Here is a 56488-nt window from a genome sequence, read left to right on the forward strand (position 1 = left end):
GACGCCCATGCCGGCAGGTCTTCGGACGATGCGAGGTACGCCTCGACGCGGAGAATGGTGGCGGCGGTGCCGCCCGCGGCCTCGACGATTGCAATCAAGCCGTCGAGTGCACCGTCGATCTGCTCGGTGCTGCTGCGGGTGAGGCCGTGAAGCGCGCTCTCGTCGACGACGCCAGCTGTGTAGATCACGCCGGAATGCACGACCGCTCCGGGAAAGTCGCGAAGCTGACCAGGAACGCGCTGCGCTACGTCCGTCATGACCATGCCTCGTCGAAGCGGGATTGAAGGTCGCCGAGCCGTTCCAGGGGCTCGTTTGCGAACACGAGACGGACGTACCGGTCTCCGGCGGGGCCCCAGCCGGTCATCGGAGTGGCGGCGATGCGTCCTCGCTCGAACAGCCGGTCTGCCGCAGCGTCGACGGTCATCCCCAGGGGGGCCGTGTCGATGAGAAGCGACCAACCGCCGTCGGGTCGGATGACGGGGTAGCCCGTGAGCTGTGTGACGATCTCGTCGCAGCGGGCTTTCCAGGTCGCGGTCGCTCGAGCGACGTCGTCATCAGCGTCCGGCGCGGAGAGCGCGGCGGCGACGGCTTCCTGCGCGATGCCGACCTGGCAGACGACGTTGCTCATGCCCACGAGGTGGATGTCGCGGAGGATCTGGGCGGGTCCGACGACCCAGCCGACTCGCCAGCCGATCATGCGCAGCTCTTTCGATGCAGCGCCGACGGTGATGGTTCGTTCGGCGAGGCCGTCGATCTGAGCGGGGTGGACTCGCTCGCCGTCGTCAAAGCGGATGCGCTCCATTGCGGCGTCGTAGATCAGCCACGCGCTCGACCTCTCTAACGCTCCCGCGAGGGCTTCCCAGTGGGCCCTGCCCAGAACAGAGCCCGTGGGCATGGCCGGGGACATCATCAGCACTGCGGCGGTCTTCGGACTGACAGCTGCGGCCAGCCGCTCCGGGTCCACCTGCCAGCCGTCGGCAGTCGCCTCGAGCGCGACGAAACGGGGCACACCGCCGGCGAGGTGGATGCGGTTCACGAGCCCCGCGTAGATGGGGTCAGCGATGACGACTTCATCGCCCGGCTCCACAAGAGCCAGCAGCGTGTTCAGAATCCCGTTGAGCCCACCCGCGGTGATCAAGCACTCCGTTTCGGGGTCGTAGGCACGACCCGCTGACCGTCCGACATGCGCTGCAGCGGCACGTCGAAGCGAACCTGCGCCTTGGAACGGCAGGTAGCTGTTCGCGCTGTCCTCCTCAACCGCCTCACGTGTCCGGGCGAGTGCGATGGACGGTGGCCGGAGATCGGTGTCGAGGTTCTCGAGACGCAGCATGGAGGGGTCAGCCAGCGCGTCAGCGCGGTCTCCCATAATGTCTACGCCGATACCGGGGATGTGCTGCAAGCGAGAGACGGTCACCACTACCTCCAAGGGTTCTGTTTACAGAACACTAGACTAGAGGCATGCCATCTAACCAGGACGCCGCCTCTGCCGTTTCTGGTGCGATGGCCGCTGCAGTCGGTCGGCGCATCCGTGATCTCCGACAGTCGCGTGGGGTGTCTCTGACGACCCTTGCCGCGTCTACATCTCTTGGTAAAGGCACCCTGTCCGAGCTGGAACGGGGGCAGCGGAATCCGACGCTTGACACCCTGTTTGCCATCGCGACCGCTTTGGAAGTCCCCTTAAGCATCCTCCTTGCGGAGGGGCCCCTCGAGGGGCCCGCGCGGGATGCCGCGCACGCTCACGGACAGAGCATCGACGCTACGTTGCTCGACCGCTGGGGCGATGATGCTGGCGTGGTGGAGGTGTACCGGATGACCATCGACCAACAAACCCGCGAGTCACTTCCCCATGCACCAGGCGTGAGCGAAACGGTCACCTTGATTGGCGGCGCCATCGAGGTCGGTAACAGCCACGCTTCAGTGCGGCTTGAGGCACCCAACAGCCACTCCTTTGCCGGCGATCATCCCCACGTCTACCGGGGTATCGCGCCGCTATCCGTGGCAGTGCTGGTCATGAAGTACCCCCGGACTGACTCAAGCCCGGGCTAAGCGATCCGCCTTCGAATCATCGCCTACTGGACAGCCGACGAGATGCACCACTCCCCCGGGCTCATGCGGTCGTCCCGTGTCCGGATACGTAGTCCGAAATAGATTCCGCTGATGGTGCCCTAAGTGAGACTGTCCGCATGGACAGCGGATGGCCCCTGAGCTACGCCCGCGTGTCGATGGACGGTCAGCACTTCACGGTGCGGACCGACGCTCTCATCGCGGTCGGCGTAGCGACTGATTGAGTGTTCACCCAAAAAGGTCATGGCGAATACTCGGTGAGATCAGCCGGGGTTCGACTCGGTGCTCGCGGCGCGCCAGCCTGGGGACGCGCTAGTCGTGACGAAGCTCGATCGTCTCGCGCGGTCATTGCGTAACGCGACGGACAGAGGTGAAAAGCTGGCGAGCCGCTGGGCTCGTTTGATCATCGACGGGGCTGTCTGCTCCCCCACGGACCCGGTGAGCCGGTTGCTGTTAGATGCCCTGGGTTTCGTGGCCAAGTTCGAGTCCGACCTGCCCGCTGCGAGGTGAACGACCGTCATCCCTGTGCTTCACCTTGTTCCGAAGACGGCTGCGAGGCCGTGTATGTCGTCGGCGAGCGGCGCCGGCCGTAGCGGGCTCCCCCTGGCTCCCGTCTGCGGCTACCGCTTGTGTATGGAAGTAGTGCTCCAGCTGCTGTCTCTTGTAGCGAATCGCCTGCGCCCTGGTGGTGAGGCGGTTGCGGCTTCGGACGATGGCGCTGCGGTACGTGTTGTCGTCCTGGTGTTGCTCCGGCAAGGAGAACAGCAGGTCGCTGGTCGCCGGCACGCTGAAGTGCAGCGCTTGCCGTTCGGTGGCAACGAGGGCGGCGACGACGTGCTCACGCCGTACAGGTCGTGGATGGTGGCGACGTCGTGTCGGTCGCCTTCGAGGACTGCGGCGATTAGCGCGATGCCAATGCCTGCGCCGTGTGCGTGGTCGATAGTGGTACTCACCCAAGTCGTAATCGCTTTTTTCGAGGTCCTTGTCAGGCCACAAGAGGCGATTGACTGGTGGCACCGGTGTCGCTGGTCAAACCTGTCAGTGTCGACGTGTCTGACCAGCTTCACCAGTCACGCTGGTGAGATGCTACTGGTGGCGAAAGCAGCCGGCCGTCCGAAGTAGTCTCAGATGAACGCCGGCAGGCGCCCAGCGCCCCGAAGGCGGGTCGAACCCCCTTGGTGAGCCCGAGACCCCAACTTGCTGCTGTTCGGTCGATACACGCGAAGTGCCGCTGGCTGGTGACACTGGTGAGACCGGTCAATGCTCACTGGTCTTACCGGCGACGCCAGTCACGCAGGTGTCACCAGTCATGTACCAGCGTCTTTTTCACCGATCAGCAGCGTTCACCGGTGTCACCTTTGACGCCAGTGACGCCGTTTAGCGCAAAACAGTTTCACCAACGTGACAGGTGACGCTGGGGACGCCGGTTAAGATGAGAGGGTGGTGAGTGCAGACGAAGGTACTTACCAGTCAGACCAGCGTCACCAGTCTCACCAGTCAGCGGGGGAGACTCCGATACCCGCGGAGCAGCAGATGTCACTCACCTTGGACCGGTCATCACTTCAACGAGTCGTAGCCGTCATCAACAACAAAGGCGGCGTCGGCAAGACGACGCTCTGCGCCAACATTGGCGGCATCCTCGCAGAGGCGAACTGGCGGGTGCTCATCCTCGAGCTCGACCCACAGGGCAATCTCGGTCTCGACCTCGGGTACCGCCACACCGACGGTGACGACAAGGGGAGCGCGCTGTCGAAGTCGGTCCTGTTCGGTGACACTCTCATCCCGCTGAAGAACGTCCGCCCAAACCTGGACGTCCTGCCCGGGGGAGAGCACATCGAAATCCTCGACAAGGGCATCAGCCCGCGAATGAGCCAGTCCGGCTCCGAGGGCACGGCCGCTCGCCTCAGTCTCGCGAAGTCGCTCGCAGCCATCGGCGACAACTACGACCTCATCCTCCTTGACTGCCCACCAAACATCGACAGCATCCAGATGCTCGCCGTCGCCGCTGCTCGGTACATCCTCATCCCGGCGAAGGCCGACGACGCGAGCATCGACGGCTTACGACTCACCGCTCGACGCCTCGACAAGGTCGTGGACATCAACCCTGAAGTGGACCTCCTCGGCGTCGTGAACTTCGACTCAAGCACCTCTGAAACCAAGGTGCGTCAGGAGTTCTCCGACGACGTCGTCGAGGCCCTTGAAAGCGAGGAGGCGCGGAAGTTCATCTTCACCAGCTACGTCCGCCACTCCGGCGCAACCGCGAAGGCCGCTCGGAAGAAGCGGGTCCTCGTCCACGAACTGGAAAAGAGCGTCCAGAAGCAGGAGAAGTGGTACGAAGCACTCCGTCGTGGTGCCAAGCACATCTCCGCTGGCCCGCAGGCTGCCGGGAACGTCGCTGACAGCCTCTACGCAGTGACGCAGGAACTCACCGCGCGGTTGACGGCCGCTGAGGCAGAGGTTGCAGAGACGGAGGGGTCGCATGTCTGACGACGCTCGAACGATTGCTGGCCCACCGCGGCGGCCGAACAGCGGGGGAGGGGCGGCGTCACTGTTGCGCGCAAACCGCGCGGCTCAGCAGCAGAAGCAGCAGGCGCCGCAAGAACCGACGCGCACCGTGGGCCCACCTCCGCCCGCCCCTCACCGCACGGTGCAGCAGACCATCGCGTCGCCGCCCGAAGCGACAAATACCTTCGACTCCGAGGCCGTGACAGTGGGGGAGCCCTCGCCGTTCTCGCCCGTCGAGCAGGTTCCGCGACCGTCGGATGTTCCCGAGCAACATGTCGCACCGCAGCCGACCGAGCAGACGGTGGCTTCCCCGCCGGTGCAGCCTGCTCCGGTTACGGCCGCTCAGGCGTTGCCGGTGCCGTCGACGCCGTACACGCGGCGTCGTGACGGAGACACGGGGGCGGAACACCCGGACGACATCGTGAAGGTGACGTTTGAGGTTCGACGCGGTGACCGGGACAAGTTCAACAACGCGTTCGCTGCTGCGATGCTCAACGAGGGGTACGTCACCCCGAAGGACATCCTGGTTCGCATCTACATGGACGAGACCAAGCGTCTCGAGGACACGTACAACCACGGGCAACCGTTCCCGCAGCGCCAAAAGCAGGCACCGCGAGGCCGTCCCATCCGCCGGACGGAATGACTCCAGCAGCGGACGCATACCGCGATGTCTGAGGCGCCCCTAGATCAGAAGCATGTATCCGCCCCGTCGACGGCAAGGAACTCTGCGACACGCCGACCAAGTTCCGCCGTGGGTATCTGATCCGCGGCCACGCTGTGGGGGTACCAACTCGGATGGGGGAGCGCCAGGAACAGTGCGCTCTGCCGGGTGGGGCGCACTGACCAAGTCCGCTTCCGCGCGACCACTGCTTCCATCATGCCCCGGAAGGTCCTGATGACCGACACCCTTGCAACCGAGCTGACCCTCATCGATGTGCCCGCTCATACGCCGATCCGCATCGACGAGACCACGGCGCGTCTCGTCAACTACGCAGCGAACCTCGAAGGCGGTGACGAGGACGCCATGGACATCGGCTACTCGGCGCGCATATGGGCTCAGGTGTCCCTCCCGTACCGCAACCCGGGAAACATCCCGTACTGGGAACGGCGAAATGGTTCAGTGTCGCTGATGATGCAGCCGGCGCTGCTGTTGAACGCCGAGACGGGTGAGCGCACCCCCGCGTACCCGTACGGCGTCCTGCCGCGGCAAGCGATGAACTGGATGGCCACCGAGGCTGTCCTGACGCAGAGTAAGCAGCTCGAGCTCGGCCGGTCCATGAAGGCGTTCATGGCGAAGATCGGCCTCGCGCACGGCGGCCGGGACGCGAAGCGCGTCGCGGACGGTCTGCGTCGCCTGTTTGGCGCGAACCTCAGCGTTGAGGGCCTGGAGATTCGCCCAGATGGTCACGGTGAAGCGATCGAGTACTTCCGCATCGCTGACAGTGTCCGCCTCTGGTTCGGAAAGGACGACGTCGAGGACAACGAAGGGCTCTGGCAGTCCACGGTGACCCTCTCGGAACGGTTCTACGACTCAATCGTCTCCTCGCCAGTTCCCATCGACCTCAACGCGATGAAGGCCCTTGGGAAGTCGGCGATGCGCATGGACATCTACCTGTGGCTGACGTACCGCATGTTCTACCTGCGCAAGCCCACTCGGATCAAGTGGAACGACCTCAACCTTCAGTTTGGGGCCCAGTACACGCAGCCGCACAAGTTCAAGGCGGCGTTCGAGGGACACCTCCGAGCCATCAAAATCATCTACCCGGAAGCTCGCGTCGAGCCGACGCCTGAGTACCTGATTCTCCGGCCCTCCAAGCCGCACGTGGAGCCGACCAAGCCGCGACGTGAGGTCGAAGACTAGGCCGAACAGCACCGGAATCCGCGGAGGGGCGCCAGGTGGCGCCCCTCTTCTTCTGCGCAGTGAGGACCAGATACCCACGCCGCCCTTGCTCACCGGCCGCTCTGCCAGCGGCACGTGGGTATCTGGTCCTTCCCCTGACCTGGGCTTGCTGGATCTCAACCCGCGGCGGCGCCAGTCAGGTAGACACCCGTCCCCTACCGAGCAGACGTAAACGCCTGGGTGGGTATCTGGTCCAAAGACGTGGGTATCTGGTCCAAGGACGTGGGCATCTAGTCCAAGGACGTGGGCATCTAGTCCTAGACGTGGGTATCTAGTCCGCGAATGCTCTGGACGATCATGGCCGATGTGTGGGGATCCAGTCCGCTTTCGCTGCCTATGGCGTCAGTCTCGGCGTGGGTATCTAGTCCGAGAACGTGGGTATCTGGTCCCCGCCGGCACCACCTGTCGCGGTTACTCTCACGGGCGGATCGGTGGCGCCGAGACACAGCGTGGGTATCTGGTCCGCAGCACCGCTCGTCGGCCACTCATTTCGATGAGCGACGACCGATGCTGTGTGCGGCGGGGCCCGCTGGAGCGGCGTGGGTATCTGGTCCTCAAACGTGGGTCCTGGTCCTTCGACTGGCGACGACGCGGTGCGTGGGTATCTGGTCCCCTGACTCCAAGTCAGGAGAACGGGCGTACCAGTAATCGGTCTTCATGAGCGGTCCCTTGCGGGCGCATCTGCGGACATCTGGTCCTACTGACACGGCCGATCTTCATGTGGGTATCCAGTCCCCTGGCCGAGTGGTAGCGGGTTGCTTGACCTCGTCGTTCGCAGCTCGTTCGGCCGACCGCGGTCAACGGCGTGGGTATCCAGTCCTCACTCTGCGAGAACCTAGCCACGACACCGTGATGTCGGCGCACCGATTCGGTAGAGACCTTGCCGACAGAGAGAACTCCCCTCAATGGAACAGGTTGAGAGCGGGTACCTGTGGAAAATTCGCCGGAGCTCTGTGGTTGCGTTTGCTCAGCTCTTAGAACAGCTACCGGAGAGAACTACAGGAAGCACTACAGGGGGAGCCGGTTGCCAAGCGCAGGATCCGCATGCCTGTGCCGATCGCCGGGGGAGGGGCCATCGTGACAGTGGACCAGATACCCACGGTTGTAGGACCGAATACCCACGCGGTTCGGACCGGACACCCACGAATGCGGACTGGATACCCACGGAATCAGCGTGGGCATCCAGTCCTCGTCGCTGCTTCCTGTGGAGAACTCCTCGGAAGGTACGACGAAGCGGAGGTGGCCGCTACTTCCGGGGTCCTTCGGCTTCGCTCGAGGTTGAGTCGAATCCTTCGGATGGGCAGACACGGCAGCTCAGTGGTGACCGGCACGTCAATACGGACTGCGGTCCTGCGCTCAGTGCGGCCATGACCGAACTCGCCTACTGTGAAGAAGCGCTGCCGGGCCAGGTAGCGAGCAATCGTCCGGATAGCGGACGTTGCTGCTGGCAGGTCCGCATCGGTGAGCGATGTGGGTTCCGAGTCGTGCATGCTGCTCGCCAAGCAATTTTTCGTGCACGCGTTCATGCGGAGAAAACGGCAATCAGGCGTGCATGCATGCTGTCATGCAGCTAGCTCAAGATCGCGAAGCTGCTGCAGGAGCCCGTCCCTGACGAACCTCATAGCGGCTTGGTGGTCAGCACGCCCGTCGGTTGAGCACGGGTAAGTCGGGTACGCCTCGGGGCCGCCCTGATCATCAACGGATCGGAACATGACGACCTGCGTGGCGGGGGTTCGGTCGCGGCCGGATCTACCGGCCTTGCGGATGAGGTGGTTCTGCCACCAGGCCCAGAGGTCGCGCTCGTCGACGTACTGCTGTTCTCGGCGCTGGAGGATCCCGTCCACTCCGAGCTGCTTGGCCACGTGGGTTCGGAAATCATGGAGTCGCCGGCGCCAACCGGTGGGTGTGGCGATCGCGAGGGTCCAGCGCCGCATACGTGCGAGTGCAGCTCGTGCACGGCCGCGGGGGAGTCCTGCACGCTCAGCGACCACCTCAGGAGCGTGCTCATCCGTGGTCAGGCTTTCGTACACACGGCGGGCTGTGGGTCCGAGTGCTGCGCGGGTGAAGACGTCGTGCCGTCCGGCGTCGAGCCGATCTTCCAGAGCGTCTAAGAAAGCGACTCTCACGTCGAAGAGCTCGGCCGGGGGGCGGGCGGTCACATCGTAAAGTGGCCCGACGTGTTTGGAGGGTGTGGAAAACCGGTCCGTGAGTCGCCAAACGGCCGCGTTGGGGCCGTCTGCCTGGCGCCGGCGGGTGATCCATCCGGCTGCGTAGAGGCGACGGAGCGAGCGGTCGACGGTACTCGAGGGGATGCCGGTGGCGATCGCCACCGACCGGAGTGCGGCGGCGACGTCGCGGGAGCCGGAGCGCAGGGACAGCCAGGCGAGGTAGGTCAGGACGGTGCTGTCGTGCAAGTCCGCCTCGGTGCGGGTCCAGCGGCCCGGGGAGGCGGTAAACGCCTGCAGCATGGCCTCGACGACGTCGGCGATCCCGGTCAGGTCGGTGAGGTCGCGTTGTTCGCGTTCCTCGGGCGCGTGCCTGTACAGCACCGCACGGTCCTGCGCCTTCACCCACTGCCGCTCTAGGCGGGCGGCAGCCTCGGCTGGCTGTCGGGGCTCTCGGCCGCCGGTGGGGCGGTTGCGGGTCCGGTAGTGCTCCATGCCGGGTGCGGTCTTCGCGGCGTGCTCGACGTCGGCGAGGGTCCATTCGGACACCGCGGCCGCGAGCAGGCACAGGTAGCCGGTACGGGACGGGTCGCGGCCGCCGGCGACGGTGGCCATGTGCGCCTCACCCCACGTCGGAAGGGTCCGATGCGCGTGGTGCCGGGCGTCGACGGGTCCGGTGGGGAAGGAGTCCGTGGGATCCACGGTCGGACGGAGCTCGCGGAACGCGGCAGTGACGCGGAGGAGATCTCCAGCAGTCACGGTCGGGGTGCGGAGCACGTCGACGTCGCCGGCGCCGGCCATCACCTCGGACGCGCCACCACGTGCGTGTGGGGTCAGGGGCGGGCGGACGGCGCCCGTGCGGTCGTTGCAGAGCAGACCGTGGTCAAGGGACGGCAGGACAGCTCGGGCGGCGCCGGCGAGCTGCACCATCGTGGCCTTGTCGACCCCGGCGAGGGGCACCCAGACGTGGAAGCCGCCGGTGGGGCTCGAGCGGCACACCACGTGCGGCACCTGTGCGTCACGGAGGATCCGCACCAGTACGCCGAGGTCCTCGGCCGCCTGGTCGAAGTCCTCCGGGGTCTTCGCGTCGAGGTCGAACGCAGCGAACCGGAACCGTCCGTCAAGGCCTGTGAGGTCGATCGTCCACGGCGTCGACGGGGGAGTGTGCCCCGCCGTCGGGAACTTCGACGGATAGCTGTTCGACCGGATCGCCCCGTCAGCCTCCGCGATCATGCGGTTCACGTACCGACGCGGCGCGATCGCGCGCGTCAACGCCCAGGCGGTATCCGGAGAGGACACGCGGGCAGATTCGTACGTGCTGGGCGCAGCAATGTGCGTTACGATGACGTCACCTCCTCCTCTCGGGGTGGTGGTACGACGAAGGCTCCCGGCTCCAACCGGGCTTCTTCTTCGGAACTGTCACGACCTGGACTGTTTGGCGACACGAGCAGGTTGTGAACATGACTTGGGGCTTAGCCCCGGACCCCCGCCTCGTGCGGGGGTTCTGTCGTTTAGGCGGCTGTGTGGGCGGCCTCCCGGGGGTCGTCAAGGATCGGCAGGGCGCCGTACTCAGCGATGAGCTGAGCATGCAGGCGCTCGAGATAGAGCGAGATGCTCAAGTTCCCCGATGCGCGGGCGGCGTCGTGGTAGTCCCGCCCCGTATCCGGGTGCAGTGCGACGTCTCGGATCCGCGCGGCGTCAACACCGCGGGGAAGGCGATTGCGCTTCACACCTGCGTTCGATCCGGTCGTAGGCACGAGCGTGGCGTTAACACGCGGTCTATCGACGGAGGTCGCCGCGGTGTGCCGGATACCGAGGGCTCTCACGTCGTCCGGTGAGCTCTCGGCCTGATACCAGTCAGAAAGCGCGAGAGTGGTCACCGTGCAGACCGATCGTTCCACGCTGACCGCGGATCCAACCCAACCCAGCGCTTTCGAGCAACCCGTGAGAGCACGACGTGGACGAGCGTGGGTCTGGGTGATCTTCGCCGGGGCGGTGGCGGTTGGAGTCATCAACGTGGTTGCCATCGCTCTCGTGGGGTAGGTGGTCGAGCAGTCGGCACGGTTGCAAATTAGCAACTCTGCTGTATCTTTGCAAGAAGCGTACTGAACCGTCGGCTGCTAGCGTTTTCGAGTGGACCCAATGAGCGAATCCTCCGCACAAGCTCTGCACGGAGCGCTTGCAGCTGAGCTGCGCGCTGCGCAGGGCGTCGCGTACGTGAACGTGCGTGCGTGGGCCGAGCGGTCGGAGATCACGCACGACACCATCTACCGCGTTCTCAACGGCAAGCGACCGGTAACCGTCGTGGAGTTGGTTAATCTCTGCCGGGCGATCGGGGATGACCCGCTCGAGCTGGTGGCCCGTGCAGCAAAGCGCGCTGGGCTTGATCTGGGCGACGGCGTCGACGAGATTGTCCGTTCTGACCGCGCCCGGCTCGCGCTAGAGGCGTCCGGGCTCTGGGACAACCTGGACGCGGCGTACACGAAGGCGCGGGCGGCGCTGAGTAAGACCGGACACTTGCTGTCGCTTCGGGAGTGGCGTGCGTTCGTCGATGGTGCTGGATCGCACTCGTTGGTGATCGCTCTGGCTGACTTCCTCGAGGTGCCGGCGGACTACCTCCTGGGGAAGACGCCGGAAGACGAAGCGCAGCGGATCGACGCACAGCTTGGCCTCGCTCGATCGATGCGATCGCTCGGCGTGACGAAGATCGCCGCGCGATCGCTGGACGAACTGGAACCCGAGGAGATGGCCACGGTGGAGTCCGCCATTCGTGCGCTGATCGACAAAGAAGAGGGTCCCCGATCCTAGGGAAGTGAGTGCTCTCCGAAGGGGGAGCGCTGGACGGGAGACATCATGCGAGGACGCCGCCAGGGGCAGGCCGCTCACGAGCCGATTGCTGCGATCGCCGCCGCGCTCGTCTGGAGGACGCCGCTGCCCGATGTGGCGGAGTTCGAGGACCTGTGCAACGCAGTGTCGGCGCTCTACGGCCGGCGGCTGGTCTTCGACGAGATCAAGGACGCCTCGCTCCGCGCAACCACTGGGATCCTGTTCGAGGCGGAAACGTTCACCGGGATCCTCGTACCGGCGGACGACAGCAACTACTACAGCTTCTTGAGTCGAACGCATGAGCTGTGCCATCTGATCGTGCGGAGCGCTCCGGAGGACTGGTTCCCGCCGGGCACCGCACGGCCGCATCAGCCGGCGCCCGACTCGCGTCTGTTCCTCCGCCTCTGCCCTCGGAACAGCTCGGAGTCGAACGACGCAGAGTCAGTGCGAGAAGAGCTGATCGTCGAAGAGATGGCACGCATGTTCACCCGCAGGCTCTCGGCCTACGCCGACACGACGGAAGAGGAGCACTTCGGGTGATCCAGAGCGCATGTCTCCTGATCCTCATCGTCGCTGTCGCGTTCCGCGCCCGGAGGTCGTACCGGAAGCCCGCATGGTGGGCGACCGTGTTCGGCATGGTGTCCCTAGCGACGTACGGCGTAATCGCGGCCCCTCCCGCAGTCCTCGACGGGCTCCTCGGCGACCGGAACCTCCTTACTCCTGTACGCGACGCTTCCGCCGTCGCTGCGATGTGGTCGTTCCACAACGCTGTGGCGGCCGAGCGCGGTTTCGAACGCCAGCGGCTGCCGTGGTGGTCGGTCGTCGCTGCCATCGTCGCGTTCACGATTCCGTTCCTGCTCATCGCGAACCCAGGGCATACCTCCCCGCGGTTCGTGCTCGATCGCCTCGATCAGCCAGCCGTGTGGCTGTTCGCCACCCTCTACACGGCGGTCATGGGGATCATCACCGCGCTCACCATTCGAATGCTGGTGGAGCGCCGCACAATGCCGACGATGTTCTGGGTGACGGGGCTGTCCCTGATGCTCGTCAGCGACGTCGTCGAAGTGCTCTACCTCCTCGTCGCACACTTCGGTCCAGTCTCAGCGGCGTTCCGGGAGCACTACTACTACGTCGCCGAGGTGCCCTTCTTCTCGGGTATCTTCATCGCCGTCGCCGGGTTCATCTGGATTCTCGGCGCACGTGCGTTCTGGTGGGCTGCTGCCCGCTGGACCGTCAGCGTTGACGCCCGCGGCCACGGCCCCGACTACCGAGCGAACCGCGTTGCCCTGGCGACAGCGCGCCGCTGGTCGAACCGTCAGCTTGCGTTCGACTCCGCCGCGAACATCCGCGACCGCGTCAAGGTCGGCCTGCAGGAGCTCTCCGCCGGCGAACGAATCGTGTTCGCGGTCGTTGAACACACGCTGTCCAACAAGCTCGGAGAGGTCACCCCCTGATGCTCGCGCTCATCATCGTGGCCATCGCAGTGGTCGTGCTCGCCGCCGCCTACTGCGCCGCTGTGTTCCTGCTCGCGCGCGCCGTGGTGTTCCCGCAGCGCGCCCGGCCCACCAAGATCGTCCGGGTCAGCCCCAACGGGGACGTGGAGCTCACCAGCATCCCGCTGACGCGTTTCAGCGGGATTCTCGGGCTCCTCCACGACGACGAGACAAAGCTGGCCGTGCTCACGTCTGCCGTCGACGACGACGGCGGCAGCACTGTTGTGCGTCACCTCGCGGAGCCTGCAGCGCTAGAGGCGGGTACCGACGGGCGAGCGGCGGGGAACGTGTTCACTCCGACGAACGTCATGACGACGCCGCCAGCAAGCGTCGAGGTCCACACGGACCACGCTTCCCAGCCCGCGTGGCTGTACGCCGGCACCGGCGCCGAGTCGTCCACGTGGGTCATCCATGTGCACGGGATGCTCGCCGGTCGCGACTCGGCCCTACGGAGCGTCCAAGCAGTATCCGGGGCCGGATACACGTCGCTGGTGATCTCCTATCGAGGCGACCGCGAGGCTGCCGGCGAGACACGCGAGCCCTCAGCACTCGGACAATCCGAGTGGCAGGACCTTGACGCAGCAATCGCGTACGCCCGGTCGCAGGGTGCAGCACGCATCGTCGTCGTCGGTTGGTCGCTCGGCGCAACGGTGGCCCTTGAGGAGACAACACGGGGGCTGCAGGGCGCCTCGATCGACGCGCTGGTGCTCGTGTCTCCCGTTGTGAGCTGGGCACGCACCATCCACTACGGGATGGCCCGACAACGCGTCCCGCGCTGGCTCGCATCGTCAGCCATCGCCCTGCTGTCATCACGGCTCGGTGCGCGCGTGCTGCGCCTGCCACTGACGCTGAGCCTGACGGATGCGCTACCGACGGTGTCCATCCCTACCTTGGTCATCCACTCGACGGGTGACCTGACCACGCCGTTCGCAGCATCTGAGGCATTCGCCGCTAGCTCGGACCGCGTCGTGCTTGAACAATTCCCAGCAAGCCCGCACGCGATGGAATGGAACGCAGCACCGAAGCTCTTCGCCGCTCACGTGAACGACTGGATCGTTGCGAATCTGCGACGAAGTGGTGCCGAAGATGTCAAGTAACCCCTACTAGGGCCAGTTTATTGCGCTGATCTTGCAAATCTGCAACACTCGTGGACATGAGTGGAGCACTGGAGATGCGTTCGAGCCAGGGCTCGCCCGATGCTCCGCGCGCGTGCCTGGTCTGCGGCAGCCAGAAGCTCGGCCCTCGGTTCTGCACCGAGTGCGGCACCGAGCTCGTCCCGCCGGTCATCGTCACGCACGCGGTCGGCCCGATGTGGGCAGTAAACGGCCACGTCCTCACCGTGGCGACGGGGGAGGACCTCCGCCGAACGATCCTTGCTACCGCCGCCGGCATCGCTCAAGCGGCCGCACCGGTTCGCGTGGTCATCACAGATGGGGCGCGAGTAACCAGGGTCGTTCTACGACTCGACGGCAGCTCGGTGGCCGAGGGCGACGACGCTGCGGCCTGGGCAGGCCCGGGCGTACAGCCAGTGGCCCCGACACGGTCGCGACCGTCATTGGTTGGAGTTCACGCCGGCGCCGGTGCCAGCACATGGGCCCTCCTGCTCGACCTCCCGGAGGTGCAGCTCACCGATGAGCCCACCGGTCTGGTCGTGCTCGTCTGCCGCTCGACACCCGCCGGCATCAACGCGACCAAGGCCGCGATCCACGCGCTCGGCACAGACGCCGTTGACGCCGTTCTGGTCGTCGCCGATGCACCCGGCAAGCCCGTCCCGGCCGCCGCACGCGAACAACGCGTGCTTGCCGGCGCCGTACCGGTCGTGTCGGTGCCGTGGCTTCCCCGCCTCCGCGCGGTGGCAGAAATCTCCCCTGCATTGGCCGGGCAGCTAGCCCGACCCGCGCAACGGGTCACCAAGGCGCTCCTGGGGGCGCAGTCGAACAAGGAGAAGGCCGAATGATCAGCAACGCCATCTACGCCGTCGTAGCGAAGTCACCCAAACTCGTCGACGCCAGTAGCCGTGCCGGCATGGTCGTCGCGCAGGCGTACTGCCTGCCCGGGAATGCGCAGGACGCCCTCGACACCGCCACGCTCTGGACCCGCATCGTCGCGATCGCGCTCGGGGTCATCGCGCTCATCATCCTCGGCATCGGCATGTTCTTCTCCGGCAAGCGCCACGATGGCGGGGAAACCCTCAAGGGTCTCGGCTGGTGGATCGGCGGTGCAGCCCTGATCGGCGCGGCCGCGGGGGTGGCTTCGATCTTCCTCGGGTCGGTGTCGGCGAACTGCAAGCAGATCCCCGGCGCATAACCGACACCAACCCCGGGAGGCCGTCATGGCACAACGCAACCGCAACAACAAGGGCATCGGCGACACCGTCAAGCGCGGCTGGAACTCCAAGCCCGCAGCGATTGGCGCAATCGTCGTCGTCGCGCTGGTCGTGATCGTGGTGCTGCTCTCCACCCTGCTCGGCGTGTTCGCACCCGCGAAGAACGACGGGCAGGGCACGACGAGCAAGGCGGCCCCCACGCAGAGCGCGGCCGCCGCCGCGGGCGGACCGTGCAATGTCAGGGTCATGGACCGCTCGACGACGCCGAGGATTCCCGCTGATCTCACCTGGAAGACGGGGAAGGAAGGGCTCACCTGGCCCGTGTCCAAGTCCGTCGGACCCACGAAGACCATCAGCGGGTTCAACGCCTGCTTTGCTCGGTCGCCGCTCGGTGCAGCACTCGCGGCGCAGAACGCGATCTACAGCCAGTACGACACCAACCATGGCGTCACCGCCGCTCTGAACTTCTACATCGCCGATTCCAAGGGGAAAGCGGCGAACGTCGAGGGGACGGCAAAGAGCAGTGACGCGTCGCAGGTGCGTGCAGCCGGTATGAATCCGGCGGGGTTCACCGTCGACTCATTCACCAAGAACCGCGCTGACGTGACGCTCGTCTATTCGAACCCGTCGACCAGTACCGGGTACGTCGGCATCGCCTGCTCGGTGCAGTGGGTCGACGACGACTGGAAGCTCTCAGTCCTCGACAACGGCGAGCTTTCATCGGGTAACCCGACGACGCCGAGCGAGGGCGACTTCATCAGTTGGGGAGGCAATACCCAATGAATCCCGGAGACGTTCTCTGTTTCTCAAACCCAATCTGCGCGGGCGGCAAGGCGGTGGGTGCCGTAGCTGGTCAAGCCGCGTCGAACGGCTTCAAGCAGGCCGCCGAGACGATGTTCGCCGCCTACGACGACATCATGAAGCAGTTCCTGACGAGCTGGACCACATCAGGGTTCCTCGTGTCGCTCGACAACAAGGCAACCCAGTGGTTCCAGGACACGTCACTGCCGATCACGATCGCGCTGCTCACGCTCGGCCTCGTTGTTGCCGGGGCTCGGGTGATGTACTCCCGTCGCGGAGAGCCGTTTCCGGAAGTCATGAGTGCGCTCGGCCGCGCCGTCGCAGTCATCACGCTCGGAACGGCTGCGATCCAGATCTTCGTGTGGGGCGGCGACCAGTACGCACAGTGGATCTTGAAGACGTCCGGAGTGAGCGCAACCGGCGGGTACACGATCGCCGGGTTCGCGGCGTCGTCTCCCGGGCTGGCGCTGATCTTTGGTCTGCTCGGCGTGATCGCGGTCGGCCTGCAGTGGGTCATCATGTTCGTCCGTCAGGCGTTGCTCCTGCTGCTCAACGCGTTCTGGCAGATCTCCGCCTCCTACGCGCTGCTCAAGCGGGGTGAGCAGGCGTTCGAGAAGATCACCGCCTGGATCATCGCGTTCATCATCTACACACCTCTCGCTGCGTCGATCTACGCGTTCGCGTGGCGACTCAAGGACGGCCAGGACGGCGTCGGCGGGGTCCTCTACGGACTGATGCTCATCGTCCTCGCCGTCGTCGCGCTCCCGGCGATCATGCGACTGCTGATCCCGGCCTCCGCCGCGATCGGGAGCGCGATCGGCGGTGCGATGGCGCTCGGCGTTGGCGCTGCAGCGCTGCAGGCCGGTGTCGCGGTCGGCGCGGCGGTCGCAACGGGCGGCGCATCCGCCGGGGCGGGTGCCGGCGCCGGCACTGCGTCGACGACGACGTCCGCGACGACCAGCACCAGCGTTGCTGAGGGCGGGGAGATGGCCTCAGCCGGTGCCGGGTATGGCGCTGACAGCACGCCCATTGCCGACGGCGGCAGCGGCGATACAGCCAGCGGGAGCAGCTCCGGTAGCGACGGTGCCGCCGGCATGGTCGGTGGGGAGTCTGCTTCCGGTGCGGACGGAAGCGACGGCTCGAGCGGAAGCGACGGCTCGAGCGGAAGCGACGGCAGCAGTGGGGCGGACGCCGCAGGCGGAGCGTCGGAGTCCGGTTCGGGCTCGTCCTCCGGCTCGCGGGCCGGATGGGCGGCGGCAGGAGCTGCGGCCGACGGCTCTGAGGGTGCAGCGAACACGGCGGAAGGAATGATCGGTGAGTGACGCGACAGCAGGGAAGCGGGTCCGGTTCGGCAACTGGTTGCCGACCACGAAGGGCACCCTCGGCGGGCTGACCCTCATCGGCTGGGCGATGCTCCTGACCGGCGTGATGGTCATGGTCGTCTGCCTCGTCGTCGGCTGGTGGCTCGCGGGCATCCTCGCCGTCCTCGCCGGCGTCGTCGGCAACGCCCTGTTCATTGTCCGCTGGGGGGACCCGACAGCCGGTCGCACGATCGCCGCTCGCGTCTGGGACCGCTGCGTGGACCGCAAGCGCCAGCGCGCGGGAACGAACCACTACCGCACCGGGCTCTTCACCGAGCTGCCGGACGACGCGCTGACGGCGCTACCCGGGATGCTCTCCGACCTCGAGGAGATCACGGGCGTCGACGGTGAGGGTGAGGAGTACGTGCTCCTGCACCACCGGAAGGACTCCCGGAACCCGCTGCTTGCCGCGACGTTCACCTGCCACCCCGATGGCACCGCGCTGCTCCCGCAGGACCGCATCAACGCGCAGGTGTCCGAGTTCGGCGGGTGGATCGCGTCCCTGTCACGGGACACCGCGATCGAGGGCGCCGTGATCGTGGTCGACTCCGCACAAGAATCGGTCGACCCCCTCATAGCCAAGATCGACAGCGAGGTCTCTCCGCATGCCCCCGCGGCGGCGCAGCGTCAGCTCCGCGAGGGCGCACGGGCCCTGCCGCCGGCCTACGCCGACGTCGAGGTGTTCACCTCCGTCGTGTGGAGCGTCCACGAGCTCGCCGAGAACGTCGACGAGGCCGCGGCTGACATCGCGGCGAAACTGCCGAACCACCGTGCGCTCCTCGCCGGCGCCGGTGCGGGGAGTCCCGCGGTGGCCACCAGTCAGGACCTCGCCCGTGCCGTGCGCGTCGCGTACCAGCCGGAGCGGTCGCGGGAGTTCGGTTCCGATGACCTCGCGGGGCTGCCGTTCCGGATGAAGGTCACTCAGGCAGGCCCGGACGAGTTCCACGACGACCAGCGGCGGATCTGCTACCACGACGGGGTCGCGTCGATGACGGCGATGATGGTCGCTCCGCCGCAGATGCACATCACCGAGGACTTCCTCGAGGTGCTGTTCCGGCCCAACGGGAAGTTCCTCCGCAAGCGCACGGCCGTTTTCTACCGGCCGCTCAGCCCGGGGGCTGCGATCAAGGCGGCGAAGAAGCTCGGTGCGAACGCCCGCCGCAACTCGACCACCGCCACCGGCCAGGACGACGAGATGGCGAAGTACCGGCGGCAGCTCGCGAAAAAGACGGAGCTGGACCTGATGACCGGCGCTTCGATGACGGCGTTCGCGATCGAGGTCACCGTCACGTTCGAACCGTCCAAGCGCGGCATCCGGAACGCGACCACGGAACTGAAGAACATCCTCGACGGCACCGGCATTGCGTACCGGTTCGTGGAGACCGACGCCGCCGCCGGCTTCCACTCCACGCTCCCGCTCGGTGTCCTGCCGTGGGCATACGCGACGGCGATCCAGGGCGTCACGGATCGGACCGACTGATGCGGCTGCAGCACGCCAGCACCGACGAGACCCACCCCCAGGACAGGAGCGCAGCCTGATGGCGCAGAGCATGACGAAGCGGCTCACCCGGACCCCGTCGGGGTTCTTCGCCCCAAACGGTGGTGGGTGGGAGCAGATGCCGCAGCCACCACGGTGGTACGCCACCAGCGTGCAGGTGTGCGGGATCTACCCGTTCGGTGCCGGCACCGGGCGTCCCATCGACGGATCCCCGCTCGGCGAGGACATGATGACCCACACCGCCGTGTGCACCGACCATGACGCCCTCTACCGGGCCAACATCATCTCCTCGCCCTCGGCCTTCCTGTTCGGCCTGAACGGCAACGGGAAGTCCAGCACGGCGCAGACGCTCATCGGCGGGCAGGTCGGCCGCGGCCTCACCCCGGCGATCTTCGACCCAATCAAGGGCGAACACGTGCCGTGGATCGAGGAGCTCGGCGGAACCGTGTTCTCCATCGGCCCGCAGGCCCGCCACCAACTGAACCTCCTCTCGCCCGGCCCCCTCGGCTACGCCGCCCGCCGCATCGGCGGGAAGGTGGGCGCCGAGCTGCTGCAGCTGGCGCGGGCGAAGTCGATCGACCTGGTGAAGCTGTGCGTGAAGATCAGCCGCGGCAGCCGGGAACCCCTGAGCGACATCGAGGAGACCGCCGTCGAGGCAATCGTCGACACGATCCTGAACCAGGTCGGCCCGAACGAGACCGCGGTCACCGCGGACCTGGTGCGTGCATTCGCGGAGGTCCCCCCGCTCATGCTCGAGCGGACCGGCCTGTCGAACCCGGAGGCGTTCCACACCCGGTTCGCGCGGCTCGGGGAGTCGCTGCGATCGCTGATGACCGGGCAGATGGGGCAGATGCTCTCCGGCACAAACTCTATCGAGTTCGAACCGGGCAACCCGGGCGGGTTCTGCTTCGACACGTCCTCGATCGGGCAGGGGAACACGAAGCTGCTCTCCGCGGCGATGCTGTCGACCTGGTCGCTCGGCATGGACGCGATCGACGCTCACTGGGAGCTCGCGCAGCACGAGCTCGCGAAGGAAGCCGAGGCGTACGCCAACGGCGACCGCTACCAAGCGCAGGTCACGTGGGGCGGCTACACGTCGCTGATGGATGAGTTCTGGTACCCGATCCGCGCGTGCGAGGGCATGGTCGACCTCGTCGACGGCCTGTCTCGCACCAACCGCAGCGTCGGCGCTGCGGAGCTGAAGGTGTCGCACTCCCCGAAGGACCTGCTGTCGCTGCCGAACGCGGACGACCGGGAAAAGGCCAAGGGGTTCATCGAACGCTCCGGCCTGCTGATGCTCATGGCGCTCAGCCGCGACGACCTCAACGAACTGAGCAAGGTCCGGTCGCTGACGCCGAAGGAGATCGACCTCGTCGCGAAGTTCAACTCCTCCAAGACGTGGCGGTCCCCGCGCCGGCAGAAGGGCACCAAGGGTGCCCCTCCCGGCGCGGGGAAGGTGCTGCTGAAGATCTCCGAGCGCGTCGGGATCCCCGTGCAGATGCTCCGCACCCAGACCCAGATGGCCCTCCACGACACCGACGAGCGCTACCAGTGACGACGAACCCAGAGACGACGAACCCAGAGACGACAAGCCGAGAGACAGGACGAACGATCATGCCGAACAGCACCGTGCACGTCGACTACGACCTGGTCGCGAATGGCGACCACATCACCATCGGGGACGCCACGTTCACCGGCTCCAGCACCTACCCCGACGCGATCGGGTGGCTCACCGCGCGAGCGGCGAGCACTGGCGCGGCCGTCGTGGTCCACAGCTACGACGCCGGCACGGGCGCCGACACGCTGTTCAGCATCGACGGGGCCGGCACCATCGAGGCCGTCACTGGTGCCGTCTCAGACAGTGCCGCCGGATCCCCGTGGGAAGCACAGCCCGCAGCACCGGCGGTCCCGGCGGCACCTCGAGGTGAGTACGTCGACGTAGTGCGTGAGCTCGGCGGGGAGCCGGTCAGCCTCGCCCCCGCCGGCGCTCCTGCCCTCGACCCGCTCCGCGTCGCACCGGCAGCGGCGACCTCGCCGGCAGCGTCGGAGGTCGACGCTGGTCCGTCGACGCGTCGCGAAGCTCGGCAGTCGTTCCTCACCCGCGAAGCGGTCGAGGAACCCGCCACGCAGGGCCTCCGCGGGATCCTCGCCCGGATGGGCCTGCGAGTCTCACCGTCGGCCGCGGAGCGCGCAGAACGCGACTGGACGCGGCTGGTGAGCCAGCACTGGCCCGGCCCGCGGACGATCGCGATCGTCAACGGGAAGGGTGGCGTCGGGAAGACCATGACGACCATCAGCCTGTCGAGCGTGTTCGCCCGCCACGGCGGCGCCGGCGTCCTCGCGTGGGACAACAACCAGACCCGCGGGACCCTTGGCTGGTCCACCGAGCAGGGCCCACACGATGCGAGCATCCTCGACCTGCTCCCGCAGGTCTCACGGCTCCTCGGCACCGGCGCGCAGTCGGCGGACCTCGCGCACTACGTGCACCACCAGACCCGAGACCGGTACGACGTCCTCCGCTCCAAGCCCGAGGTCCTCGCCACCGAGCAGCGCTTCGACGCGACGACCGTGGACTCCATCCACAACGTCGCCGCGAAGTTCTACCGGCTCGTGTTCATCGACTCCGGCAACGACGAAACGGACCCGATGTGGCTCCGCGCGATCGAGCGGGCGAACCAGATCGTCGTCCCGACGATCGGGGAAGCGAAAGCGGCCGAGTCCGCAGCGCTCCTGCTTGAAGGGCTCCACGCCCGCGGCGGTCACTTCGCCGACCTCGCGGACAAGGCCGTCGTCGTGGTCAGCAAGCACAAGCACGACCTGCCCGACGCGGAGCTGACGAAGATGGCGTCCGGGTTCTCCGGCCTCGCCCGCGACGTCGTCACGATCCCCTACGACAAGGGCCTCGGCGCAGACATCATCAACTACGGCGGCCTCCGACCGGAGACGCAGCGCGCCTGGCTCGCCGCCGGCGCTGCCGTCGCGAAGGGGCTCTGACCCGCCCATGACCAAGAAGAACCTCGCGATCGCGATTGCACTGCTGGGCGTCATTGCGATCGCGCTCATTCTTCTCGCGGTCAGGGCACACCTTCCGCACCGCGGCGAGGACGCCAGCTCGACGTCGTCACCCATTCCCTCGGCTTCCGCAGCGCCGACCTCGGAAGACGTCGCTCACGCGGTCGCTGAGCGGTTCTGCCAGCCCGAAGCGACAAAGAACAACTGGCAGCGGTCACTCACCCCGTACCTGACCCCCGATGCGTGGCAGCTCTACTCGGCGGTCCGGCCAGCGAACGTCCCGTGCGCCGACGTCCACGACGACGGGAAGCCCGTAGGGGACCAGCAGACGTCAACGGACCGGGCGTACCAGTTCACCGCCTCCACGGGCGGTCCCGTGACGGTGACGCTGCACCGCGACACCAAGCGGGACCCGTGGCTGGCGTCCTACATCAACGCCGGACAGGAGTAGCTCATGGGCGGCAAGGGGAGCATGATCGCGATCGTCGCGCTCGCGCCGATCCTCGGCGTGGTCCTGGTCGTCGTGGTGCTGTTCACGATCATCACCGGCGCCGGCGACGACGACGCCGCGGCCGCGACCTGCGGGGCGACGGGCACCGTGTCCGGTACCGCCGTAGCGGTGCAGGAGGGGAACCTCCCCGCGAAGATCGGCCCCTACTCCGGCGACCAGGTGAAGAACGCCGCGGCGATCATCTCGATCGGCAAGCAGCGCGGGCTCACCCAGCACGCCCAGCAGACCGCGCTCATGGCCGCGATGACCGAGTCCACGCTCAACAACCTCTCTGGCGGGGACCGCGACTCCGCCGGCCTGTTCCAGATGCGCCCCTCCCAGGGGTGGGGAACACACGCGCAGATCACCGACATCAGCTACGCGACAACTGAGTTCTACGAACGCCTGGTGAAGGTGCCCGGCTGGGACACCATGAACCCGGGGGAGGCGGCTCAGGCCGTCGAGGGATCGGCGTTCCCCGACGCGTACGCGACGAAGTCGGCGTACGCGGTCGAGATGATGAACGCCCTGTCCGCGGTGACGGTGTCGACGGTGTCGCAGACCACCGAGGGCGCTACCTGCACCGCAGGAGCGGCCTCAGGTGCCGCCGCTGGCGGCACGAACAACGCTCTGGTCGGTGGCGAGCAGCCCGCGACGGGGCCGCACGCGGCGCAGATCAACCAAGTCATCGGGTTCGCGAAGCAGCAGCTCGGCGAGAACTACGTCCTCGGCGGCGCCGGCCCAAACGTCTGGGACTGCTCCGGACTGACCAAGGTCGCCTACGCGCAGATCGGAATCAACATCGACGCCGGCCACTCCGCCACCACACAGTGGCGCAACGGCGTCGCCCGCAGGCAGATGCACCCCCTGTCGGAAGCGCAACCCGGGGACCTCATCTTCTGGGGCGGCAACGACGCCTGGCACGTCGGGATCAGCCTCGGCGGCGACATGATGATCGCCGCACCCAAGCCCGGCGACGTCGTGAAGATCCAGAAGGTGTGGGGCACCCCCAACGGCCAGGTCTGGCGACCCGTCGACGGCCTCTGAGCGCCGTCGACGCCGGTACACGAACGAAGCAAGGAGCACACCATGACAGCACTCACGCACCGCGTCGACGCGGCCACGGTGACACTCGAAGACCTCGCCGCGCTCGAGGGGACGACGCTCGTATGGCGAGGGCGCACCGCGTCGGTCGGCGCGTTGTTCTCCCCGCTCGAGGGGGAGATGCCACCGGACCTGCTCGCGGTCACCGCTCCCGAGCACATGGTCGACCTGCTGGAGTACGAGCCTGACCACCGGTACCGACGTGTGGATGCACTTACCGATGGTCTCGGCAGCGTTGCCGCGGTCCTCGATCGGCTGGCGGCCCTCGCGCCGGCCGAGCCGGTCGTGCGGTTCGGCGGCGGGCTGGAGCTCGACGGGCCCGGGCTGCGGGATGTGCCGGCGGTGGCGCTTTGGACCGGACGGACGTGGTGAGCATGACGGGGATCGGCCGCTCTATGACCGGCGTCGCGGATGCGCTGCACGACGTCGTCGACGCGTACAAGAAGGCCCGCCGGGAGCGGGACGAGATGATCGTTGCCGCCGTCCCGGTGCTCGGCCAGCACGGCGTCGCGGAAGCATCCGGGCTGTCCCGGCGCCGCGTCCGCCAGTTGCTTGCTGAGGCAAAAGCGGCTGACCGGAGAAGGGCCCCCCGATGAGACGCCGCATGAAGCAGCACCTCCTCACCGCGGCGGTCCTCGTCGCGGCCGCTGGCCTCGGCGCGATCGCCGCGCCCTACGTTCATCCGAGCACGGCGACTGGTGACAGCCTGCCGGCGTCGACGGCTGCGCCGTCCACCTCGAGCACGGCGTCCTCGGCCACGGCGTCGGATGCGCTGCAGGACCTCCACGCACTGGCGGTGTCGGACGCCTACGTGCCCGCGTACGACCGGGCCGCGTTCGGGCAGGCATGGGCCGACGTCGACCGCAACGGCTGCGACACCCGCAACGACGTGCTGCGCCGAGACCTCGCGGGCGTTGTTACCCGCGCCGGCACCCGCGGGTGCGTGGTGCTCTCCGGGACGCTGCACGACCCGTACACGGGCCGCACCATTGCTTTCCGCCGCGGGGAGACGTCGAGCTTGGCGGTACAGATCGACCACCGGTACCCGCTCGGGCTCGCCTGGCAGCACGGAGCGGCGGCGTGGACGCCCGCGCAACGAGAGCAGTTCGCCAACGACCCGGTGAACCTCGCCGCGGTCGGCGGGCCCGCGAACGAGCAGAAGTCCGACGCAGGTCCCGGGGAGTGGATGCCGGCGAACACCGGCGACGCGTGCACCTACGCGACAACGTTCGTGGCCGTGGCCACGAAGTGGCGGCTGTCGCTCGGGACTGCCGACGAACACGCACTTGACCGCACCCTCACCGGATGTGCTGAGCAGGGGAGCAACTGATGAAGACGACGACACCGGACCCGTTCCAGACGGCGCTCGAGCAGTTCCAATGGCCGTGGTGGGGTGTGCCGCTGATCGTCGCCGTGGTGGTGCTCGTTCTCGCCGGTGGGGTGCTGTTCCTGGTCCGCACGCGCGGCCGCAATCCGGTCGACCGGATGCAACGGCACCTGCGCGCGGGGAACAACCTGGCACCGGTGCTGTACCCACGCCGGCGGAAGGATGCCCAGCAGCTGCACCCGAACGCGGTCGACCTGCCGCCCGGGCAGAAGATCGGCACGCTCGTCGGGACGGGATCTGCTTGGGTCTGGCAGGGGTGGCGGGACGTCGCGATCTACATCTTCGGACCCGGACGAGGGAAGACCACCGGCTCCGTCGTCCGGCACGTGCTCGAGGCGCCCGGCCCGGCCGTGATGACCTCGAACAAGGTCGACGGCGTGAAGGAGGTCCTCGCCGGCCGGAAGCGCATGGGCGAGCAGTGGGTGTACGACCCGACGCAGGTGTACCGACGTGAGCCGCGGCCGGACTTCATCTACGACCCGCTGTGGGACGTCGAGGACCTCACCACGGCGCAGGAGCTCGCGGCGATCTTTGAGGCGAGCACCAAGGACGCGGACAGCAAGAGCGACGCGCAGTTCGACTCGCAGGGCCGGGACCTGTTCGCCTACGCCCTCCTCGCCGCGAAGCTCGACGGGATGGGGCTCGGGCAGGTCTACAGCTGGATCACGAAGCAGGAGCACGCGGAGATCCGCGCGATCATGCAGAGGCACGGCCAGACCGGCCCGGCATCGGCACTGGTCGGCCTGCAGGGGCAACCAGACAAGACGCGGGGCAGCGTCTACGCCACCGCGCAGCGGATGGCGTCCGCGATCGCCAACGACACGCTGCTGGCGTGGACGAGTGCGCCCGGGGTGCGGAAGTTCAACGCCGAAGCGTTCATCCGCGGCACGGACACCGCAGTGCTGATCTCCCGGAACGGTCCTGGATCGGGCGGCGCGTTCGTCGCGGCGCTGGTGCGGTCGATTTCCCGCGCGGGGGAGCGGGCGGCGGCCGCGGACGGTGGCCGCATCACGACGCCCGTGGTGTTCGAGCTCGACGAGGTAGCGAACATCGTCCGGTGGCCTGAGCTGCCCGACGTGGTCTCGTTCTACGGCTCGATGGGCCTGATCCTCGGCATGTACTTCCAGTCGTGGGGGCAGATCGTCCGGGTGTTCGGCAACGAGGGTGCCGACACCCTGTGGAGCGCATCGTCGATCCGTGTCTACGGCGGCGGGGAGTCGACGCAGTCGCCGTTCCTGAAGCGGTTCTCCGAGAGCATCGGCAACTACGACGAGTGGACCACCAACACGTCTTCGGGCCAGAACGGGTCGACGCGGTCTCGGGTGTCGAAGTCGAAGCCGATCCTTCCGCCCGACGTGCTCGCACACCTGCCGAAGTGGCGGGCGGTGTTCGACGGGAGCGACGTCGGGCCGGTGCTGATCCGCACCCGGCCGTGGTTCCTAGACAACGTGCTCAAGGCGATGATCGACGGCCGAGAAGTGAAGAACGGGAAGATCCTGAAGGAGAAGCAGACGGCCGCAGCACGGCCGTCGACTGCGGAGGGAACCGGCCGTGTCGACCCCGTTTGATCCTGACCGCTGGCCCGCCGGCTACGGCCCCGGATCCAGTGGAGCCAGTGGCGCCGGCGGCGGAGGAGGGGACGAGCCCCCGCTGTTCAACGACGAGGACGGGCTGTCGGCGGATCCCAGCACCGGTAAGGTCCTCCCGTCTGGACCGGAAGACCCCGCGGCCGCACCGCCACGGAAGCCGAAGCCGGATCCCCGCGAAGCGTTCCTGCAGTGGGTGAGCGAGCAGATTGGGCAGGTCGAGGCGTATCAGCAGCCCATCGCGCAAAAGTCGGCGTGGTGCCCGGAGTGGTGGAAGCACCCGGAGGTCGTGCAGCGGCTCTACGTCGCGTGGAAGGCGTACCAGCAGGCAGTCGAGCGCATGTCCGAGGACAAGGGCGCGAAGTCAGCGTGGTGGGTGCAGCACTGGGACCACCACGCCCGGATCCTCTTCGACAAGCAGCACGGACCATTCCGCGCTTGCAACCAGGCCGGACACCTCGCTGACAACGACGGCAGGCCGTTGCCGATCGTGGTGGAGCTACCGCCTGATGAGGCACCGCTGATCTGATCCCAGACCCTCCGCTGAACAACGCTCTCGACGCAATTCGTGGTCATGCAAGGTCGTCGCCTCATACAGCGCCAGCGGAAGTTCGTATCGGCCGACGGGAGGGTCTATGCGTTGAAGCCACTGGACGCCTCGGACTGGGGTTCTGGTGATCTGCAAGACGCTTGCCGTCTCAGAGAACAGCGAGGGTCAGCACGTGAACTGTGGTCGTCGGTGGTATTCACCATGCGAGCTGAATGTGCCGTCCATGCGATAGGGCCACCGCGGTCGATGTGTCCGTTTGCCTTGATGCACCGGCATGGAAAAGGCTCCCTTCGTCCAAGGGTCGGAGGGGCGCCTCGTGGTGCAGTACGACTCAGGCCATGCGCGGCGGACATCGCGCGCGCGAAGGGGTCTCCTCGTGAGGAGCTCGGGAGGTCGTAAAGAGTGAATCGAAGCCTCAGAGCGAAGCGTCCGTTGACCGGTGCGCATTCGAACCTCCGCGAGACCTCTATAAGCACTTGTCTAACGCGCAGAGGTCGAGTTAGCGCCGCTCCTTCCACCCGATCGCTCAGGCTGCGCTCTACCCTGCGAGGTCGGCTGTGTGCACGACGACGCCGAGGGCGGGGAACACCGACCGGAACCGGGCGGCGTGGGCGTCGGGGTCCGGGTCGTTGGTGGCGTCCTCGACGAGGACGACGGCGTAGCCCAGGTCGTACGCGGCCCGAGCCGTTGACTCGACGCCGAAGGTCGTCGCCTGGCCGACCACGACCACCTCGGTGACGCCGTCGGCGCGGAGCCGCTCGTCGAGGCCGGTGCCGGCGAAGGCGCTCCACCCGCCGCGGGTGATGTTGCCGTCGTCGTCGGCCCGTTCGAGCAGGAGGGAGCCGTAGGCGACCGGGGCCGGGCGGGGGCCACCGCCGTACTGGGTCGCGCCTGCCGGGGTCGCGGCGGGGTCGTGGCGGATGAATACCACCGTGCCGCCGCCGCCACGGGTGGCGCGGGCGAGGGTCTCGACGTTGGCAACGACGGTCTCGACGGGGTGGGTGCGTTGGTACGGTGCGGTCCCGGCCTGCAGGTCGACGACGAGCAGGGCGGTGTGTTCGGTGCGGGTGCGGGTCACCGATCCAGGGTGCTCGATCGCCGGGCGCGGCGCGTACTGCGTCTGCGGTATCCCGGTCGGTCCGCCCGAAGTAGTCCGGCACTGCTGCGCCCGGCGAGGCTCGGAGCATGGCCAGTACCGGAGTCCCTCGGACCGACCCCCACGCATCCGTCCTCGTCGTCGGCGCCTCGGCTGCCGGCGTCGCGACGGCCGAGGCGCTCCGCCGCCACGGGCACGTCGGCCGGCTGACACTGCTCGGCGGCGAGACCGAGGACCCGTACGACCGGCCACCGCTGTCGAAGCAGTACCTGGCCGGTCAGATCGGCACCGACGCCCTGGTGCTCCGCTCGACAGAGCAGCTCGCGGGCCTCGACGCCGAGTTCGTGCTCGGGGACCGTGCGGTCGCCCTCGACGTCGCGACCCGGACCGTGAGCACGACGAGCGGCACCACCCGGGCCGCCGACCACGTAGTAATCGCCACCGGTGTCACGCCGCGTGCGATCCCGGGGGCCGGGCTCGACGGGGTGCACGTCCTCCGCACCCGAGGCGACGCCGACCGGCTCCGCGAGCGGCTGCAGACGCTGCGGGGGCCGCTGCTGGTCCTCGGGAACGGCGTGCTCGGCAGCGAAGTGGCACAGACCGCCGCGTCCCTCGGCGTGGAGGTCACGCTCGCGGGTAGCATCCGTGCACCGATGTCCGGGCAGCTCGGCGGGTTCGGCTCGCGGTTCCTCGCGGCACAGCACGAAGTGGCCGGCATCCGGTTGCTCGGCGGGGTCCGCGCCGCGCGGGTACGCGGCCGGAACGGTCGCGCGGACACGGTGGAGTTCGTCGACGGCCTGAGCCGTCCGGCCGACGCCGTCCTCGTCGCCGTGGGGTCCCGCCCGATGACCGGGTGGCTCGAGACGTCCGGCCTCCAGGTCACGGACGGCGTCGACTGCGACGCGTTCGGAGCCGCTGCACCCGGCGTGTGGGCCGTGGGCGACGTCGCCCGCTTCCACCACGTCGGTGCGGGGCGCTCGATGCGGCTCGAGAACCGTACGAACGCGACCGAGATGGCGCAGGTCGTCGCCGGCAACGTCCTCGGGCGCCGTGTGCCGTACACGCCGGTGCCGTACTTCTGGACGGACCAGCACGGCACCCGCGTGCAGGTCTTCGGGCGGATGACCCCGGCCGACCGGGTCACCGTCGTCGACGGGCACCCGGAGGACGGCCGGTTCGTCGCCGTGGCCGAACGCGCCGGTGAGGCAGTCGGGGTGCTCGGGTGGGGTATGCCGAAGCACGCGCGGATCGCCAGCATGTGCCTGCGTCCCCGGTACGCGCCGGTAGCGGCGTCTGCCGCGTCTGCGGCGGTTGCCGCCGAGAGCCCGGCACCGGTCGGCTGACCGGTGCCGTCCGCTCCGGTCGGCTGACCGGGGCCGTCACCCGAACACAGAGGAGCAGACCATGACCGACTCACCGATCACCGCCGACCGACCGGACACGTTCCCGATGGACCGGCGGACCGCCGGGTGTCCCTTCGACCCGCCGCCGGCGGCCCGCGTGCTGCAGGAGGACGGCCCCGTCCACCGCGTGACGCTGGCCGACGGCCGCGAGCCGTGGCTCGTCACCCGCTACGACGAGGGCAAGCAGGTGCTGTCGAGCCTGTCCGTGAGCGCCGATGCGGCCAACCCGGGGTACCCCTCCGCCAGCGCCGCGGGCGGTGGCGGAGGGCTGTCCTTCATCCTGATGGACGACCCGGACCACGCCCGGCTACGGCGGATGGTGACCGCGCCGTTCGCGTTCAAACGCATCGAGGCGCTCCGCCCCGTGGTGCAGCGGATCACGGACGACCTGATCGACCAGCTGCTCGCCGGCCCGAACCCGGTCGACCTGGTCGAGGCGTTCGCGCTTCCGCTGCCGTCCCTGGTGATTTGCGCCCTGCTCGGCGTGCCGTACGAGGACCATGACCGGTTCCAGGCGCACTCAAAGACGATCATCCGCCGCACCACGACCGACGACGAACGGCAGGAGGCGTTCCGCGAGCTCAGTGCGTACCTGACGTCGCTGCTCCGCCGCAAGACGGCGGAACCCGGCAACGACCTGCTCACGGACATCGCTGGCCGCGTCACCGCCGGTGATATGACCGAGGGGGAGGCCGTGCAGATGGGGATCCTGCTGCTCATCGCCGGGCACGAGACGACCGCGAACATGATCGCCCTCGGCACGCTCGCCCTGCTCGAGCACCCGGACGAGCGCGATCGCCTGCTCGACGACCCCGAACCGGCTCTGGTCGCCTCGGCGGTTGAGGAACTCCTGCGCTACCTGACCATCACGCACGACGGACGCAAGCGTGTGGCGGCCGAGGACCTCGACGTCGCCGGCACCACGATCCGCGCCGGTGACGGGGTGATCGTCGCGACGGACCTGGCGAACCGGGACCCGGACGTCTACCCGGACCCGGACCGGCTCGACCTGACCCGCAACCCGCGGAACCATGTGGCGTTCGGGTTCGGCGTGCACCAGTGCCTGGGCCAGCCGCTCGCCCGGGTCGAACTGCAGGTCGTGTACCCGACGCTGTTCCGTCGCATCCCCACCCTCGCTCGCGCGGTCCCGCTCGACGAGGTCCCGTTCAAGCACGACGGCGCCGTCTACGGGGTGTACGAGCTCCCCGTCACGTGGTGCCCCGTCGACCACCACACCACCACGAGCGCGAGCTCGACCACCGGAGGGAACGAGTCATGAAGGTCATCCTCGAACAGGACAAGTGCGTCGCCAGCGGCCAGTGCGTCATGGCCGCGATGGACGTGTTCGACCAACGGGACGAGGACGGCATCGCCGTCCTGCTGACCGACGAGGTCGCCGACGACCAGGTCGAGGCGGTGCGCCACGCCGCGGCGGTCTGCCCGGCCCTGGCGATCCGTCTGGCGGACTGACCCGGCGGCTCCCGGCACACACGACGGCCCGGTGGGGGATCCCACCGGGCCGTCGTGTATGCGCTGTGCGCGGGGCTCCGCCGCCGTCACGACCCGACAGCCGGGTGCGTGCACGCGTCGATCGCGGCGTACTCCCGGCTGAGTGCGGCCTGGTTCCGCTCGGTGCGCCACGACCGGATGCCGGGCGCTGCAGCCACGGCGGCGATCCACACGCCGGCACCGACGAGGACCGGCACGAGCGTCGGATCCCCGCCGAGGGCGAGCAGACCGCCGAGCGCGACCGCCAGCACGGCTACCGCGGAACCGGCGATGGCGACGACACCGGCGAGCCGTGCGGGCTGCTGCTCGAGGGCAGCGATCCGGGCCAGCGCACGCTCGGCACGACGCTCGAGGATCGGTCGTGCCGGGTCTGGCCGGGTGCGCAGACGCTGGAGCAGCAGGGACGTCGTGCCGAGCCGTCCGCCCTGCACGGTCACCGTCCAGCCGAACTGTTCCAGGGTGTGCCGGTGCAGTGGCACGAACGCGGTCGGTGCGTACAGCACCCGGGTCTCCAGGTGGCGGGGGACCGGCGCGTTTAGGACAGCGCCGGTCCGGTCGATGGTGTTCGTCATCGGGCTCGGGCCGCGCTCAGGCGGGACGGCGACGACTGGCCGCCTCGCACGCGCCGTAGACGACGTCGAACTGGCGGTCGATGGCCGGACGGATTCGCTTGGTGCGCGCCGCGCGGACAACCTGGAAGGCCACCGGAGCGGTCGCCCAGTTGACCAGTCCGCCGGCTCCGACGAGGAACACCGTGACCGGGTCGAGCCCGCCGAGCAGGTCGGGGACGGCAACGGTGTCCTGCATGGCGAACACCGAAGCAGCCAGTAGGACGCTGCCGATCGCACCGAGGGCATACGCGACCACCCGCGCCGCGGTCACCCGGGAGCGCTCGAGCGCGTCGATCGTGGCAAGGGCGGTCTCGGCGTTCTGCTGGAGCTCGGTCAGTTCCACGGAGCGGACGGAACGCTCGCGGCGGAGGCCGAGGACGTGCCGACGGGTCGGCCCGGCCGTGTGGTCCGCGCCGTCGGGCGTCCACCCGAAGTTGCGGTACGTGTCGGCGTAGAGGGCGTCCTTCCCGCGCGGCATGCTGATCGTGCAGTAGTCGTAGGTCGTGGGGGCGGTGTTCGTCGTGGTCAGCGTCATGGTGGTCCCTCCGGTCGGTGCCGGATCGTTCCGGCCTGGTGTCGATCGTCCCGGGGACGGGCCGCGGACAGATCCCCGATCGGTGGTAGCCCCGACTACTGCGTTCGCAGTAGCCGGACCGCTGGCCGGCACGCCAGGATGAGTGCATGCGGCGACTGCGGGCGATCTGGGGTTCGTGGCGTCCGGACGACCGCTGGGTGTTCCGCGGCACGGCTGCCGTCGTCCTGCTCGCGTGCACGATCGAGTCGGGCCGCGTGGTGGCTTCGGGGTCGGGCCCCGGACCGGGAGTCGCGGTCGCGGCCACGGTGCTCGCGGCCGTCATGGCGCCCTGGACCCCGTGGGTGGCCCTCGCGCTGGCAGCGGTCGCACCCGTCCTCGGCGGGCTGTCTGGCTGGCAACCGATCGTGGCGTGGAGCTGCGCCGTTTTGCTGCTGTTCGCGGTCTCGTCACGCGAGGGCCATCCGGTCCGCGGAGCGGGCATCGTCGCACCCGGGGTCGTAATCGGAACACTCCTCGCACCCGGGGCCGGCGGAGCAGTACCCACCGCGCTCGGCGCACTCATCTCCGTCGTTGCCGGCGTCGCGATCGGCTCGGGGCTCCGCGTGCAGCACCAGTACCGCGCTTCATTGGAGCAACGCGCAGCCGACGCGATCGCGACCCGCGAACTCGAGGCCGAGCGCCGCGTGGCCGAGGAACGCGTCCGGATCGCGCGGGACCTACACGACGTCATCGGGCACGAGATCGCGGTGGTCAGCGTGCAGCTCGGGGTCGCCGAGGTCACCCTGCCCGCCGGGGCCGACGAGGCCCGGCGCGCGCTGGATGCCGCCCGGGACGGCGTGCGGAACGTCCTGACGGAGACGCAGCACGTCCTGACGGTGCTCCGCTCGGCGTCGAGCAGCGGCACCGACCTCGACGACCCGACGGCTCCGGCCCCCGGCATCGAGCAGCTCCGCGGACTCATCGCGTCGTACGAACGGATCGGCCTCGACGTCGATGCCCGACTGGACGACGTCGGCCCGGTCTCCGTGCCGATCGGTGTGACGGTTTACCGCGTGTTGCAGGAGTCGCTCACCAACGCCCACCGGCACGGCGAAGGCCGGACGACCGTCACCCTCGCCCGCGCCGGTGACGACCTGGTCCTCGAGGTCCGCACCCCCCGCCGGCGGACCCCGGCGGACGACCCCGTCGCGGGTCGGACTGGCGGTCTCGGGCTGGTCGGTATGCGCGAACGCGTCGCCGCCGTCGGAGGGTCCGTCCAGGCCGCGGCGGACGGCGTGCTGTTCGTCGTCCGCGCCCACCTCCCCACCGCGAACGGAGCACGATGACCACACGAGTGATCCTGATCGACGACCAGGACATGATCCGACTGGGGCTCCGCGCGATCCTCGACCGCCAGGACGGCATCGAGGTCGTCGGCGAGGCCGGAGACGGGCTCGCCGCGGTGCAGACGGCACTGTCGGTCCCGGCGGACGTCATCATGATGGACATCCGGATGCCGGGCATCGACGGCGTCGAAGCGACCCGACGGATCCGCGCGGAACGCACCGCGGAGCAGGTGCGCATCGTCATGCTGACGACCTTCGACCAGGACGAACTCGTCTTCGCGGCGCTACGCGCCGGGGCGAACGGGTTCCTCAGCAAGGCCGCGGGACCCGCAGAACTCGTCGCCGCGATCGAGGAGGTGGCAGCGGGCGGAGGAGCGCTGTCCGCGGCGGCCGCAGCGGCCCTCATCGGACAGGTCGCCCTCACCCCCGCGTCCTCCGTCGACCCGGAGATGACCCGGCGCTTCGTGGCCCTCACCGCTCGCGAGCGCGACGTCGTGGTGATGGTCAGCCGAGGTCAGGGCATTGACGCCATCAGCGCCGAGCTGTTCCTCTCACCACTCACGGTCAAGACCCACGTGAACCGGGCCATGGCGAAGGTCGACGCCCGCGACCGGGCCCAGCTCGTGGCGTTCGCGTTCCAGGCCGGCCTGGTCGACTGAGGTCGGCGCCGGCGTATCAGGGAACCGTCGCAGCGCCATCGCGAGCCCCATCACTGCAGCCACGCCGCCGAAGAACACCCCACTCGCCCCAGTGAACGCAGCAGCCTCCTCGACGCTACCCGCGAACGAGAGCAGTGCCGACTGGGTCAGCACGAGCAGGACCACCGCGGCGGCGACGTTCACGAGCTTCGTCGCCTCGACGAGCGGTTCCCCGTCCTTGCGCGCGGTTACCGCACCGCAGACCCCAATTCCGAGCTCGGCGAACGTCGCCGACGCGATGATAATTGCCACCCACTTGTCGTAGTGCACCGGGTGCGCTCGTCCGACGAGCATCGGCACGCTGCACCCAATGAACACGATCGACATTGCGGTCACCGCACCCCCGATCCACCGGTGGCCGGCCTGCCGGAACCGCATCCGGTCACCGTTCGTCGCATCGAACGCGAACGACAGCCGGTATCGGCGGACGGCCCAGATCTTCGCGGCTGCAACCCCGAACGTGAAGATCACGGTCGCGGCGAGGAACAACGAGGGAGCGGCGCAGAACAGGACGACCTTCCACCCCGCCATCACGAGGCTGCCCGGGACCGACAGCACGGCGAGCACGAGCCCGCGCCGCGGCCGATCCCGCCACACCGTGACGGCGTACTGCACAGCCGCCTTCCTGGTCACCGGCATCAGTCGAACGTGACGACGACCTTGTCGGCCGCCCCGGGGGTCGCCGCCACCCGGAGGGCCTCGAGCACGTCGCTCGCCGGAAAGATGTCGCTGACGATCTGCGCGTACGCCCCGGGGTTTGCGATAATGTGCTCGGTGACGTCGAAGATCTCGGTCGGGTACCCCATGGCGGTCACGATCGTCGGCTCGACGGCCAGCAGGTCACCGAAGTCGACCTCCACGGGCCGCTTGTGCACGGCCACGACGCCGATCGTCGCGCGGTGCTTCGCCAGCCGCAACGCCGTCTGCCCGGTGGCAGGGACGCCGGCGGCGTCGAGCCAGACGTCGGTGCCGGACTTCCCGCCGTGTCCAACGCCGTCGCGCGCTTCGCCGTGCAGGGCGATCAGACGCTCGTCCAGTGGCTCCTCGGCCGAGTTCACGACCGCGTCGGCGCCGACGAGCAGCGCCTTCTCGAGTCGCGAGGGGATCACGTCGACGACGACCACGTGCCCGACGCCGAGCGCCTTATAACTGATCACGGCGCCCAGCCCAATCGGGCCGGCACCGAACACGACGACCGTGTCGCCCGGCTGCGGCGCGGTCCGATTCACGGCGTGCAGGGCAACCGCCATCGGCTCGTTGAGCGCGGCAACCTGCCACGGCAGGTCCTCCGGGACGATCGCGACGCTGGTACCGAGCGCGGCCTGCTCGACGAGCAGGAACTCGGACAGCCCGCCCGTGGGGCCGCCGTTGCCGATGATCCCGCGTGGGTCGCCCATCGGGTTCACCACCACGTGGTCGCCGACGGCGATGCCCTCGACCGCGTCGCCGACGACGGCCACCTCACCGGCGACCTCGTGTCCGAGCGGAGTGCGCCCTTCGCGCGGTGGGATGCCGCCGCGGGCGGCGTAGAAGGCGTCGGAGCCGCAGACCCCGCACGCCTTGACAGCGATCAGGACGTCGGCGGGGCCGACCTCGGGGACGGGTTCCTCGCGGATCTCGACGGATCCGGGGCCGGTGACGACGACGGTGCGCATGGTTCTCCTCACGTCACGAGCACGGGCGGCTCGGGACGGAACCATTTGACCGCGACGGCGACCCGCCGGCGTACTGCGAACGTGGTATCCCGACGTCGTCGGACGGACGGCGCGCCATCTCTAGGAAATTCGCACTAGGAAGAGACCTGGAGCACACTCCTGCGCACCGCACGATCCAACGAATGTCACTGCGATCGAGAGGTCGGCGACAACCTTGGTCGCCACGAGCGCAGTGAACGCAACCCCTACCGCAGTAATCAAATCTCGCTGCGAGGATGAGTGCAGGGATACCGTCCGGGCCTCCTTCGCTCGACCATGACGGTCCTGGTCCTGGTCCTGAATGTTCGGATAATCGCGCTAGCGGGTGTCAACGTGACACCGAACAAAGCGACCGCGATCACCCTGTGGCGACGTACTCACTGTTTGGGAGAAGCCGTGCAAGCGGCTCGCTGATCTGAAAACTCGATAGACGGCATAACCGACGGCCACACCCAGGACGTTCGCGATGATGTTGTTCACGTCGGCCAGGCGTCCACCAGAAAGCAAGCGCACATCCGCGTACTGCAACACCTCGATGCTCACGCTGACGACCAGGCCAACGAGAAGCACTGCGCAAAGGGTCCGCCGCCTCGTCAGTGCCGGAACGAGGAACCCGAGCGGCGCGGTGAGCAGAACGTTCTCGGCGAAACCTATGGTCTATCGCTTCGGCAACGAGGGCCTCGGGTACGCCGCCGTCGCCATGGTCATCTTCGTCCTCACCATCGGTGCGGGCGGTCCAACGTCTGCGGCTATGAACCCGTTTCGGGACCTCGGACCCCGCGTCATCTACACGATCATTTACCGCGGCAGTGGGATGCCGTCAGCCCGCTGGGACTACGCCTGGGTTCCCATCGCTGGACCCTTGATCGGCTCCGGCCTCGGCGTCATAGCGAGCCTCCTACTCCCAGCAAATGGGTGAGGCTTGAACCGTCCTTGGGCGGCGGGTCCACGCCCCTCATCAACTCAAAATTGGCCAAAGCATCGGATGCTCGAACACGGCGGCCGGGCGCTGGCCGTCACTACCCCTGGCCCGACCGTTGTCCTGGGCGATAAGACGCGCTTGCCGTCGAAGAAGGAATCAGGCTTCCGTCGGATGAGCTGCGATTTGGCGGTTTCAAGGGGTCGTTGCAACGGGTGGTTGTTTCGGGTCCGAGAGTAGCTGCTCGAATGCTTCTGCCGGGGTGCGGTGGCCGAGCGTTTTGCGGGGTCGTCCGTTGAGTTCCGTGGTGACTTCGAGGAGCCGTTCCGGCGTGTGGATGCTGAGGTCGATGGACTTCGGGAAGTACTGGCGGAGCAGGCCGTTGGTGTTCTCGTTGGAACCGCGCTGCCACGGTTTGTGGGGGTCCCAGAAGTAGATCGCCAAGTCGGTGGCGAGGGTGATGTCCTTGTGCCGGGCAAGCTCCGTGCCCTGATCCCACGTCAACGACCGACGCAGATGCACGGGCAGGGTCTGGATGGTGGGGATCATCGCGTCGCGGACCGCGTCGGCGCTGTGCCCATCAGGCAGGTGCAGCAGCATCACGTACCGGGTCGTGCGCTCGACGAGAGTGCCGATAGCGCTCCTGGCGTTCGTGCCGACGATCAGGTCGCCTTCCCAGCGGCCGGGCACGGCCCGGTCGTCAGCTTCGGCGGAGCGTTCACTGATCAGGACCATGTCGCGGATCTTCGACCACGAAGCCCGCCTGGGCTCGCCGCGGTGCCGGCGGATTGCACGGCCGGTGCGGAGGTGTGTGTGCAGGTCAGCGCGCAAGTGGCCCCGGCCCTGGACGAACAGGGACTGGTAGATCGTCTCGTGAGACACGTGCATCTCCGGCCGGTTCGGGAAGGACCTGACCAGGTCATCACGGATCTGCTCCGGGGACCGGTTCCGCACCAACCGCAACTCAACCTGCAGAGCCAGCTCGACCCTGTCCAGCTTCCGCGGTTTGGGCCGGCGCGCTCGGACGCGGCACCGCTTCTCAGCCGCGTATGGCCGGTATCCGCCAGATCGCAGCGGAACTCGGGCGGGCGCCCTCAACGATCAGTCGAGAGCTAGGCGTACCGGTATTCGGATCCGGAGTTCGACGAGCCGCCGCCGCCCTGTTGCTCAGGCAGTTGGATCTGCTCGCCGTCCGGGAAGACTAGGGTCTGCCCGATCGGGTCACAGCTCGGCAGCTGCTCCGTGTTCAGCGTCTCAACCAGGACCGGCGCTGCGGTCGTACAAGCAGGCAGGGTCGCCTCACCTGCCGTGAGAGTCAGGTACCCGTCATCCGCACCCCGTTTGCTACAGCTCGTCAGTGCGAGCACAGCCGCGATGACCAGGCCACAGATCCCGAAGGCGCGAGCGTTCACGAGGACCAGTCTGCCGCCGATCGGCATCGCCCGGACGCCGATCCCCTGTCGGGCTGCCGAGCAAGTGGCTTCGTCTTCTTCGTCCAGCCAGGCAAGGTGGTCGGCGCTGCCGCGCAGAGCCGGTTTGTACCGGTCGAGCTCCGGGGCGTGCACGCGCTTCGCGAGAAGTACGAGAAGGTTGGCGAGGGCGGTGTTCGGCCGGCCATCGACGTGGAACGTCAGGGCCTCGAAGGCTCCGAGGGCGACGGAGTCAAGGAACTCAGCCCGCGCTCGCGCAAAGACCCCGTAGCGAGTTGAGCCGGAAAGCTGCGGCAACGCGCCCGTTGATCGAGGTTGCTGTCCCCGGTCGCAAGGCGTCAGTCGCAGGACGTCAAGGTGCCCCGTGTGATCTCGACCGACCTGACGTGGACACCGTCAGCGTCGATCACGAACAAGGCCGGCCCCGATCCGACGTTCACCGTCCACGACGAGTACGCATCGGGCGCGGGGAGTCGTGCAGCGTCGATACCGGAGGGTTTACCCTCAGCCTCGGGGTAGGCCGCGCGGAGCTCGTCGAGCGTGGAGCCGATGCCGATCCCCGCGCTGGTGGTCGGACCGGTCGTCCCGGTGTACGAAGACCCGACGGGTAGCTGGGTCAGCACGCCGATCACCACTCCGCTCTCGGAGAAGACGGTGACAGGCGGGGCTCCGTCACGCTTCCATGCGCTTCCGCCAGACTCCGGCACACAGACGTCAGCTGCGGAGTTGCGCACGTAGGCGATTCCGAGGTCGTCCGTCTCTCCGACGGTCGTGCCGCCGAGCGCGACAGGCCCGAATTCGTCACCCGAGACCGTCCAGGTGGACGGGTCGTCGAGTGCGAAGGCGCCCTTCCTGGGCGTGGCCGAGGGCGTGGGCGCCTGCGTCGGTGTGGGGTCGGGCGTCTCCTCGACTGGTGCCGCCGCGGGGGTGCTCGGCGCTGCCGGTTCGGTCGGGCTGGGCGACGTGGTGGGTGCGGGTGCTGCGGTGAAGGGCTGCGGGATCATCCCGAGCGCCACACCACCACTCGTCGCACCGAGGCCGAGGAGCGCGATCACGCCGATGACGACCCCGGCACGACGGCCACGTCGGCGGGGCGCCGGGCGGCGTTCCTCCGCGCGGTCGAGCACGGACTGCTTCATCGTGACGAGCATGCGCTGCAGGTCGTCTCCGGTGGGGGGCTCAGTGTTCATCGTGCATCACCGCCTTCTCCTGTCGGGCTCGGGACGAGCGCTTCGTGACCGGCTGTGCGCGAAGGCCGAGCAGCCGGGCCGCTTCTGCGTAGGAGTGCCCGTCGACCAGACACAGGTCCACGATCTGTCGGTCCGTCGGCGCCAGGGCCGCGATCTCGCCGCGGACCCAGTGCAGGGGGTGTGCCTCCGGTGATGAGGACGGCGGGCCGTCGCGCTCGGTCGTCCGTCGCGCCTGGGTCCTGGCATGGTCTCGGCACACGACCAGCAGCCACGGCAGCAGTGCGCCGGTGACGAGACCGATCGTGGGGGCCTCGTGCCACAGCGTCCGGAACGTGTCCTGCACCAGTGCTCGGGCGTCGCCAGGGGTGTCTGCCTGTGCCCATGCGTAGCGGGTCAGGGTGGGTGCGAAGCGGTCGAACGCGTCGGCGAGTGCCGTGCGGTCCCCGTCCGCGAGCCGCCGCGTCAGTGTCGCGTCGGCTTGGGTGTCGTCATCCACGGTTGCCCCCTCTCACACCAGAAGTGTCCGGCACGGCCCGATCCTGACAAGCTGCCCCGGCCCTCTGCGTGTCGCGACTTCCTCGGCTCCACCAGAAGATGACCTCATGGTCCGCGATCCCTTTTCCCTTGACCTTGTACGGCCACCCTCGAACGGCTCCGCGGTCTGATCTCTGAGCCCGACTCGGGCGCATCGTTCATCTGGGAAGACAATCGCCGAGGGTACGACGAGATATACCGATCCGTCCCGATAGCCGGTCGCTCACCGGTGTGTAGAGGGATGCGGTCAACCGCGACAACTTGGCCATGTCCCGCTTGACCAGGAGATTCTTGTAGCCTATCCCTCAAAATCGCCCCGGCGAAGGGGCGCTAAACGCTACACGCTCGAGTTGCCTTCGCGGGCTGCTGTGGTCAGGCAGAGGGGATAGACCGAGGTAGCTCGCTGAAGTCCTCAGCCCTCAAGCTGACATAAGAGACCGCTATGGGCGCGGATAGTTACGGCCGGTCAGCCCGTGGGATGACCGGCCGTTGTTGCGCGTGGGTGAGTGGTGTCAGTGTGCGGCGTCGTACGCATCGCGGACTGCCTGGCTGATGCGGCCGCGCGAGGAGACGTCATGTCCATTCGCGTTCGCCCACTCGCGGATCTTCCCGAGTTCTTCCGAGTTACCACGCCGTGGCGCACTCCCGGTGCTGGCACGGCCGGAGCGGCTGTTGACCTTCCGGGCGGCGGCGATGTAGACGGAGAACGCGTCGCGGAGCGCGTCGGCGTTATTGTCGGTGAGATCGATTTCGTAGTTGGTGCCGTCGAAGCCGAAGGTGACGGTGCGGCCGGCACCATCTTCGATGGTGTCGCCGGTGAGGTCATCGACGATGTGTGTGGTGACTTTTTGCGCCATGTTCTTACTCCAACCGTGGGACGGACTTCTAGCCTGACAGAGATGGTCGGCGCTTCTAGCGTCGAAACGGGGGAGCCCTACATCTCGGTGTCGCGAACGAACGCTGCGAAGCCGGGGATGGTGAACTCGAGCATTCCGCGGTTAGCGGGTTGGATGAGGCCTTTGTCGATCAGGCGCGCGCGGGGCGTCGAGAGTTGATTGCTGCTGGTGTTGAGTGCCCCCGCGATCGATGAACGGGACGCTGGACCGTCGCCGAGATTCGCGATAGCGGCAAGCATGCGTCGTTCGGCTGGTGAGCAGGCAGACCACCGCGCGCGGAAGAGGGCGTCGAGATCCGCTTGCATTGCGACGTGGCCGTGCTCGACGGCGTCGACGTCGATGATGCCGCCCGGGTCCGGCCGGCCAGCGGCCGTCCACGCGGCATCCGCAATGAGTTGCACGGAGTACGGGTACCCCTGCGCGATTTCCAGAGCTCGGTCGACGGCGGGCGGTGACCAGTGCACGCCGAGTGCCCGTGCGGGGCCGATAAGCGCGATCTCCTCCGCCTCCCGATGCAGGGGCCCGAGGGGCCGGTACGCGAGACGTTCGCTGAAGGTGACGATCCCCGCGATCGTCTCGGGCGCGTTTGGGAGCCCGGCGGCGAATACTGCTGCACGAACGTCGGAGCCTTCGGCTTGCAGGTGTTGCCAGGCGTAGACCAGCGTGCGAAGCCCTGCTGGGTCGGCGGATTGGATTTCGTCGATGAGGATGACCAGGGGGGATTCGTTGGCGGCTGCCGCGATTACGGCCTCAAGCGCGCGCGCCCCCGACAGCTCGAGTTCTTGGCGGTTGTTCGCTGGGTGGAAGGTACCGGTCGCGGTCGCGACACCTGGCACCCCAACAGAGAGCTGCAACGTCTCGATCCTGCTCCGAAGCGCCGCTCGTGCTTTGCCGCTGAACCCGTCGGTCGCGCGCCGGAGCTCGGCGGCGATCTGCGCCACCAGTCCCTGTTCTTCGCCTGCGGTCACCCACACCGTCACTGCGCCACGTGCTGCAGCATGACGCTGGTATTCCCGGAGGAGGGAGGTCTTCCCAAAGCCGCGGGCCGCGTGGTCGACCCGGATGCGGCCCACCAGGCGGCCGAGGTCAATCAGTGTGGACAGACGTTCGTCGACCTCAGCGATCTGCTGAGCACGCCCAGGCACAGTTCGGGCAATCTCCCCTGGGGTGTAGGGGCTTGGCTGCATGAGATCACCGATCGTTTGTTATGAAGCTGGGATTTCATAACAGAGTATCAACTGCCGTCGTGCTCACCTTGCGCACTGTCCCACAGCGTGTACTGCCCCCCGCGAGGTCGCGGTTTACACGTGCTGCTCATGCGGCTCGCGCCGGTAGGAGTGTCTGCAGCGCGAGTATCCCATCGCGCGCTCGAGTTTTCGCGGTGCCGACGGTCACGCCGAGCCGTTCGGCAAGTTCGGGCCCAGTTAGTTCGTGGAGGTAGCGCAGCACGACAGCGTCGCGTTGCTTCGCGCTGAGCCCGGCGAGGGCAGTCACGAGCATTGGCCGCATGAGCATCGTGTCCACGGCATCCATGCCGGCATCGCCGTACTCCTGCTCGCGGCTTCCGATGCGGAGGTCTCGGGCTCGTGAGGACTCACTCGATCGGATGCGGTCGATCGCTCGCCGGTGCGCGATGGTCCGCAACCAGGACTGCAGCGAGGCCTTGGCGGGGTCGAATCGTTCGGGGCGCTCCCAGAGCTCGATGAAAGCGTCATGTGTGACGTCTTCGGCAAGGTCGGCGTCGCGGATGATGCTCCGCGTGAAGCGCCGAAGTCCGGGTGCAAGCGCACGGTAGAGGCCGTCGAACGCTGTTGCGTCTCGTGCGACCAGCGCGGCCGCGATGCCAGTATCAGTGAACGCGGCCGTGGTCCGTGCAGTCACGCGGCTCACCTACCCTTCCGATCGATCGGTCGGTCGATCACGGTAGTTGTATCCGCAGTGCGGCGGAGACCCCCAAAACGGGAACAGCACCTCGCTGCTGCGAGATGCTGTTTCCGTTCCCCGGCTCAGAAGGCACCCAAGGGGCCTGCGATCAGGTGCTTACTTGATCTGGGCGGTGATGGTGGCGGTCCCGACGAGCAGGCCTGCCTTGACGGCGTCGGTCTTGAAGGTGCTGTTGAGCAGCTTCGCGGCGTCGGCGGAGACGTGGACGGTGGTGCCGGTCAGGATCGCGTTGTCACCCTCGAGCTGGAGGGCCTTCAGCGAGCCGCCGTGGAGGGAGAACAGGTACGCGTTCGGGGCGGCGACTTCACCGTTGACGAGGACGTCGCCGTAGAGCTTGGAGGAGCCGGGGTTCACGACGAAGTTCTCCAGCGTGACGGTCGTGTCGCCGGCCTTCAGGGTCAGACCGGAGTCGTCGTGGTTGAGCAGGCCCTGCACGTAGGGGCGGTAGTTGCCGTCCGGGCTCCAGTACGTGACCGACCCGGCGGTGATCGGGAACGACACGGCGCCGTCGGCGAGCTTCGCGGTGCCGGAGACGCCGGGGGTGAGCTTGAGGGAGGTGAGGGCGTCGGTGAAGCCCTTGTCGAGGGCGACGGAGGTGTCGCCGCCGAGGACCTCGGGGACCGACGCGACGGGGGCGGGGATCTTGGAGGAGGACGAGGCGACCGTGTGGATCGTGGGGGTGGCCTGCGCGGCGGAGACGCCGAACCCGGCACCGGTGAGGATGATCGCGCCAGCGGCGGCGAGGGAGACCGTGGTCTTGGTGATCTTGCGCATGGTGTTCGTGTCCTTTGCTGTGTCGCGCTCGGCGCGGCTGCTGTGTGCGCGCCGAACACACCCTCGATGAGGGTGGAGAACCAGCGATGGGCGGCTGGTGAGCGCCCCGGGTGTTTCCCGGCCTGTGCAACGTATTCGGCGGCCTCCGCCGAATGGTTTGGAATCCCGTACCCCGTTGCACGATCGTGACATCTTACGTAGGAAATGTGCCCTGTTAGGGGGCCATGGAGCGGTCGTTGCCTCATGGATCGGTCGCGGGAGTTCGCGTCGGCTAACGGGAGGGGCTGGTGCGTTATCGTCACCAATCGCCTCAGATTGGGGTTGTAGTGACCCGCCAGACGAGCTTCCCGTCTCGGAGAAGAGCGAGTGTCAGCACGTGAGATGTGGTCGTCGGTGGTACCGCCGCGCGAGCTGAATGTGCCGTCCACGCGACAGGGCCACCGTGATCGATGTGTCCGTCTGCCTTAGTGCACCGGCATAGGAAAGGCGCCCCTCCGACCAAGGGTCGGAGGGGCGCCTCGTGGTGCGGTACGACTCAGGCGATGCGCGAGCGGCGACGTGCCATGACGACGGTCAGGGCCGCGCCGGCCAGCATGAGCAGACCGGCGATGACCGCCGCGGGAGTGATATCGGCGCCGGTGAAGGCGAGCTCACCGGTCGGCGTGACGGTGCCCGTCCCCGTGGCGACCGGCGTGGTGCCGGAGCCGACCGGCGTGGTTCCGGCGGCGGGGGTCGCGGTGACGGTGAACTCCACCGGCTCGGACGGCGCGGAGACGACCGGGTCGCCGTTCGTGTCGAGGACCGGCTGACCGTCGGCTCCGAGCAGGAAGCTCGTCGCGGCGGCGGTGTAGTCACCGGGAGCGGCGGCCAGCGTGACGGCCCAGGTGCCGTCCGTCCCGACGACGATCGGGTCGGTCGGGTCGGCGGGCTGGGCGGCTGCGCGTGCGGTCGGGGTGACCTGGTCGGTGGGCACGGCGAGGAGCAGAATGTTGCTGCCCGGAGTACCGGTCCCCTCGAAAGTGACCTGCGAGCCGACGACCTCGGCACCGTTCTCCGGCGAGGTGATGACCGGGGTGTCGAGCGCGATCGGCGTCGTCGGCGGGGTGGTCGCTGCGGGGAGCGAGAAGCGGACGGTGACGTCACCGGTGCCGACGCCGCCCGTGACCTGGGTCAGGCGGACGGATTGGGCCGTGGCGGCGTCCTCAGCGAAGGTGACGTCGACGCTCCAGGCGCCGTCGTCGCCGACGGTCGCCTGCACGAGCGGGAAGTCTCCGTCGAGCGACACCCGCGAGCCGGCGGTGCCGGTGCCCGAGAACGTCACGGTGCGGGTGGCGGCGGTGTCGCCGTCCTTCGGGGTGGTCACGACGAGCGTCTGCGTCGCGGGGAGGTTGACGTTCACCGTCTGGCTCCCGCGGCCGGCTCCGCCCTGGATCTGGTTGACCGTGATCGACTGCGCGCGGTCGACGTCAGCGGGGAACGTGACCTGACCGGTCCACGAGCCGTCGGCGCCGACGAGGATCCCGGTGGTCGGGGTGCCGGCGGAGGGCACCAGGGTGATGTTCGCCGTGGGGATGCCGGTACCGGTCACGGTGACGGTGCGCGAGGTGACGTACTGGCCCGCGGTGGGGCTCGTCACGGTGAGCTGCGCCGCCGGGGCGGGCAGGGCAAACGAAACAGACTTCGCGTCGCTGAACCCGCTGCCGCCGACGACCCCGTCGACGAACGCGGTCTGCGCCACGGCGGCGTCCGCCGCGTACACGTGGTCGACCGACCATGCGCCGCTGGCCGGGACGCTCGCGACGGTCTCCAGGACGGCGCCAGCCTGGTTGTCCTGGTGGATCACGATCTTCGAGCCGGCGACAGCCGTCCCGGAGAACTCCACGTCGCGGGTGGCGGTGGTCTGGCCGGACGTCGGCGACGTCACCACGAGGTTGCCGGGTGCGGCGCTGGCGGATGTTGCAGTGAGGAGCGCTCCTCCGAGCGCGAGCGAGAGCACGGCTGGCGCGACCAGCAGCTTCCGCCATGACGACTTCGTCACGGGTATCCGTTCGGTCTGGCGACGGTGACGGATTGGGTCAGCGCCGCAGATGAGATGCCGTCAAGGAAACGACGACACCCCGATCCTAAGCATCTCCTTAGAGTTGCGTAAAGACCAACCCTGCCGCCGACCCCTCGATGCGCCGATGGATGATTCGCCGTACTTGGCGGCACTGACCCACAGGGCCGGCGGTGTGCGTGACGCCGGTTCTATGCAGAGGAACCACTGCCGTCGCCCCAAAGTCAACGTCAACGTCAGAGACTGCAGCAAGTGCCTTCCGGACGTCGCGATCGGCCGGTTAGTGGAGGGCGCCGATGGTGAAGATCGTCTCGTTGCCAGCGGTACAGCCTCGCACGCCCTCCGCGGGGATGAACAGGCTTGTCTTCGATCCCGGTGGGTACACCCGGAACCCGTCGCCCGTGACGGGCCGACACGTGCCTGGGTCGAACGCGTCGGCTTGCACGTAGTGGAACCGCGCTACAGCGGTGGTCCCCGGCTTGAGTGCGACGGTACCGTGGGCGGTGTTGCGATCGAACTCGGCCGGCTGCCCGATCTGGGTCCCGTTGTCCTCACCGACGAGGGACACTCCGGGCCAACCCTGGAGCGTGCAATCGGTGGTCCCGGTGTTGATCAGGTGGAGCTCTTCCTCGACGTTCGACGCGCCAGCGGTCCGACCGGCGAAATCACCCTTGAGGTGGGCAGTCGTGCACCGGGGGGCGTCCTCTTCAGGTGCACGGCCGGCCGCGCCAGTACCCGTGTCAGCGCCCGCGGTATCCGTCGGCGAAACGGTCGGCGGAACAGCAGGAGGCGTCGCTGAGCTCGTCGCGGTCATCGTCCCGGTGACGGTTCGCGCGGTGGTCGGAGTCGGCGTATTGGTGGAGCTACAGCCAGCAAGCACCACACCGAGCAGGACAACAGCAGAGGCCATCGTCCAACGTGACTGTGTGTTCATCCGACCACTCAAGCGCAACGCCACCGCTCCACGTCCAGACTCGTACCGCCGCGGAACTGGTATGGGAACAACCCGTGTCATCGACTCGGAAACCGTCGACACATGGGCGACCACAGACGCCGACCGCCTTCAGGGACGCGAGGATGAACTCCGGGTCCTGGGGTGCGATGATCCCCGCGTGCTCGTGTGGTTGACGGACTGGCAGGTCGTGGAACAACACCTGCTTGTGGCGCCGGGGGATGCCGTCGCCTGGGAGCTGTGTCCGGCTGACATGGAGTGGACAACGCGTCTGTTCGGGGATCGTCTCGTCCTCGAGTGGCAGCTCGACGGGTATGGTGACGCGGCCAGACGACGCGCTCGGCAGGTCCGGGGTCGTGTGCTGGAACTCAGGAGTGTTCGTTGCCGTCAACGACAGGCATCTGAGGGGATCGTCCCCGTCGCCGGTGCCGCTCGCCTGCAACCCGTGCACGACACTTCGAGTTCATGGGCTCGGCCCAGTAGGACACCGACCGATCCAGCCGGAGGCGTCGGCCTTCAGCACCCCGGATGGCGCTCGTACTCGAGCATCTTCGCCGAAGGTCAAGCGGAGTACCTCTACGGCTACGTCGTCACGATCTGCACCGAGTGAGATGACAGTCCCACGTGACAGTTCCCAGCCGTCGCTCGTCATGTCTGGCGGTGTCGGCCGCGCGCGATAGAACTGTCGTAGCGAGGGCACCCGTTCTCAGTTCGGGTCTGGAACGGGTGTCCCCGTGCTACGACGTCGTCGGGTCGACGTTGATTCTGACGAGCCCCGTCCACTGCGTGGACGGACGCGGCTAGGGTCCGCGCTGTAGCACTGCGCACGATACCTCTCGGTAGCAAGGGAGCACCTCGAGCTGGTCATTTGGCGCTCAGGCTGGACCTGGTGCTCCAGGCGGTGCATGTCCTACCCTCGCGGGGAGGCCGGTTCGAGCAAGCTCCTGACCTCGTCAGGGCGGTCCGATGCGGGCGTGCCCGGAGCGGACGGGGTCAACGATCAGACCCCGTCCGCTTCCCCGCACGTCGCCGAGTGGCGAATCCTCGGTTGGGCCTCAGGGGGCGGAGCAGACCGATGTTGGGATGGGAACACGTTGGCTTCGGAAATCATCTCGAACAGGTCGGGCATGTGCCCTTCCGCGGATGCGGGGGACGCCTCCCCTCGGCGGAATCGACGTCGGAGCCCTGCCATCGTCTCGATCCGTGCTGGCGGAACCGATGGCTCGCGCTCGTACTGCGATGCGTTCATGCCGACCTCCTACCGCCAGCTCTGATTGTGGACGCCCTCGGTCAACTCGTCCGCTGAATAGCGCACAACGGCGGTCAGAGCGAACGTCGCTGCGTAGCGTTCCGGCACCCTGTCGACGACGGCATGGTCGGCGCGGAACGACAGGCGCGACAATTTTCCGCGCACCGTCGCGCCCCTCCGAACGGTGCCTCTCCCACCGATCAGGACGGGGCGCGCTCCGCCCGGGGACCAACTGGCATTTTCGGGTCGCGTTCCGTTGTCCAGTACGTGCAACAGGTGTCGCCTTCCAGTGCGGGATCCCTCCCGTGGTGTGGACCCGCAACCTTGAGAGGTCGAAGGCCATGAAGAACTTGGTGTACGGCGGTATGCCCATTCTCGTCACGGACGACGTCGCCGATGCCGTTCTCCACTACGCCGCGATGCTCGCCCAGATGAAAGCGAGCGACGTCATCGCCGTTCCGACCGTCGACAGGACGGGATACGCCTCGGAGACGTCAGTGCTGTTAGCGGCAGGCATTCTGCTCGCAGCCGAAGTGGCTCCCGACGACGAACTCGAGGACAACAACCGATCCTTTGTGGAGGAACTGACTGTGCGTATCCGCGAGGTTCACGCGAACGTCTCCCTCTCCTGACCGGCTAGCGTGCCCCCGCGAGGTCGAACCACGCGAATCTCGCCGGGTCTGCCCCTACGATGCCACCGTGAGATGCGACAGCCGGTTCGATCGTTGGACCTGCATGCTCTCCGCCGGTCATGAAGGGCCGCATCGGTGGTTTGGCGATGGCGCAGAAGCCACGTGGAACGCGCGCTGCGCGGGCAAGACCCTCCGCGCGTTTACGCGGCGCTCGACCTGAATACTCGTGTCGGTGCTCTGCAACTGAGTAACGAGCAGGTCTTCCTGGGTAGGGGACCACGGCTCTCGCCTGGCGCGCGGACTCGATCGGTAGGGGTTGCGGAACCGAAGAGATTGATGTTGCGGTAGCAGGAGGACCTGGGTGGTGCTGCATCGATGTGGCAGTCTGTGTCGCGTTCCAACCGATGGATGGTGGCTGACCCGAGGTCACCGTAGAAGGGTGGTGCGTGGTGCCGGAGGCTGCTGCGCGTTCTGCGCTCGAGGATGCAGAGGATGCGCTGTTGGCGTCGCGTGCTGCGGAGGGGGATGTGCGGGCGTTCGAGGTGTTGATGCGGCGGTACAGCCGCGTGGTGCGTGCCTATGCCCGCCGTGTCCTGAGCTCGTCTGCCGATGTTGACGATGTCACCCAGGACGTGTTCGTCACCGCGTGGCAGCAGTTGCCGCGGTTGTCTGATCCGGCTGTGGTGCGCGGCTGGTTGCTGCGGATCACAACTCGGAAGGCAATCGACCGGGTGCGGGCGCTCCGAAGCCATGTCGACATCGATGACCACGACCAGGAAGCACCCGAGTGGGAGCGGCCTGACCGGCTCCATGAGGCAGCGATTCGGGAGCAGGCGATGTCGGTAGCGTTGCGGGCGCTTCCCGAGGACCAGCGGCGGTGCTGGGTTCTGAAAGAGTTCGCGGATTACAGTTACCAGGACATCGCCGCTGAACTGGATGTTCCGGTGTCGACGGTCCGGGGTTTGTTGTCTCGGGCCCGGAAGAACATGATTCGAGCAATGGAGGGCTGGCGATGACAACCCCCAACGACCCGACTACCCCCAAGCGGCCAGTTTCTGTCTCGGGTGCTCCGTTGGTTCCTGCGGGGGCGGACGCGTCGGTGCTGGATGCAGCGACCGCGGTCGAGGTGTTGGCGTTGGAGCCGGACGACCTCGACGGCTACAGCATCGACGACCTTTCGGACTACCTCGAGGCGGGGCGGCGTCCGCGGAACCCGAAGATCGACGAATCGGCAGCCTGCCAGATGGCGATGTCCGCGTTGGTTCGGCTCCGCATGACCGCGGCGGGTTTGCTCGAAGCGGACGCTGCGGAAGAGCCGGAACCCGATGACACGTGGATGCGGTCGGTGCTGGACAACATCAGTTTGGAGTCTCGCGCTGGCCGGTTGATCCCGTTCGACCACGACGACAGCGCCGCTCATCTGCAGATCACCGAGGGAGTGGTCCGCGCACTGGTCCGTGATGCCGGTGACCGTGTTCCCGGGGTGCTCGTCGGACGCGTACGACTTGACGGCGACGTGGAGATCTTCGGGACGGCGGTTACGGTGCAGATGGACGTGACCGTGTTCTGGGGGACCCACATCCCGGACCGGGTGAGCGCCTTGCGCGTCGCTGTCGCTTCCGCCCTCGCAACAAACACTGACCTGCTCATTGCCGCGATCGACGTCACCGTCAGCGACGTGCTCCCGCCTCGACCGGGGGAGCGATCGACGTGAGCGTGAGCGACTCGACGAACACGGATGACGTGATGAACCCGAATGCGCGTACCGACGCCGTGGACATGGGGGAGGATGCGTTCTCCATGTCGATCGTGACCATGATCCGTGCCACGCCAGGCGTTGTGCAGCTGTATCCGCTAGCCGGACACGTTCCGCTGCTCTCCGGTGCCCTCGCGGCATTTCAGACCGTGGTCGGAGGGACTTCGGATCTCGTGGCAGTCGAAGTCACTGACAGCCGGATCACCGCTGTACGCGCGTCGATCGGGATCGATTCGACCGTGACCCCTGCCCTGGTGCTGCAGCAACTCTGCACCTCGATCCGTCACCTCCTCGCCGATCGTCTCAGCGGCACCACTGGCCCACTGGATGACACAGCGGACCAGCCGCTGATCACGCTCACGATCGCCAGGGTCAGCGGCTGAGAAAGCTCCGGAGGAAAGTTTTTCGTGCTGGTGTGACGAACAGGTTCCCGCGTCCGTCTCTTGAGTGAACGGTTCTCAACAGAGAGCCGACTACGACCCCAGGAGACACCATGTCGAACCTCACCCCCACGCCGGCAACCGTTGCCCCGAAGACCGCCAGCCCGGCGCAGTCGGTGGAGACCGGGAAGACCGAGATCAACGACGCCGTCGTGTCCAAGGTCGCCGGCATCGCCGCCCGCGAGGTCCGCGGCGTGCACTCCCTCGGCGGCAGCGCCGGCCGTGCCATCGGGGCGCTCCGCGACCGGGTCGGCCAGACGAACCACGCCCAGGGCATCTCCGTCGAGGTCGGCGAAACCCAGGTCGCCGTCGACGTGACCCTCACCGCCGAGTACCCGGTGTCGCTGCAGGACGTCGCGGACGATGTTCGCTCTGCCGTGTCGAAGGCCATCGAGGACATCGTGGGCATGGAGGTCGCCGAGATCAACGTGACTATCGCCGACGTCTACATCCCGTCCGACGACGACGACTCCGACGACAGCCGCGTCAAGTGACTCCGACCACCATCGGCATGGCCGTCGCCGCGACGCTCGTGCTGACCTGGATCGCATTCGGGTTCGGCGCGTTCGTCCTGGTGCTGGTCGTCATGGTCATCGGTGCCCTGATCGGCCGGATCATCGAGGGCAAGCTCGACGCCAAGGGACTGCTCGACATGGTCCGCGGCAAGGGCTCATCCTCGTGACCCTCACCGCACCGGCGCAACCGGTCGACTCCAGCACCGGGGCGGCTTCGGCCGCCCCGGGCCGGACCCGCATCGCCCCTCGCGCCCTCAACCGGGTCGTCACCGCCGTCACCGCGGACGCCCTGCACGTACCCGCGGGGAAGATCAGCACCGATCTCACGGACGATGCTGGTCATCTGTCGCTGCTGGTCAGTACGCCGATCGGGGTTCCGTCGCTGATCAGGATCATGGATGAGCCGACGGCGCTCACCCAGTCGGGCGGATCTGTCCTTGGTCGGGCTCGCTTGGCGCAGGAACAGATCCGCACCCGAGTGCAGCAGCTCACGGGATCCACGGTGACCAGGGTGATTGTGAAGATCAACGGTATGCACATCAGAGAGAACAGGCGGGTCCGATGAGCACCACCAGCATCTATCGACGCATCGCCCGCCGTGAGACGCACTCGCCCCGCTCGGCCCTCGCGATCACCCTCGCGGTGATCCTGATCCTCGTGGCGGTGTGGCTCGGAACGGAGATCGTGCTGTCGATGATCGGACAGCCCGCGCTGCTCGTTGCACCGACCGACGCGGAACAGTCCATCGTGTCTGCGGCCACATTGCCGTACGGGATTCTCCTCGCCGCTGGGATCGTCCTGGCCATCGTCGGGCTGGTCTTGGTCATCGCGTCCTTGACCGCTGGCCGCCGCGCACGCCACGTCATCGAGACCGATCGCGCGGTGACGGTCGTGGACAACAACGTCATCGCAGCAGCGCTCGCCCGGCATGCCGCGTACGCCGGCGGCACCGACCCCGACAACACGCACGTCTCGGTGTTCCACAACCGAGCGGTCGTGGACGTCACGCCGTCTTCGGGAACGACATCGGACACCGCTCCCATCAAGGATGCCGTCGATCAACAACTCGACGCGTACGGGATGCGGCCCAAGCTCCGATCGAAGATCACCGTCAAGAAGACCGGGAAGGTCGGCGCATGAACACCACCAACCGTGGGCTGAACCGCGCCATCATCTTCGTCATCGGACTGCTGCTGCTCATCATCGGCGCAGCGACGATCGTCCTCGCCGTCGTCCCATCGGTGACATCGGCGTGGAAGAGCAACGCGTCGACCGTGTCGAAGAACGTCGACGGAGCCTTCGCCGCGGCACCGCTGTTGACGACCGGCGCCAGTTGGCTGGCCGTCGCAGCGCTCGCCCTGCTGCTGCTCCTGGTGATCCTGCTCCTGGTGTTCATCATCCGTCAGGGCAACGGCCACACCAGTGAGCTGTTCTCCGACCAGACGACCGAACATGGTTCCACGATCGTGAAGTCCGCGGTCGCGAAGGACGCCCTCGAGCAGGCCCTCGAGGACCGGGACGACATCGTCGCAGCGAACGTCAGCACGTACGACGTCAACGGCACGAACGTGCTGAAAGTGTCTGCGACGGCCCGCCGCGGCGTGTCCCCGAAGGACGTCGCCAACACCGTCGAAAGCGCATTGACGGCACTGGATCAGCTGCTGGGATTCCAAGTTCCCGCCCTCGTGCAGATCTCCGGAGGCCTCCGCGCGCGCGCCGCGAAGACCACCCGCCTGCAGTAGCAGGGCAATCACACTCCCGGCGGAGTAGCTTCCGCCGTGAAACACGGTGACCATGCAGCTACCGATGAACACCGGTAATACGGCCTCTTGTCACCGAGCCGCTCGCACCACGTCAGCACGCCATAGATCCTCCGTGATCCACCGGATCCGGCCCGCCCGGTCCCCGCGGCCGGTCCTTCTCCTTCGCAGCCCGACGCTTCGGCTGTGTTGCGCAGCACCCACGCGTTCGACGTACGCCCCTACGTGCATCTCGCTTCCCGACGGCCAACGCTGGCCGTCCCTTACCCGACAGGACATCCACATGATCACCACGAACGACCTCGACACGCTGCTTTCCCGCGGCGGCAACGTCATTGGCCAGGACGGTACCAAGATCGGCAAGATCGGCCAGATCTACCTCAACGACGCCACCGGCGATCCCGAGTGGGTCACCGCTCGCACCGGCCTGTTCGGCGGCGGCGAGTCCTTCGTTCCCCTCGAGCACGCCACCGCCAACGGCGACGACGTCACGGTTCCGTACACTAAGGACCAGGTCAAGGACGCTCCGCACAGCAACGACACCGACGGGTCGCTCGAGATCGACCAGGAAGCCGACCTGTACCGCCACTACGGCATGAACGACCCGTACGCGGACCAGGACACTAGGCAGCAGAACCAGTCACAGCAGGTCTACGACCAGGACACCGACCGCGCTCAGGAACTTCCCGGTTCCGTCGAAGGCGCAGATGTTGAGACCACCGGTTACGACGCTGAGACGTCGCGCTCCAACCTCGACAGCACCGGTCGGGACGAGTCCGGTGACGTCGGCCACGACACCTCCGGCGCCAACACCGACGACGCGATGACCCGCTCCGAAGAGCGACTGCACGTCGGGACACGGCAGCAGGAATCTGGCCGGGCCCGCCTCCGGAAGTACATCGTCACCGAGCAGCAGACGCAGAACGTCGCCGTCAGCCACGACGAGGTCCACGTCACCCGTGAGCCCATCACCGAGGCGAACGTCGGCGACGCAATGTCCGGCGGTGAGCTCACCGAGGAAGAGCACGAGGTCACGCTGATGGCGGATCAAGTGGTCACCGACAAGGAGACCGTCCCGGTTGAGCGGATCCGTCTCGACACCGAGACCGTCACCGAGCAGCAGGAGGTCACCGAAGAGGTCCGCAAGGAGCAGATCGAGTTCGACGGCGTCGACGGCGTCGACGGCGTCGACGGCACCGCCGGTACCACGGCCGGTCGGCGTAGCGACATCGACGCGGAGGGCACCCGATGAGCGCCGATCTCGGACCCGACGCCGGGTCCCGCCCGGCGCCGCGACCTGGTGACACCGGCGCGAGCGTCGCACGCTCGAGCCGTGAGCAGCAAAAGGACGAGTTCGGCGGCATGCACTTCGGCGTCGCGTTCTTCGGCTGGCTCACCGCAACCGGCTTGACCGTGCTCCTCCTCGCGATCTTGTCCGGCATCGGAGCCGCCATCCTCAGCAGCAACGGGGATGCACAGAACGCCGCCAACGACGCCGCGAACAATCCGGCGACGTCTGGCATCGTCGGAACGATCATCCTGCTCGTGATCCTGCTGATCAGCTACTACGCCGGCGGCTACGTCGCCGGTCGGATGGCACGATTCTCCGGCATCAAGCAGGGCGTCGCCGTTTGGCTGTGGGCGATCATCGTCACCGTGATCCTCGCGATCATCGGCGCGATCGCCGGCGCGAAGTTCGACGCGCTCTCCAAGCTCGGAACACTCCCAACGGACGCAGTCGACGGCAGCAACATCGCCGCGAGCATCGTCGGGATCCTCGCGGTCGCGGTCGTGACCCTCGTCGGCGCCATCCTCGGCGGTCTCGCCGGAATGCGGTACCACCGCAAGGTCGACCGGTTCCACGACGCCGCGAACCTCGCCCGCAACTGAACCAACCCGAACCCGTGTCGGTGCCACCCCGGACGAACAGTCCTTCGTGGCACCGACACGATCGGCCCCAGTGAAAGGCGCCACCCGCCGATGAACACCCCCGACACCCCATTCGAGACCACCGCCGCCAGTTCCAGCCCGGTCGAGGTCATCCGGTCGGAGGAGCAAGTACGGGTCGGAATCAGTTCCACCCCCCGCAGCATCCTCCGGATCCGGAAAGTGATCGTCACCGAGCAGCAGACCGTCACCGTCACCCTTCGCCGGGAAGAACTTCGGATCACCCAAGAACCCGCAACCGACGACGCAACCGCTTCCGGACTGCTCGCCGATCCGGGCGACGAGCTCGTGCTCGTCCTCCACGCGGAAGAAGTGGATGTGAGCACCCGCGTCGTCCCCGTCGAGCGGGTCCGTGTCCGGAAGACCCGCGTGGAAAGCACGACCGCGATCACCGAATCAGTTCGCCGCGAGCAGGTGCAGGTCATCACCGCCGACGAGTCCGAAATCGGCTAAGCGCAGCTGCATGTCACCGACGGCGCTCCGTCCCCCGAACCGCCGCCGTGGACCCTGTGGGACCCGAACCCGTAGGGACCACGTCGGTGTACAACTCGATCACGCATCAGAGGACCGAAACCACGAGTCGTCAATGTCCTCGAAGAAGCGGGCTGCGGCTGAATCGCTCGCCTCGCTTTGCGCGGCGCCGGTGTCTTGCTCGATGGCGGGTGCTGCGGTTTCTGTTCCAGGCAAGCTACGACGGCTCTTTCAGCAGCAAGTCTTGGTTGCTCGCGATCATCTGTGCTGTCGTCGTTGTCCTCACTGGGATATCTTCACTGGCCGGTGCCGAAGCCGGGCAAAGAGCGTGGACACGAACGAGAGGGGCGGGATGACCGATGGTCATCCCGCCCCTTCGGCGCGTTCCGGCTCACGTTTCGAAATCCGGTGACACCTGCTCTTCTAGCCGCCGAAGTCGCTCCCACAGAACCCGATGCTCCTCCGAGAGCTCGCTCGGATCCGCGAGCAGCCCTGTGGCGGTTGAGTCATGCGCGGCCTGTGGGCGGAGAAAGTCTGCGTACCGCGCGTGGGGGTCAGGGAGCGGCGTTGGCGCGGGGGGAGGCTCGAGAAGTTTTCGTTGCACTAACGCGGTCAACTCGGCTGGCGACATCAGGCCGTGCCGGTGCCATTGCGCAGGATCCTGCCGAGCCGCCGCAAGCCGTTCGGCTCGGGACGAAATGCCTGCCGCCGTGCGGGTGATCTGCGGTGTCATCATCGGATTACCACCACCATACCGGCGGAAGCGGACACGGTGCTGCCGGCACCGGCGAAGAACGCTGGCACGGTCAGCGGTTGTGGTCGATCAGCAGCAGCCAGCTCCGGAAACACGCGAATTCTCCTTCTCTGAAACTGACGGCCCGATCGACGTGACTCATCTGTCACCAGAGAGACGGTCGGTGGGTCGCAAAAACGTCACACTGCAGCACCGAACTCGTTCACCTGGATGCCGGCACCGGTTTCTCGGGCTGCGTCGGTCACTGAGGTGGGGCTGAACAACGATGCGGGCGTCGTCGGGTCAGTACCCCTGTCGCTGCCACGCCAGCGAAGGCCGCCAGCACTGCAG

Annotated in this window: 60 protein-coding genes and 2 pseudogenes (1 of these 62 running past the window's edge); 42 read left to right on the plus strand and 20 right to left on the minus strand. The window is 67.5% G+C overall.

Annotation, left to right across the window (positions count from 1 at the left end):
• Positions 1 to 257 carry the 5' portion of a RidA family protein gene (locus OXR63_RS06485; protein WP_267421121.1) on the minus strand. The gene continues 115 nt to the left of window position 1, outside the view, so only the first 257 of its 372 coding nucleotides appear in the window; its start codon is at positions 255 to 257; its stop codon lies off the left edge, out of view.
• The gene (locus OXR63_RS06490) at positions 254 to 1399 is read right to left on the minus strand and encodes a pyridoxal phosphate-dependent aminotransferase (RefSeq protein ID WP_267421123.1); all 1146 of its coding nucleotides are present in this window, start codon (positions 1397 to 1399) and stop codon (positions 254 to 256) included. The genes OXR63_RS06485 and OXR63_RS06490 overlap by 4 nt, the downstream gene beginning before the upstream one ends.
• A 59-nt stretch (positions 1400 to 1458) precedes the next feature.
• Between OXR63_RS06490 and OXR63_RS06495 the strand changes: the two genes are divergently transcribed.
• From OXR63_RS06495 to OXR63_RS06510, 5 genes and pseudogenes are all read left to right on the plus strand, one after another.
• Positions 1459 to 2046 carry a helix-turn-helix domain-containing protein gene (locus OXR63_RS06495; protein WP_267421124.1) on the plus strand — a complete coding sequence of 196 codons (588 nt, stop codon included), beginning with the start codon at positions 1459 to 1461 and terminating at the stop codon, positions 2044 to 2046.
• A gap of 294 nt (positions 2047 to 2340) precedes the next feature.
• A pseudogene (locus OXR63_RS18520) lies at positions 2341 to 2574 on the plus strand (recombinase family protein); the annotation flags it as partial.
• A 1023-nt stretch (positions 2575 to 3597) separates the two neighbouring features.
• A complete protein-coding gene (locus tag OXR63_RS06500; protein WP_267421125.1) occupies positions 3598 to 4551 on the plus strand; it encodes a ParA family protein in 954 nt (317 codons plus the stop codon).
• 160 nt (positions 4552 to 4711) lie between these two features.
• Complete coding sequence (locus OXR63_RS06505; protein WP_267421126.1) at positions 4712 to 5212, plus strand: ParB family protein; 501 nt, start codon at positions 4712 to 4714, stop codon at positions 5210 to 5212.
• A gap of 252 nt (positions 5213 to 5464) precedes the next feature.
• Positions 5465 to 6430, plus strand: a complete 966-nt coding sequence (locus OXR63_RS06510; RefSeq protein ID WP_267421127.1) for a replication protein RepA — start codon at positions 5465 to 5467, stop codon at positions 6428 to 6430.
• Between the two features lie 1601 nt (positions 6431 to 8031).
• On the opposite strand, the gene OXR63_RS06515 is transcribed toward OXR63_RS06510, so the two are convergent.
• The gene (locus OXR63_RS06515; protein ID WP_267421130.1) at positions 8032 to 9249 is read right to left on the minus strand and encodes a hypothetical protein; all 1218 of its coding nucleotides are present in this window, start codon (positions 9247 to 9249) and stop codon (positions 8032 to 8034) included.
• 896 nt (positions 9250 to 10145) lie between these two features.
• Positions 10146 to 10514: a hypothetical protein gene (locus OXR63_RS06520; RefSeq protein ID WP_267421131.1), complete on the minus strand. Its 369-nt coding sequence runs from the start codon at positions 10512 to 10514 to the stop codon at positions 10146 to 10148.
• A 262-nt stretch (positions 10515 to 10776) separates the two neighbouring features.
• On the opposite strand from OXR63_RS06520, the gene OXR63_RS06525 reads away from it, so the two are divergent.
• The 18 genes from OXR63_RS06525 to OXR63_RS18360 all read left to right on the plus strand — a co-directional run bounded on the left by OXR63_RS06525 (position 10777) and on the right by OXR63_RS18360 (position 27047).
• Positions 10777 to 11442: a helix-turn-helix domain-containing protein gene (locus OXR63_RS06525; protein ID WP_267421132.1), complete on the plus strand. Its 666-nt coding sequence runs from the start codon at positions 10777 to 10779 to the stop codon at positions 11440 to 11442.
• A 45-nt stretch (positions 11443 to 11487) separates the two neighbouring features.
• The gene (locus OXR63_RS06530; RefSeq protein WP_267421133.1) at positions 11488 to 12000 is read left to right on the plus strand and encodes a hypothetical protein; all 513 of its coding nucleotides are present in this window, start codon (positions 11488 to 11490) and stop codon (positions 11998 to 12000) included.
• Between the two features lie 95 nt (positions 12001 to 12095).
• A complete protein-coding gene (locus OXR63_RS06535; protein WP_267421247.1) occupies positions 12096 to 12914 on the plus strand; it encodes a hypothetical protein in 819 nt (272 codons plus the stop codon).
• Positions 12914 to 14050, plus strand: coding sequence for an alpha/beta hydrolase family protein (locus tag OXR63_RS06540; RefSeq protein WP_267421135.1), 1137 nt, complete (start codon positions 12914 to 12916; stop codon positions 14048 to 14050). Before OXR63_RS06535 ends, OXR63_RS06540 begins: the two co-directional genes overlap by 1 nt.
• A gap of 74 nt (positions 14051 to 14124) precedes the next feature.
• Positions 14125 to 14910 carry a hypothetical protein gene (locus OXR63_RS06545; protein ID WP_267421136.1) on the plus strand — a complete coding sequence of 262 codons (786 nt, stop codon included), beginning with the start codon at positions 14125 to 14127 and terminating at the stop codon, positions 14908 to 14910.
• Complete coding sequence (locus tag OXR63_RS06550) at positions 14907 to 15260, plus strand: TrbC/VirB2 family protein (protein WP_267421138.1); 354 nt, start codon at positions 14907 to 14909, stop codon at positions 15258 to 15260. The genes OXR63_RS06545 and OXR63_RS06550 overlap by 4 nt, the downstream gene beginning before the upstream one ends.
• Positions 15261 to 15285: 25 nt before the next feature.
• A complete protein-coding gene (locus tag OXR63_RS06555) occupies positions 15286 to 16062 on the plus strand; it encodes a hypothetical protein (RefSeq protein ID WP_267421140.1) in 777 nt (258 codons plus the stop codon).
• On the plus strand, positions 16041 to 17402 hold the full coding sequence (locus OXR63_RS06560) for a hypothetical protein (protein WP_267421142.1): 1362 nt from the start codon (positions 16041 to 16043) through the stop codon (positions 17400 to 17402). The genes OXR63_RS06555 and OXR63_RS06560 overlap by 22 nt, the downstream gene beginning before the upstream one ends.
• The gene (locus OXR63_RS06565) at positions 17395 to 18921 is read left to right on the plus strand and encodes an SCO6880 family protein (protein ID WP_267421144.1); all 1527 of its coding nucleotides are present in this window, start codon (positions 17395 to 17397) and stop codon (positions 18919 to 18921) included. The genes OXR63_RS06560 and OXR63_RS06565 overlap by 8 nt, the downstream gene beginning before the upstream one ends.
• A 58-nt stretch (positions 18922 to 18979) precedes the next feature.
• The gene (locus OXR63_RS06570) at positions 18980 to 20494 is read left to right on the plus strand and encodes an ATP-binding protein (protein WP_267421146.1); all 1515 of its coding nucleotides are present in this window, start codon (positions 18980 to 18982) and stop codon (positions 20492 to 20494) included.
• Between the two features lie 59 nt (positions 20495 to 20553).
• Positions 20554 to 21933, plus strand: coding sequence for an AAA family ATPase (locus tag OXR63_RS06575; protein WP_267421149.1), 1380 nt, complete (start codon positions 20554 to 20556; stop codon positions 21931 to 21933).
• A 7-nt stretch (positions 21934 to 21940) separates the two neighbouring features.
• Entirely contained in the window at positions 21941 to 22402 is a 462-nt protein-coding gene (locus tag OXR63_RS06580; RefSeq protein ID WP_267421151.1) for a hypothetical protein, read from the plus strand.
• Between the two features lie 3 nt (positions 22403 to 22405).
• Positions 22406 to 23488 carry a C40 family peptidase gene (locus OXR63_RS06585; protein WP_267421152.1) on the plus strand — a complete coding sequence of 361 codons (1083 nt, stop codon included), beginning with the start codon at positions 22406 to 22408 and terminating at the stop codon, positions 23486 to 23488.
• A 42-nt stretch (positions 23489 to 23530) separates the two neighbouring features.
• A complete protein-coding gene (locus OXR63_RS06590) occupies positions 23531 to 23917 on the plus strand; it encodes a hypothetical protein (protein WP_267421154.1) in 387 nt (128 codons plus the stop codon).
• Positions 23918 to 23919: 2 nt separating this feature from the next.
• Positions 23920 to 24141, plus strand: coding sequence for a hypothetical protein (locus tag OXR63_RS06595; RefSeq protein WP_267421156.1), 222 nt, complete (start codon positions 23920 to 23922; stop codon positions 24139 to 24141).
• Positions 24142 to 24149: 8 nt separating this feature from the next.
• Complete coding sequence (locus tag OXR63_RS06600) at positions 24150 to 24875, plus strand: HNH endonuclease family protein (protein ID WP_267421158.1); 726 nt, start codon at positions 24150 to 24152, stop codon at positions 24873 to 24875.
• Entirely contained in the window at positions 24875 to 26500 is a 1626-nt protein-coding gene (locus tag OXR63_RS06605; protein ID WP_267421159.1) for a type IV secretory system conjugative DNA transfer family protein, read from the plus strand. The genes OXR63_RS06600 and OXR63_RS06605 overlap by 1 nt, the downstream gene beginning before the upstream one ends.
• Positions 26484 to 27047 (plus strand): DUF4913 domain-containing protein, encoded by a 564-nt coding sequence (locus OXR63_RS18360; protein WP_267421160.1) that lies wholly within the window; start codon positions 26484 to 26486, stop codon positions 27045 to 27047. The genes OXR63_RS06605 and OXR63_RS18360 overlap by 17 nt, the downstream gene beginning before the upstream one ends.
• A gap of 559 nt (positions 27048 to 27606) precedes the next feature.
• Here OXR63_RS18360 and OXR63_RS06615 read toward each other — a convergent pair.
• Positions 27607 to 28146, minus strand: a complete 540-nt coding sequence (locus OXR63_RS06615; protein ID WP_267421161.1) for a cysteine hydrolase — start codon at positions 28144 to 28146, stop codon at positions 27607 to 27609.
• A 107-nt stretch (positions 28147 to 28253) separates the two neighbouring features.
• Between OXR63_RS06615 and OXR63_RS06620 the strand changes: the two genes are divergently transcribed.
• The 3 genes from OXR63_RS06620 to OXR63_RS06630 all read left to right on the plus strand — a co-directional run bounded on the left by OXR63_RS06620 (position 28254) and on the right by OXR63_RS06630 (position 31037).
• On the plus strand, positions 28254 to 29507 hold the full coding sequence (locus OXR63_RS06620) for an NAD(P)/FAD-dependent oxidoreductase (protein WP_267421162.1): 1254 nt from the start codon (positions 28254 to 28256) through the stop codon (positions 29505 to 29507).
• 61 nt (positions 29508 to 29568) lie between these two features.
• Positions 29569 to 30846 carry a cytochrome P450 gene (locus tag OXR63_RS06625; protein ID WP_267421163.1) on the plus strand — a complete coding sequence of 426 codons (1278 nt, stop codon included), beginning with the start codon at positions 29569 to 29571 and terminating at the stop codon, positions 30844 to 30846.
• Positions 30843 to 31037, plus strand: a complete 195-nt coding sequence (locus tag OXR63_RS06630) for a ferredoxin (RefSeq protein ID WP_123293815.1) — start codon at positions 30843 to 30845, stop codon at positions 31035 to 31037. The genes OXR63_RS06625 and OXR63_RS06630 overlap by 4 nt, the downstream gene beginning before the upstream one ends.
• An 86-nt stretch (positions 31038 to 31123) precedes the next feature.
• On the opposite strand, the gene OXR63_RS06635 is transcribed toward OXR63_RS06630, so the two are convergent.
• Positions 31124 to 31648, minus strand: a complete 525-nt coding sequence (locus OXR63_RS06635) for a hypothetical protein (protein WP_267421165.1) — start codon at positions 31646 to 31648, stop codon at positions 31124 to 31126.
• Positions 31649 to 31664: 16 nt separating this feature from the next.
• Complete coding sequence (locus OXR63_RS06640; protein ID WP_267421166.1) at positions 31665 to 32222, minus strand: hypothetical protein; 558 nt, start codon at positions 32220 to 32222, stop codon at positions 31665 to 31667.
• A 146-nt stretch (positions 32223 to 32368) separates the two neighbouring features.
• Here OXR63_RS06640 and OXR63_RS06645 point away from each other — a divergent pair, with 146 nt between their 5' ends.
• On the plus strand, positions 32369 to 33547 hold the full coding sequence (locus tag OXR63_RS06645; protein WP_267421169.1) for a sensor histidine kinase: 1179 nt from the start codon (positions 32369 to 32371) through the stop codon (positions 33545 to 33547).
• The gene (locus OXR63_RS06650; RefSeq protein WP_267421171.1) at positions 33544 to 34206 is read left to right on the plus strand and encodes a response regulator; all 663 of its coding nucleotides are present in this window, start codon (positions 33544 to 33546) and stop codon (positions 34204 to 34206) included. The genes OXR63_RS06645 and OXR63_RS06650 overlap by 4 nt, the downstream gene beginning before the upstream one ends.
• Here OXR63_RS06650 and OXR63_RS06655 read toward each other — a convergent pair.
• The 3 genes from OXR63_RS06655 to OXR63_RS18525 form a co-directional block, all read right to left on the minus strand.
• Positions 34099 to 34734, minus strand: coding sequence for a hypothetical protein (locus OXR63_RS06655; RefSeq protein WP_267421172.1), 636 nt, complete (start codon positions 34732 to 34734; stop codon positions 34099 to 34101). The genes OXR63_RS06650 and OXR63_RS06655 overlap by 108 nt on opposite strands.
• A 149-nt stretch (positions 34735 to 34883) precedes the next feature.
• Positions 34884 to 35900 (minus strand): zinc-dependent alcohol dehydrogenase, encoded by a 1017-nt coding sequence (locus OXR63_RS06660; RefSeq protein ID WP_267421174.1) that lies wholly within the window; start codon positions 35898 to 35900, stop codon positions 34884 to 34886.
• Positions 35901 to 36257: 357 nt separating this feature from the next.
• The gene (locus tag OXR63_RS18525) at positions 36258 to 36593 is read right to left on the minus strand and encodes a VanZ family protein (protein WP_374116077.1); all 336 of its coding nucleotides are present in this window, start codon (positions 36591 to 36593) and stop codon (positions 36258 to 36260) included.
• Positions 36594 to 36639: 46 nt separating this feature from the next.
• On the opposite strand from OXR63_RS18525, the gene OXR63_RS18530 reads away from it, so the two are divergent.
• The gene (locus OXR63_RS18530; RefSeq protein ID WP_374116078.1) at positions 36640 to 36858 is read left to right on the plus strand and encodes an aquaporin; all 219 of its coding nucleotides are present in this window, start codon (positions 36640 to 36642) and stop codon (positions 36856 to 36858) included.
• Between the two features lie 195 nt (positions 36859 to 37053).
• On the opposite strand, the pseudogene OXR63_RS06670 reads toward OXR63_RS18530, so the two are convergent.
• The 10 genes and pseudogenes from OXR63_RS06670 to OXR63_RS06715 all read right to left on the minus strand — a co-directional run.
• A pseudogene (locus OXR63_RS06670) lies at positions 37054 to 37929 on the minus strand (IS30 family transposase); the annotation flags it as partial.
• 41 nt (positions 37930 to 37970) lie between these two features.
• The gene (locus OXR63_RS06675) at positions 37971 to 38585 is read right to left on the minus strand and encodes a hypothetical protein (protein ID WP_267421180.1); all 615 of its coding nucleotides are present in this window, start codon (positions 38583 to 38585) and stop codon (positions 37971 to 37973) included.
• Between the two features lie 41 nt (positions 38586 to 38626).
• Positions 38627 to 39478, minus strand: coding sequence for a hypothetical protein (locus tag OXR63_RS06680; protein WP_267421182.1), 852 nt, complete (start codon positions 39476 to 39478; stop codon positions 38627 to 38629).
• Entirely contained in the window at positions 39468 to 39974 is a 507-nt protein-coding gene (locus OXR63_RS06685) for an RNA polymerase sigma factor (protein WP_267421184.1), read from the minus strand. The genes OXR63_RS06680 and OXR63_RS06685 overlap by 11 nt, the downstream gene beginning before the upstream one ends.
• A 550-nt stretch (positions 39975 to 40524) precedes the next feature.
• Positions 40525 to 40869, minus strand: coding sequence for a histone-like nucleoid-structuring protein Lsr2 (locus OXR63_RS06690; RefSeq protein WP_267421185.1), 345 nt, complete (start codon positions 40867 to 40869; stop codon positions 40525 to 40527).
• Between the two features lie 77 nt (positions 40870 to 40946).
• Entirely contained in the window at positions 40947 to 42095 is a 1149-nt protein-coding gene (locus tag OXR63_RS06695; RefSeq protein ID WP_267421186.1) for an ATP-binding protein, read from the minus strand.
• A gap of 127 nt (positions 42096 to 42222) precedes the next feature.
• On the minus strand, positions 42223 to 42789 hold the full coding sequence (locus OXR63_RS06700) for an RNA polymerase sigma factor (protein WP_267421188.1): 567 nt from the start codon (positions 42787 to 42789) through the stop codon (positions 42223 to 42225).
• 159 nt (positions 42790 to 42948) lie between these two features.
• A complete protein-coding gene (locus tag OXR63_RS06705; RefSeq protein ID WP_194661312.1) occupies positions 42949 to 43626 on the minus strand; it encodes a hypothetical protein in 678 nt (225 codons plus the stop codon).
• A gap of 535 nt (positions 43627 to 44161) precedes the next feature.
• The gene (locus tag OXR63_RS06710; protein WP_267421189.1) at positions 44162 to 45664 is read right to left on the minus strand and encodes a hypothetical protein; all 1503 of its coding nucleotides are present in this window, start codon (positions 45662 to 45664) and stop codon (positions 44162 to 44164) included.
• 298 nt (positions 45665 to 45962) lie between these two features.
• Entirely contained in the window at positions 45963 to 46616 is a 654-nt protein-coding gene (locus tag OXR63_RS06715; protein ID WP_267421191.1) for a DUF4232 domain-containing protein, read from the minus strand.
• Positions 46617 to 46677: 61 nt separating this feature from the next.
• On the opposite strand from OXR63_RS06715, the gene OXR63_RS18540 reads away from it, so the two are divergent.
• The 13 genes from OXR63_RS18540 (at position 46678) to OXR63_RS06775 (ending at position 55386) form a co-directional block, all read left to right on the plus strand.
• Positions 46678 to 47244, plus strand: coding sequence for a DUF6578 domain-containing protein (locus OXR63_RS18540; RefSeq protein ID WP_374116075.1), 567 nt, complete (start codon positions 46678 to 46680; stop codon positions 47242 to 47244).
• A 980-nt stretch (positions 47245 to 48224) separates the two neighbouring features.
• On the plus strand, positions 48225 to 48515 hold the full coding sequence (locus tag OXR63_RS06720) for a hypothetical protein (protein ID WP_267421193.1): 291 nt from the start codon (positions 48225 to 48227) through the stop codon (positions 48513 to 48515).
• A 446-nt stretch (positions 48516 to 48961) separates the two neighbouring features.
• Positions 48962 to 49531 (plus strand): RNA polymerase sigma factor, encoded by a 570-nt coding sequence (locus tag OXR63_RS06725; protein WP_267421195.1) that lies wholly within the window; start codon positions 48962 to 48964, stop codon positions 49529 to 49531.
• Positions 49528 to 50229: a hypothetical protein gene (locus tag OXR63_RS06730; protein ID WP_267421197.1), complete on the plus strand. Its 702-nt coding sequence runs from the start codon at positions 49528 to 49530 to the stop codon at positions 50227 to 50229. The genes OXR63_RS06725 and OXR63_RS06730 overlap by 4 nt, the downstream gene beginning before the upstream one ends.
• Positions 50230 to 50231: 2 nt before the next feature.
• Entirely contained in the window at positions 50232 to 50654 is a 423-nt protein-coding gene (locus tag OXR63_RS06735) for a hypothetical protein (RefSeq protein ID WP_267421198.1), read from the plus strand.
• A gap of 110 nt (positions 50655 to 50764) precedes the next feature.
• Positions 50765 to 51205, plus strand: a complete 441-nt coding sequence (locus OXR63_RS06740; protein WP_267421200.1) for an Asp23/Gls24 family envelope stress response protein — start codon at positions 50765 to 50767, stop codon at positions 51203 to 51205.
• Complete coding sequence (locus tag OXR63_RS06745) at positions 51202 to 51393, plus strand: hypothetical protein (protein ID WP_267421202.1); 192 nt, start codon at positions 51202 to 51204, stop codon at positions 51391 to 51393. Before OXR63_RS06740 ends, OXR63_RS06745 begins: the two co-directional genes overlap by 4 nt.
• Positions 51390 to 51791 carry a hypothetical protein gene (locus tag OXR63_RS06750; RefSeq protein WP_267421204.1) on the plus strand — a complete coding sequence of 134 codons (402 nt, stop codon included), beginning with the start codon at positions 51390 to 51392 and terminating at the stop codon, positions 51789 to 51791. Before OXR63_RS06745 ends, OXR63_RS06750 begins: the two co-directional genes overlap by 4 nt.
• Positions 51788 to 52366, plus strand: coding sequence for a DUF6286 domain-containing protein (locus tag OXR63_RS06755; protein ID WP_267421206.1), 579 nt, complete (start codon positions 51788 to 51790; stop codon positions 52364 to 52366). Before OXR63_RS06750 ends, OXR63_RS06755 begins: the two co-directional genes overlap by 4 nt.
• Positions 52363 to 52968, plus strand: a complete 606-nt coding sequence (locus tag OXR63_RS06760) for a hypothetical protein (RefSeq protein WP_267421208.1) — start codon at positions 52363 to 52365, stop codon at positions 52966 to 52968. The genes OXR63_RS06755 and OXR63_RS06760 overlap by 4 nt, the downstream gene beginning before the upstream one ends.
• Before the next feature lie 301 nt (positions 52969 to 53269).
• Positions 53270 to 54238, plus strand: a complete 969-nt coding sequence (locus OXR63_RS06765) for a PRC and DUF2382 domain-containing protein (protein WP_267421210.1) — start codon at positions 53270 to 53272, stop codon at positions 54236 to 54238.
• Positions 54235 to 54876 (plus strand): hypothetical protein, encoded by a 642-nt coding sequence (locus OXR63_RS06770; protein ID WP_194662844.1) that lies wholly within the window; start codon positions 54235 to 54237, stop codon positions 54874 to 54876. The genes OXR63_RS06765 and OXR63_RS06770 overlap by 4 nt, the downstream gene beginning before the upstream one ends.
• Before the next feature lie 90 nt (positions 54877 to 54966).
• The gene (locus OXR63_RS06775; protein WP_267421215.1) at positions 54967 to 55386 is read left to right on the plus strand and encodes a YsnF/AvaK domain-containing protein; all 420 of its coding nucleotides are present in this window, start codon (positions 54967 to 54969) and stop codon (positions 55384 to 55386) included.
• The last annotated feature ends 1102 nt before the right edge of the window (positions 55387 to 56488 follow it).

The sequence above is a fragment of the Curtobacterium sp. GC_Cur_3 genome, from assembly GCF_026544205.1.
Taxonomy (GTDB): domain Bacteria; phylum Actinomycetota; class Actinomycetes; order Actinomycetales; family Microbacteriaceae; genus Curtobacterium.

Coding starts and splice junctions, on each gene's coding strand:
- OXR63_RS06605 (WP_267421159.1), top strand. CDS start 24,875: ATGAAGACGACGACACCGGACCCGTTCCAGACGGCGCTCGAGCAGTTC.
- OXR63_RS06690 (WP_267421185.1), bottom strand. CDS start 40,869: ATGGCGCAAAAAGTCACCACACACATCGTCGATGACCTCACCGGCGAC.
- OXR63_RS06555 (WP_267421140.1), top strand. CDS start 15,286: ATGGCACAACGCAACCGCAACAACAAGGGCATCGGCGACACCGTCAAG.
- OXR63_RS06660 (WP_267421174.1), bottom strand. CDS start 35,900: ATGCGCACCGTCGTCGTCACCGGCCCCGGATCCGTCGAGATCCGCGAG.
- OXR63_RS06640 (WP_267421166.1), bottom strand. CDS start 32,222: ATGACGCTGACCACGACGAACACCGCCCCCACGACCTACGACTACTGC.
- OXR63_RS06720 (WP_267421193.1), top strand. CDS start 48,225: ATGAAGAACTTGGTGTACGGCGGTATGCCCATTCTCGTCACGGACGAC.
- OXR63_RS06740 (WP_267421200.1), top strand. CDS start 50,765: ATGTCGAACCTCACCCCCACGCCGGCAACCGTTGCCCCGAAGACCGCC.
- OXR63_RS06570 (WP_267421146.1), top strand. CDS start 18,980: ATGGCGCAGAGCATGACGAAGCGGCTCACCCGGACCCCGTCGGGGTTC.
- OXR63_RS06760 (WP_267421208.1), top strand. CDS start 52,363: ATGAACACCACCAACCGTGGGCTGAACCGCGCCATCATCTTCGTCATC.
- OXR63_RS06585 (WP_267421152.1), top strand. CDS start 22,406: ATGGGCGGCAAGGGGAGCATGATCGCGATCGTCGCGCTCGCGCCGATC.
- OXR63_RS06715 (WP_267421191.1), bottom strand. CDS start 46,616: ATGAACACACAGTCACGTTGGACGATGGCCTCTGCTGTTGTCCTGCTC.
- OXR63_RS18540 (WP_374116075.1), top strand. CDS start 46,678: ATGGGAACAACCCGTGTCATCGACTCGGAAACCGTCGACACATGGGCG.
- OXR63_RS06530 (WP_267421133.1), top strand. CDS start 11,488: ATGCGAGGACGCCGCCAGGGGCAGGCCGCTCACGAGCCGATTGCTGCG.
- OXR63_RS06600 (WP_267421158.1), top strand. CDS start 24,150: ATGAAGCAGCACCTCCTCACCGCGGCGGTCCTCGTCGCGGCCGCTGGC.
- OXR63_RS06515 (WP_267421130.1), bottom strand. CDS start 9,249: ATGGCCACCGTCGCCGGCGGCCGCGACCCGTCCCGTACCGGCTACCTG.
- OXR63_RS06495 (WP_267421124.1), top strand. CDS start 1,459: ATGCCATCTAACCAGGACGCCGCCTCTGCCGTTTCTGGTGCGATGGCC.
- OXR63_RS18530 (WP_374116078.1), top strand. CDS start 36,640: ATGGTCATCTTCGTCCTCACCATCGGTGCGGGCGGTCCAACGTCTGCG.
- OXR63_RS06575 (WP_267421149.1), top strand. CDS start 20,554: ATGCCGAACAGCACCGTGCACGTCGACTACGACCTGGTCGCGAATGGC.
- OXR63_RS06625 (WP_267421163.1), top strand. CDS start 29,569: ATGACCGACTCACCGATCACCGCCGACCGACCGGACACGTTCCCGATG.
- OXR63_RS06535 (WP_267421247.1), top strand. CDS start 12,096: ATGGTGTCCCTAGCGACGTACGGCGTAATCGCGGCCCCTCCCGCAGTC.
- OXR63_RS06550 (WP_267421138.1), top strand. CDS start 14,907: ATGATCAGCAACGCCATCTACGCCGTCGTAGCGAAGTCACCCAAACTC.
- OXR63_RS06765 (WP_267421210.1), top strand. CDS start 53,270: ATGATCACCACGAACGACCTCGACACGCTGCTTTCCCGCGGCGGCAAC.
- OXR63_RS06590 (WP_267421154.1), top strand. CDS start 23,531: ATGACAGCACTCACGCACCGCGTCGACGCGGCCACGGTGACACTCGAA.
- OXR63_RS06580 (WP_267421151.1), top strand. CDS start 21,941: ATGACCAAGAAGAACCTCGCGATCGCGATTGCACTGCTGGGCGTCATT.
- OXR63_RS06755 (WP_267421206.1), top strand. CDS start 51,788: ATGAGCACCACCAGCATCTATCGACGCATCGCCCGCCGTGAGACGCAC.
- OXR63_RS06645 (WP_267421169.1), top strand. CDS start 32,369: ATGCGGCGACTGCGGGCGATCTGGGGTTCGTGGCGTCCGGACGACCGC.
- OXR63_RS06730 (WP_267421197.1), top strand. CDS start 49,528: ATGACAACCCCCAACGACCCGACTACCCCCAAGCGGCCAGTTTCTGTC.
- OXR63_RS06680 (WP_267421182.1), bottom strand. CDS start 39,478: ATGAACACTGAGCCCCCCACCGGAGACGACCTGCAGCGCATGCTCGTC.
- OXR63_RS06510 (WP_267421127.1), top strand. CDS start 5,465: ATGACCGACACCCTTGCAACCGAGCTGACCCTCATCGATGTGCCCGCT.
- OXR63_RS06545 (WP_267421136.1), top strand. CDS start 14,125: ATGCGTTCGAGCCAGGGCTCGCCCGATGCTCCGCGCGCGTGCCTGGTC.
- OXR63_RS06775 (WP_267421215.1), top strand. CDS start 54,967: ATGAACACCCCCGACACCCCATTCGAGACCACCGCCGCCAGTTCCAGC.
- OXR63_RS06620 (WP_267421162.1), top strand. CDS start 28,254: ATGGCCAGTACCGGAGTCCCTCGGACCGACCCCCACGCATCCGTCCTC.
- OXR63_RS06770 (WP_194662844.1), top strand. CDS start 54,235: ATGAGCGCCGATCTCGGACCCGACGCCGGGTCCCGCCCGGCGCCGCGA.
- OXR63_RS06695 (WP_267421186.1), bottom strand. CDS start 42,095: ATGCAGCCAAGCCCCTACACCCCAGGGGAGATTGCCCGAACTGTGCCT.
- OXR63_RS06525 (WP_267421132.1), top strand. CDS start 10,777: ATGAGCGAATCCTCCGCACAAGCTCTGCACGGAGCGCTTGCAGCTGAG.
- OXR63_RS06705 (WP_194661312.1), bottom strand. CDS start 43,626: ATGCGCAAGATCACCAAGACCACGGTCTCCCTCGCCGCCGCTGGCGCG.
- OXR63_RS06595 (WP_267421156.1), top strand. CDS start 23,920: ATGACGGGGATCGGCCGCTCTATGACCGGCGTCGCGGATGCGCTGCAC.
- OXR63_RS06540 (WP_267421135.1), top strand. CDS start 12,914: ATGCTCGCGCTCATCATCGTGGCCATCGCAGTGGTCGTGCTCGCCGCC.
- OXR63_RS06650 (WP_267421171.1), top strand. CDS start 33,544: ATGACCACACGAGTGATCCTGATCGACGACCAGGACATGATCCGACTG.
- OXR63_RS06630 (WP_123293815.1), top strand. CDS start 30,843: ATGAAGGTCATCCTCGAACAGGACAAGTGCGTCGCCAGCGGCCAGTGC.
- OXR63_RS06635 (WP_267421165.1), bottom strand. CDS start 31,648: ATGACGAACACCATCGACCGGACCGGCGCTGTCCTAAACGCGCCGGTC.
- OXR63_RS06500 (WP_267421125.1), top strand. CDS start 3,598: ATGTCACTCACCTTGGACCGGTCATCACTTCAACGAGTCGTAGCCGTC.